Source organism: Demequina pilifera, from assembly GCF_048814985.1.
Classification (GTDB): domain Bacteria; phylum Actinomycetota; class Actinomycetes; order Actinomycetales; family Demequinaceae; genus Demequina.
Genome location: NZ_JBMDTW010000002.1, coordinates 1 through 49,605, shown reverse-complemented (window position 1 = coordinate 49,605; position 49,605 = coordinate 1). Strand labels below are relative to the sequence as shown.

Here is a 49,605-nt window from a genome sequence, read left to right as displayed (position 1 = left end):
TTGGGCTGACAGGGCGGGTTCGCCCCCCCCCCCCCCACGGCGCGGCGGGAGCGGCGACCCGATCGCCGACGGACAGAGTGGAGACCGCATCGCCGACGGCGGCGACCGTCCCCACGAACTCGTGACCCAGGGGGCAGTCGAGCGGGATCCCCATGTGGTCGCCGATGATGTGCACATCGGAGCCGCAGACGGTGGTCGCGGTGACGTCGACGACGATGTCGGTGGGCGCGATCACCTCGGGGTCATCGGTGTCGACCAGTTCGTAGCGACCCGCCTCTGCCACATGCACGTTCTTCACGATGCTCTCTCCTCTCGGGGCGCGGATCGTGCGCGTGTTCGCGTCGCCCCGGCGGGGCGAGCACCGGCCCCTCACTTCAATCATGGCTCTTGCGGACAGTGTCCGCAAGAGAGGCGTCGACCGTCCTGACTTCGCGCCGCGTTAGGCTCGCTTGCATGCCTCACGCACTTCCCCTCGTCCCCGCATCGGCCATCGGTGCCCACCTCACGGTCGAGCAGGACGCCGGCGCCGTCATCCAGCGCAGCGTGCTGCCGGGCGGAGTGCGCGTGCTGACCGAGCACATCCCCGGGATGCGATCGGCCACGATGGGCGCCTGGATCGGAGTCGGCTCCCGCGACGAGACCCCCGAGCACGCCGGGTCGACCCACTTCCTCGAGCACCTGCTGTTCAAGGGAACCGCCAGGCGCAGCGCGCTCGACATCGCCGAGGCCTTCGACCGCGTGGGCGGCGAGTCCAACGCCATGACGGGCAAGGAGTTCACCTGCTACTACGCCCGCACCATCGACACGGACCTGCCGCTTGCGATCGACCTGATCCTCGACATGGTGACCTCCGCCCGGCTCGACGAGGCGGACTTCGAGATGGAGCGCGGCGTCATCCTCGAGGAGCTGGCGATGGCCGAGGACGATCCCGGCGACGTGGCGCACGAGCGCTTCACGGAGGCCGTGCTGTCGGGTCACCCGCTCGGCCGGCCCATCGGCGGCACGCCCGACATCATCCGCTCGGTCACTCGCGACGCCGTGTGGGAGCACTACCAGCAGCACTACAAGCCCAGCGGGCTCATCGTCACGGCCGCGGGCAACGTGCACCACGAGACGGTGTGCGCCCTCGTGGCCGATGCCCTCGCCCAGGGCGGCTGGGACCTCACGGGCGAGGTCGCTCCGGTCGCGCGCCGCGATCCCCTCGCCGCGCTCGACGCCGAACTCGTGCCAGAGGTGTCCGTGACGCGCGACCTCGAGCAGTCGCACGTGCTCCTCGGCTCGCGCGGCTACCGCGCCGCGGACGAGCGGCGCAGCACCTTGAGCGTGTTCAACGCGATCCTGGGCGGCGGCATGTCGTCGCGGCTCTTCCAGGAGATCCGCGAGAAGCGCGGCCTCACCTACGCGGTGTACTCGTTCGGGGCGCCCAACGCGGAGACGGGCATCTGGGGGATGTACGCGGCCTGCAACCCGCGCGCCGCGGACGAGGTCGAGCGGCTGCTGGCGGGCGAACTCGAGCGCATGGCCGAGGGCGTCACGGCGGAGGAGCTCGAGAAGGCCAAGGGTCAGATCGCCGGCACCACGGTGCTGCGGCTCGAGGACTCGTACTCGCGCATGTCCCGGCTGGGGAAGTCGGAGCTGGTCTTCGGCGAGCTGTGGAGCATCGGCGAGGCGCTCGACGAGGTGCGCGCGGTCACCGCCGACCAGGTCGTGGGCCTCGCCGCCGACCTCGCGTCCCGTCCCCGATCCCGTGTGAGGGTGGGCCCCGCCGCCTGAGCCGGCCCCCGCATCGGCCGTGCGCGCCAGCAGGCGCTCAGTGCCCATTCGGGCCCTTTTCGGGCACTGAGGACCTCGTGGGACGCGCAGGTGCACGCACCACCGCCCGTAGAGTAGAGGCATGATCAATGTCGCAGTGTTGGGCGCCGCCGGGCGCATGGGCTCTCACGTCGTGCAGGCGGTGGGGGCGGCGGACGACATGGAGGTCGTCGCGACCCTCGACGCCGACGACGACATCGCTGCGGCCGCTCACGCCAAGGCCGAGGTCGTGGTCGACTTCACCGTCCCGGATTCCACCGAGGCACACGTGCACGCGCTCATCGACCTGGGCCTCCACGCCGTCGTCGGCACCACCGGCTGGACCAGCGACGCGCTCGCCCGCGTCGAGGAGCACCTCAAGGAGCGCCCCGACCTCGGCGTGCTGATCGCCCCGAACTTCGCGATCGGCGCGGTGCTCGCGATGCGCTTCGCCGCCGTCGCCGCGCCGTACTTCGAATCCGCCGAGGTGGTGGAGCTGCACCACCCGGACAAGGTCGACGCCCCGTCCGGCACCGCGATCCACACCGCCCGCGGGATCGCGGCGGCCCGTGCCGACGCGGGCCTGGAGCCCAGCCCCGACGCCACCACCCACGATCCACACGGCGCCCGTGGCGCGGACATCGACGGCGTCCACGTCCACGCGGTGCGCCTGCGCGGGCTGGTCGCCCATGAAGAGGTGCTGTTCGGCAACGCCGGCGAGGCGTTCACGATCCGCACGGACAGCTTCGACCGCGCGTCGTTCATGCCTGGAGTCCTGCTCGGCATCCGCGAAGTCGCCTCCCGTCCCGGCCTCACGGTGGGCCTCGACCGGTACATGGATCTCTAGATGGGCGTGTTCCGCAACCCCGGATTCCTCGCGGCTGTGGCCATCACGGTCATCGTCGCGCTGTACTTCGCCTTCGTCGCGGACTTCGCGTTCGCCTTCATCCGTGCGGACGAGCTCGCCGCGCGCGGGCTCGGCGCGGCGCTGCTGGTGCTTCCACTCGTGGGCGCGTGGTGGCTCTACCAGGAGTGGCGCTTGGGCATCACGGTGCAGCGCATGGCGAACCAGCTCGATCGCGAGGGCCGACTCCCGGTGCACTCGGGCGAGCGCAGCGCGTCTGGTCGGCTGACGGAAGAGGCCGCCGAGGCGGTGTACGAGACCGCGCGCCGCGACGTCGACGAGCGGCCCGAGGACTGGTCCGCGTGGTTCCACGTCGGCCACGCCTACGAGGCCAACCGCGACCGGTCGGCGGCCCGCAAGGCGCTGCGCTACGCCGCGGACCTGTATCGCGCGGAGCGCAAGGCGGATCGGCGCGCGCGCGGAATCTAGGCGTCACGGTCCTTCAGACGGCCGATGCGCGGGCCGGGTGGTGTGCGCAGCCGGCGCCGGCGCGGGGACTACTGCTCGAGATCCGCGCGGAACATGCGCTCGGTCATCTCGCCGCCCGGGGTCTCCATGCCCCGTCGCACCCCGCCCTCGCCCAGGCCGGCTCCGGTGAGGAAGGCCTCGCGGGCGTCGTCGCCCTCCAGCGCCCAGGCGCGCACGCTCGTGCCGCCCGTGATGCGCAGCGTGTCGACGCACGCGGCCAGCAGGCGAGAGGCGTGGCCGTGGCGTCGGTGCTCGGGGGCCACCTCCAGCGCGATGATCTCTCCGCCGGCGGCGAGGGCCGCAAAGCCCACCACGTGCGGGCCATCGGTGGCGATGAACACGCGGTGCTCGCGCGACGGCGGCGACTCGATCGCCGCGCCCCACGCCGCCAGCACCTCGTCGCGCGGAATCTCCTCGACGGCGTCGACGCCGATCCGGTCGCGCCACGCGGCGAGCTGGATCGCGGCGATCGCCTCCTCGTCTCCAGGGACGGCGGGGCGGGCGGAGACATCTGCGGTGGGCATGCCGTCAAGGTTACGCGTCCTGGGGCGGTCGATAGCCTGATGGGGTGACCATCGTGATCGCCGCGCTCGCGGCCCTCGTCGGCGTCGGCAGCCTGCTGCTCGGCGCGCTCGTCGCGTGGCGGTGGGAGGTGCCCAAGCGCGCGGTGGCGGGGGTCATGGCGTTCGGCGCCGGCGTGCTGATGGCGACCCTGGCCCTCGCTCTCGTCCACGAGGCCTCTGTCAGCGGGGGTGTGTGGCCCGTCGTGGCCGGCTTCACTGCCGGGGCCGTGCTCTACGTCGGGGGAGACCAGGCGGTGGTGCGCGTGGGGAGGCGACGGCGCGCACGGACGGAGGCGAGCGACTCCGCCGCGTCTCGCAACATCACGGCGCGGCGCGGCGGCGAAAGCGAGGGCGACGGCGCCGCGATCGCGGTGGGCGCGCTGCTCGACGGCATCCCCGAGGCGATCGTGATCGGCCTCGCCGCCGTCACCGGCTCCTTCCCGGTCGCGATCGTGGCCGCGATCGGTCTCAGCAATGTGCCCGAGGGCCTGGCCGGCACGGTCGCGCTGCGCGGGTCGGGACGGTCCTCGAAGCAGGTGTTCTTCCTGTGGGGCGGGATCACAGCATTCGCGGTGGTGGCGGCGGTTCTCGCCAGCGCGCTGATGGGCGGGGCGCCCCCGGAGGTGGTGGCGATCATCATGTCGGTGGCGGCCGGCGCGCTCTTGGCGATGGTGTGCAACGCGATGATCCCCGAGGCATTCGACGAGGATCACTGGGCCACGGGCCTGGTCGCCACCGCAGGATTCCTGGTCGCGTTCGTGCTGCACGAGGTGCTCTAGACCGGGGCGTCAGCCCCACCCCATCAGTCGCAGTCCAGCCGCGACCGCCGCAGCCGCGAACACCACGACGATGAACGGTGCGCGGAGCCACAGCAGCACCGCCGCGACGGCGACTGCGGCGATGCGCGCGTCAAGCACGATGGCCGCACCGGTGGTGAAGGCCTGCACCCCGAACAGGGCGGCCAGCAGCGCCACCGTCACGAACGCGGCGATGCGGTGCACCCGGGGGTTCTCTAGCCACGCCTCGGGCACCACGTGTCCCGCGTACTTGGTCGCCCACGCGAGCAGCCCCGCCGCGACGATCGCGATCCACATCAGCACGTAGGAGCTCACTCGGGCACCTCCGAACGGGGTGCGCGCCAACCCGCGACGACCGCCACCAGCGCGGCCGCGAGGATGGGCAGCCCGGACGGCAGCAGGGGAGTGAGCGCCAGCGCCAGGACGGCCGATGCGGCGGCGACCACTTGCGCGAATCGCGTCGCCAGTCGCGGCCACAGCAGTCCGAGGAACGCGGCGGCGGCCGCGGCGTCCAGCCCCCACTGGGCGGGATCGCCGATGCGCGCGCCCAGCAGGGCGCCCACGACGGTGACGAGGTTCCAGGCGACGAAGACGCCCACGCCCGTCCACCAGAAGCCCGTGCGGCGAGCGCGGCGATCGTCCGGCGGCTGAGCCAGCGCGACCGCCGTGGACTCGTCGATGGTCACCTGGGAGGCCGCCGCCCGCCGCCACCCGCGCATCGGCCGCAGGACCGGAGCGAGCCCCACGCCGTAGAAGCCATTGCGCAGACCCAGGAACGTGCTGGTGGCGACCGCGGCGGCCGCGGTGCCGCCCGCGCCGATCACCCCCACGAAGGCGAACTGCGAGCCCCCGGAGAACACCAGCAGGCTGAGCGCCATGGTCTGCCAGATGTCGAGTCCAGCGGCCACGGACAGCGCGCCGAAGCTGATCGCGTAGGCGCCCGTCGCGACCGACACGGAGATCGCCTGCTGGCGGGCGGGGTCGAGGCGGATCGGGACTGCGCGCGGCATGCGGCAATCCTGGCAGAGCGGGGCGGGGCCACTCGCCGCGTGCGTGGCACCGCGACGACGGCTCCCGCCCGCCGGACGGCCCTAGTCCGTCAGGCTCACCTCGTTGCCGTCGCGGTCGAACATCCACAGTTCCGTGGGCAGCAGGATCTCCTCGTCGAGCAGCTCCGGCTCGGCCATCCACACGTGCATGAGCGGCGCGGGCTCGTCGTGCCGGTAGGACGGCTCGGCGCCGACGAACTCGAACCCCATGCGTCGCGCCACGGCGTTGGACGCCTCGTTGTCCGCGTCTGCCCAGAGCTCCACACGAGTCAGCCCCATCGGGCCCAGCGCGGCCTGCGTGAGCGCGCCGGCCGCCTCACTCGCGTAGCCGCGGCGCACGTGCGACGCGCCCACCCAGTAGCCGATCTCGATGCGCTCCTCGGTCTTGCCGGTGACGAGTGCCACGCTGCCGAGCAGCCGCCCGTCGTCGCGCCTCTCGACGGCGTAGTGGGCGGCCTCGCCCGCCTCGAACTGGGCGGCGAGAGCGGCCAGGGCGCTGCGCCGTTGCTCGATCGACACCGGCTCGTCCGTGGCCCACGGCTGCCACGGCGTCAGATGGTCGATGCTGGCGGTCACGAGAGCGGTGAGCGCGAGGGCGTCACCCTCGCGGAACGAGCGCAGATTCAGGCGCGGGGTCTCGATGCGTGCAGGAGTCCCTCGCAGCGATGGACCGGAGGCCGTCACGGCGACCCCCGGGGCACGACGGGGGACGGCCATGGCACCTCGGTCCCCGTCGCATCGGTCACGCGCGGCCGCGGGGTGGACGCGAGCGGCTCGGCGGCCAGGGTCGCAGCGGTCGCGAACCAGGTGACCGAGCCATGCTTCTCGCCCCGGTCATAGCACTGCTGACCCGAGCCCTGCTGGCGCTGGAATCCCAGCCGCGCGGGCACCGCGGCGCTGCGGCCGTTGCTCGGTGCGTGAGAGATGTCGACGATCCCCGTTCCCGCGATCCGTATCGCCACGTGAGTGAGAGCGGCGCACGCCTCCGTGACCAGGCCACGGCCCTCGAGATCGCGGTCGATCCAGTAGCCGAGCGCCAGGCGGTCAGGCTCGGTGCGCCGGTGATAGCCCGTGCCGCCCACGAGGGCGCCGTCGCGGGTGAACATGCCCAGGGTGTAGTCCTCGCCGGCGTCGAACTGCCGGTTCACCTCGGCGATCCATTGTTCGCGCTGCGCGACGCTCTGGGGCTCGAACTGGGCCCACTCCATGTACGCGCGCAGGTGGTCGAGATTGCGCTGGATCACGGTGGCGAGCGCCCGCGCATCGCTGCGCTCGAAGCGGCGCAGCACGAGCCGCTCGGTCTCGATGCGATGGGGCACGAGGTAGGCCATTCAGTCATCCTGCCACCGCAGCCCCGTGGTGTCCCGGGAGCGCCGACGCTCACCGAGTCGTGAGGCCGCAGCCTCCGCACTCGGCGGCGTCAGCGCGATCCGGCGGCGTCAGCGCGATCCGGCGGCGTCAGCGGCGGGCGTAGGTCAGGAACCGGTAGCCGAGCCCGGTGCGAGAGGTCTGCCAGGGCTCCTCGGCGATGAGCACCCAGGCGGCGGCGTCGACATGGGGAGCGAAGGTGTCGCCGACGACCTCGAGGTCGATCTCGGTGACCTCGAGCTGATCGACGCGCGGCAGCGCCTCGGCGTAGACCCGGCCGCCGCCGATCACCCACGAGTCGCGACCGGGCGCGAGCCGGGTGGCGGCCTCGAGGGCCTCGCCCAGCGAACCGGCCACCGCATCGGCCCCCACCACGCCGTCGGCGGAGGTGATGACCACGTTGACCCGGCCCGGCAGGGGCCGGAACCTCTCGGGAAAGGACTCCCACGTGCGGCGGCCCATGACGACCGCGGCGCCCGAGGTGAGGTCCTTGAAGCGCCCCAGATCCTCCGGCAGGTGCCACGGCATGTCGCCCTGCGCGCCGATGACCGGCCGGCCAGCGGCGTCGCGCGCCTGCGCCCATATCGCCTTCAGCATCGGGTGGTGACCGGGACTCAGACGGCCACCGGGGCCTTGATGCCCGGGTGGTGCTGGTAGTTCTCGAACGCGACGTCGTCGAGGTCGTAGTCCGTCAGCGAATCCTTGGCGGCCAGGCGCAGGGTCGGGTAGGGGTACGGGTCGCGCTCGAGCTGAGTGCGCACCTGCTCGAAGTGGTTGGAGTAGATGTGGCAGTCGCCCCCGGTCCACACGAAGTCCCCGACCTCGAGGCCCGTCTGCGCCGCGATCATGTGGGTCAGCAGCGCGTACGACGCGATGTTGAACGGCACCCCGAGGAACAGGTCCGCGCTGCGCTGGTACAGCTGGCAGCTGAGCCTGCCGTCCGCCACATAGAACTGGAACATGGCGTGGCACGGCGGCAGGGCCATGTCCTCGATGAGCGCCGGATTCCATGCGCTCACGATGTGACGGCGCGAGTCCGGGTTGGTGCGAATGGACTCCACGACGGCCGCGATCTGATCCACGTGCGAACCGTCGGGCGCCGGCCACGAGCGCCACTGATACCCGTAGACGGGGCCGAGCTCGCCGTCGGCGTCGGCCCACTCGTCCCAGATGGAGATGCCGCGCTCCTGCAGCCACCGCACGTTGGTGTCGCCGCGCAGGAACCACAGCAGCTCACCCACGATGGAGCGCACGTGCACGCGCTTGGTGGTGATGAGCGGAAACCCTGCGCTGAGGTCGTAGCGGAGCTGGCGTCCGAACACCGACACCGTGCCGGTCCCGGTCCGGTCGTCCTTGCGGGTGCCGGTCGCGAGCACGTCGCGCAGCAGGTCCTCGTACGGGGTCGGGATGGATTCCACGGCATCACCATACGCCCGCTCGGCCACGATGCCGGGGCGCGTGCGCGGCGTGCCAGCGACGGCACGGCCCGGGTGTGCTTGAGTGGTAGCAACCGATAGGAGCTGCCGTGGACGCCATGAATCTCGACACATTGGTCAGTGAGCACCTCGTGCTCGCGGAGGAGCAGTCGGGCCGTCACGCCGTGACGCTCGTGGGAGACCACAAGCACGATCTTCGCCAGACCCTGATCGCGATCACCGCAGGGCACCGCCTGAACGAGCACGACAGCCCCGGCGAGGCGACCCTCCAGGTGCTGCGAGGAGAGATCACGTTCACCGTGGGAGAGAGCGAACTCGCGATGAGCGCGGGCGACTATCTGGTCCTGCCCCCTGAGCGTCATGGGCTGACGGCGGTCACCGACTGCGCGGTGCTGCTGACCGTCGCCACGCGCGGAGAGCGCTAGCCGCGCCGTCGGCCACAGATTGTCGCCGCGCGGTGTCGCGGTAGGTTAGGCCCATGACCGAACCGCGACCCATGGGCACCGTGCTGACCGCCATGGTCACGCCCATGCACGACGATGGCACCATCGACATCGACAGCGCGATCGCGGTGGCGAACTACCTGATCGATCACGGTTCCGACGGCCTCGTCGTGTCCGGGACGACGGGCGAGGCCCCGACCACCCACGCGCCCGAGAAGCTCGAGCTCACCACCGCGCTCGTGGAGGCGGTCGGAGACCGCGCGTTCATCGTCGCCGGCGCGGGCTCGAACGACACGGCTCACGCGGTGATGATGGCCGAGCAGGCGCAGGAGTGCGGCGCGGACGGCGTGCTCGCGTTGACGCCCTATTACTCCAAGCCCAGCCAGCTGGGCGTACTCGCTCACTTCGAGGCGATCGCGTCATCGACCGACCTGCCGATCATGCTCTATGACATCCCGGGCCGCACCGCGATGCCCATCGCGGACGCCACCTTGGACGCGATCGCGCGCCGCGACAACGTGGTGGCGGTCAAGGACGCCACGGGGGACGTCGCGCAGGCCCGAGAGCGCATCGAGCGCACGGGCCTGGCCTGGTACTCGGGCGACGACCCCCTCACCCTCGACTTCCTGCGGGCGGGCGCCGTCGGCGTCGTGTCCGTCGCGAGCCACGTCATCGGCGAGTCGATCGCGCGGATGGTCGCCGCGCACGAGGCCGGAGACCCCTCCGCAGCGGACGCCGAGTTCGCCTCCCACTTGCCCATCATCGACGTCATCATGGGGGACGGCCTCGGAGCCGTCACCGCGAAGGCCTCGATGCAGGCGCTCGGCGTGACGAGCTCACGCCACATGCGCCTTCCCCATGTCGCCTTCGACGACGCCGAGTACGGCGAATTCGTCACGCGACTGCGCGCCGCCGGCGTGCCACTGACCCCCTAGGAGACCCGTGAACTTCCATCCCGAACTGACCCTGCCCAAGCCCCTCGAGAGCGGCACCCTGCGCATCGTTCCCCTCGGGGGACTGGGCGAGGTGGGCCGCAACATGACCGTCTTCGAGATCGACGGCCGCCTGCTCATCGTCGACTGCGGCGTGCTGTTCCCCGAGGACCACCAGCCGGGCGTGGACCTGATCCTGCCCGACTTCGGCTACATCGCGGACCGCGTGGACGACATCGAGGCGATCGTCCTCACGCACGGTCACGAGGACCACATCGGCGCGGTGCCGTACCTGCTGCGCCTGCGCCAGGACATCCCGATCATCGGCTCGCAGCTCACGCTCGCCTTCATCGAGGCCAAGCTCAAGGAGCACCGCATCAACCCCGTCACGCTCGCCGTGAAGGAGGGTCAGCAGGAGCAGCTCGGCAAGTTCGGCCTGGAGTTCGTGGCGGTCAACCACTCGATCCCCGACGCCCTCGCGGTGTTCATCACCACCGACGGCGGCACCGTGCTGCACACCGGCGACTTCAAGATGGACCAGCTGCCCCTCGACGGGCGCATCACCGACCTGCGCGGCTTCGCGAAGTTCGGCGAGCGCGGCGTCGACCTGTTCATGACGGACTCGACCAACGCCGAGGCCCCGGGCTTCACCACCTCCGAGGTCGAGATCACGCCGGTGCTGGACCAGATGTTCTCGAACGCCGAGGGCCGCGTGGTGGTCGCCAGCTTCTCGAGCCACGTGCACCGCGTGCAGCAGGTCATCAACGCCGCGCACGCTCATGGGCGTCGCGTGGCGTTCGTGGGCCGGTCGATGGTGCGCAACATGACCATCGCCGCCGAGCTCGGCTACCTGAACGTGCCCGCCAACATCCTGGTGGACGCGAAGAAGGCGGACGACATGCCGCCGGAGAAGGTCGTGTACATGTGCACGGGTTCTCAGGGAGAGCCGATGGCCGCGCTGAGCCGCATCGCCTCGCTCGACCACAAGCTGCGCGTGGGCCCCGGCGACCTGGTGATCCTCGCGTCCTCGCTGATCCCCGGCAACGAGAACGCCGTCTACCGCGTCATCAACGGGCTCATGCGCCTGGGCGCGACCGTGGTGCACCAGGGGAGCGCGCGCGTCCACGTGTCCGGCCACGCCAGTTCCGGCGAGCTGCTGTACTGCTACAACATCGTCAAGCCTAAGAACGTCATGCCCGTCCACGGCGAGGTGCGTCACCTGCTCGCCAACGGCAAGCTCGCGATGAAGACCGGCGTCCCCGAGAAGAACGTCATGTTCGCGGAGAACGGCGTGGCCGTGGACCTGAGGGACGGCCGTGCCCGCGTGGTGGGCGCCGTCGAGACGCACAACGTCTACGTGGACGGCTCCTCGGTGGGCGAGATCACCGACGCGGAGCTCAAGGACCGCCGCATCCTGTCGGAGGAGGGGTTCGTGTCCGTGTTCGCGGTCATCGACTCCTCGAACGGCAAGGTGGTCTCCGGCCCCGAGGTGCACGCACGCGGCATCGCCGAGGGCGACGACGTGTTCGACGCGGTGCTGCCGAACATCAAGCAGGCGCTCGAGGAGGCCGCTCGCACAGGCTCGACGGATCAGCGTCAGCTCCAGCAGGTGATGCGCCGCGTGCTGGGCCGCTACGTGGGCAACAAGCTGCGCCGCCGCCCCATGATCATCCCCATCGTCATCGAGTCCTGACGGCCGAGCGCTCGCGCGGTCCCCGCGCGAGCGCACCGCGCGGCTGGTGGGGGAGCGGCGCGGATGCGTCGCCGACGCGGGGTGGCAGCGTTCACTACGGCCGATGCGCGGGTAACGTCTGAAGGCATGGCTCAGTCACGCTCCACGAGCACGCGCCCCAAGTCTCCGGCGTCGCGCGCCAAGGCGCCTCAGAAGAAGCGCCCGCCCGCGCTGCTGCGCGGCCTCGCCGCCATCGGACGCGGCACGTCTCACGCCGTCGGCGGGGGAGTGCGCCGCATCGGTCACGGCGCGCGCGAGGTGAGCCCCGAGGTGCGTCGCGACGGCCTGGCGATCGTGCTGATCATCGTCGCGATCCTCATCGCCGCGCGCGAGTGGTGGGGTCTGTCCTCGTGGGCGGGCACCGCGATCCACTGGGTGATCGCCGGCACGTTCGGGATCCTGGCGGTGGCGATCCCCATCGTGCTCGTCGCTCTCGCCGTGCGCCTGATGCGCGCTCCGCAGGAGGAGGCGGCCAATCACCGCATCGGCCTCGGAGCGCTGATGCTGGTGCTGATGGTGGATGGGATCATCCACATCGCGGAGGGCCGCCCGAGCCCCAGCCAGGGGCTCGAACCCGTGCAGGCGGCGGGCGGCGTGCTCGGATTCCTGCTCGGCACGCCGATGGCGGCGGCGCTCACCGCGCCGCTCGCGGTGACGGTGCTGGTGCTGCTGGGGCTCCTCGCGGTGCTCATCATTCTGGGGATACCCCTGCGCGAGGTCATCGCTCTCGCCGGGAGCGGCCTGCGCCGGATCTTTGGCCGCGACCGCGCGGACGATGACGACATGGACCTGCCCGAGCACGGCACCCTCGAACCCTCGGGAAGCCGCGCGACGTCCGGCAGCCGTGCCAATCCCGTGAGCCGTCTCAAGCGCATCGGCCGCGGCAAGGACCGGTCGCTCACCGAGCAGCAGCGGATCGACCGCTACGAGGCGGACGAGGCCTTCGCCGCCGCCGCGAGCGTGGACCGCACCGAGTTCGACGAGCTGCTGGACCCCGGCGCCGAGCGCGCGGACGCCACCGAGGTGCTCGATCCGGTCGCGGCGACGCGCGTCCACGAGGGTCCGGTCTCGCCGTACATGCCCGACGAGGAGCCCGCCGAGCCGGCGCCGGCCGGCGAGCGCGAGGCGCCCCGCACCACCCGCATCGTCCCCCCGGGCGAGCAGGGTGAGCTCGAGAACTCGTCTCCGTACGTCCTGCCCGACCTCGACGTGCTGGTCAAGGGTGCGCCGCACAAGACCCGGTCCGCGGCGAACGATCGCGTGGTCGAGTCCCTCACCAAGGTGTTCACGGACTTCAGTGTCGACGCCGAGGTCACGGGATTCACCCGCGGCCCCACGGTGACTCGCTACGAGGTCGAACTCGGCCAGGGCGTCAAGGTCGAGAAGATCACGCAGCTGAGCAAGAACATCGCTTATGCGGTCGCCAGCCCCGACATCCGCATCCTGTCGCCCATCCCCGGCAAGTCCGCGATCGGCATCGAGATCCCCAACGTCGACCGCGAGACCGTGTCGCTGGGCGACGTGCTCCGCTCGCAGGCCGCGATCAAGAACGACCACCCCATGGCGATCGGCATCGGCAAGGACGTCGAGGGCGGGTTCGTGCTCGCGAACCTCGCCAAGATGCCCCACCTGCTCGTCGCGGGTGCGACGGGCGCCGGAAAGTCGTCGTTCGTGAACGCGATGATCACGTCCATCCTGATGCGCGCCACCCCGCAGGAGGTGCGCATGGTGCTCGTCGACCCCAAGCGCGTCGAGCTCACCATGTACGAGGGGATCCCGCACCTCATCACGCCCATCATCACCGACCCCAAGAAGGCCGCGCAGGCCCTCGAGTGGGTGGTCAAGGAGATGGACATGAGGTACGACGACCTCGCGCTGTTCGGGTACAAGCACATCGACGACTTCAACAAGGCCGTGCGGGCCGGCAAGGTGAAGCCGCTGCCGGGCTCGGAACGCAAGATCCACACCTACCCGTACCTGCTCGTGATCGTCGACGAGCTCGCGGACCTGATGATGGTCGCGCCCCGCGACGTCGACGATTCGATCCAGCGCATCACGCAGCTCGCCCGCGCGGCGGGCATCCACCTGGTGCTCGCGACGCAGCGTCCGTCGGTGGACATCATCACGGGCACCATCAAGGCGAACGTGCCGAGCCGGCTGGCCTTCGCGACCTCGTCGCTCGCCGATTCGCGCGTGGTGCTGGACATGCCCGGTGCGGAGAAGCTGATCGGCCAGGGCGACGCGCTGTTCGTGCCGATGGGCGAGTCGAAGCCCATGCGCGTGCAGGGCGCGTGGGTGAGCGAGTCGGAGATTCATGCCGCCGTGGACCACGTCAAGAACCAGGCGAACCCCGAGTACCGCGACGACGTCACCAAGCCGCAGCGCGAGGGAGCCGTGGTCGACGAGGACATCGGCGACGACCTGGACGATCTCCTCGCCGCGGCGGAGCTCGTCATCACCACTCAGCTCGGCTCGACCTCGATGCTCCAGCGCAAGCTCAAGATGGGCTTCGCCAAGGCGGGTCGGCTCATGGACCTGCTGGAGACCCGCGAAGTCGTGGGGCCATCGCAGGGTTCCAAGGCACGTGAGGTATTGGTCACTCCTGAGGCATTGGCATCGACTCTTGCTGTTCTCCGTGGGCAGACACCCGCTAGCGTGGGGGCTCCGGCTGTCGATGACGAGGCTGAAGGAGACGAATGGGCTGGGCCGTAGAGCAGTTTGAAAGGCCGACCGTGGCCATCACGGTGACGGCCCTACTGCTTGCGCTCGTCGGCCTCACTCTCTACTTCTTCTGGCGCTCTCATAAGGTGCGCGCGTCCCGCGATTCCGCCCTCGAGAGGGAGCGCCGCCTCAGGGGCCAGTTCGAGGCCGTGCTGTCATCCGCCCGCGACGGCGTGATCATCGTCACGCAGGCGGACGAGATCGCGCTGATCTCCGACGTCGCCGCCGAGATCCTCGGAGTGACCAGAAGCGACGCGGTGGGCCTGCCGATCGCCCGGCTCAACCTGCGCGCGTTCGACGAGCAGATGCACCCGATCCTCATGCGCGAGGCGTTCGGGATCGGCCGCACGGACACGAAGCCGCGGATCGTGGGCGTTCCCGGCAGACGCGGGGCGGAGGACGTGCGCTGGGTTCAGGTGCGGGCCCGCGTGATCCCCGACAGCCTCGACGACGGGCCCGTCACCGTGGTGACGATGATGGACACCTCGGGGCTGCGCGAGGCGGCCGAGGCGCTCAACCGCTCGGACGCGCAGTTCCGCAAGGCGATGGAGAACGCGCCCGTCGGCATGGCGCTCGTCGACCTCGAGTGGCGGCTCATGGAGGTCAACCGCTCCTTCGCGGAGATGATGGGCGCGACGGTGGCCGCGCTGCGCGGCACGCCGTTCTCCGCGCTCAGCCACCCCCACGACATCAACGCCGAACGCGACCAGCTGCAGCGCCTGTACGACGGGCACCAGAGCCAGTTCACGTGCGAGAAGCGCTATGTGCGGGCCGACGGCAACGTCGTGTGGGCCGTGCTCGACGTCGGGCTCGTCCGCTACGCCGGGGGAGCCCCCGACCATTACGTCGTGCAAGTGCGCGACAGCACCGACGACCGCATGCACTCCGAGCTCATGGCTCATCGCGCCATGCACGACCCGCTCACGGGTCTCGCGAACCGCACGCTCCTGCAGGACGTACTGCAGCAGGTCCTCGAGCAGCCGGACGCTCTCACCCGCGTGGGCGTGATCGCCGTGGACCTGGACGGCTTCAAGGGCCTCAACGACCGGTTCGGCCACGCCATCGGCGACAACGCCCTGGTCCATGTCGCTGGGGTGCTGCGGACGGCGACGGCCGGTCGCGGCACGGTCGCGCGGATCGGTGGCGACGAGTTCGTCATCGTGGTCCAGGACGGCGACTGCTCGAAGGCGCTGTTCGAGATCGCGGGCGCCATCCACCAGGGCCTCAAGCGCCCGGTCCAGGTCAAGCGGCACCAGATCACCCTGCACGCTTCCGTCGGCATCGCGATGGCGGACGAGGACACCACGGAGGGTGGCGCGCCCAGCCTCATGAGCGCCGCCGATGCGGCGATGTACCGGGCGAAGTCGAGCGGCAAGTCCCGCACCGAGGTATTCGAGCCGTCCATGCGCAGCGCCTCGGAGACTCACTCGGCGCTCGCATCGGAACTGGCCGTGGCGATCGAGGAAGGCCAGCTGGTCCTGCACTACCAGCCCATTCTCGAGCTGTCGACGCGCACCGTCGTGGGCTACGAGGCGCTGGTGCGGTGGCAGCACCCGACCCGCGGGCTGCTGCTGCCCGGCAGCTTCCTGCCGCTCATCGAGGACAAGAACCTGTCGGTGACTCTCGGCATGGCCCTCGTGGATCAGGCCGCGCAGTTCCTCGCCACCGGCCCATCGCCATCGATGTGGGTGTCGCTGAACGTGTCCGCCGACCAGCTGGGCGACTCGGAGTTCGCTGACCGCGTGCTGAGCGCGATCGGGCGCTATCACCTCAGCCCGCAGCGGATGGTCATCGAGCTCACCGAGGCATCGCTCGTCGCCCCGAACACCCGCATCAGGCACGAGCTCACCGAGCTGCGCAACGCGGGAGTTCCGATCCTGCTGGACGACTTCGGCACGGGTGTCTCCCCGCTGTCGTACCTGCGCGATCTGCCGGTGTCCGGGGTGAAGCTCGACATGTCGTTCGTGGCCGGCATCCCGGAGGACCCGGCGGGGGCGCGCGTCTCGCGCGCGCTCGGCGCTCTCGCGCGTGAGCTCGGTCTCGCCACCATCGCGGAGGGCATCGAGACCGAGGCCCAGGCCGAGTTCCTGGCCCGCTGCGGGTGGCGCTACGGGCAGGGGTGGCTGTTCGGCGTGGCGCAGCCGGCGGGCGCGCTGCACGAGACCGTCCCGCAGTTCACGACGAGCCTGATCGACCCGCGGCCGCAGGAGAACGACAGCCCGTTGGAGATCGACGACCGCACGTACTGAACCACACGTACTGAGTCCCACGTACTGAGCGGGCGCGCCGCTCGGAGGCGCTCAGTCGCTCGCTTCCCACCATCGTGTGATCCGGAAGGCCGCGTCCGCCAAGCGCTCCGGGGGAGAGGTGCGCTCCGCCGCCTGGGTGCCTGCCGCATCGGCCACGCGCCCGTGACGCGCCTGCGCCTCGCCGGCGCTGAGGTCGCCCGCGCCGGTCTCCGCGATGTCGGCCAGCACGTGCATCGTGTGGCGGCTGGTGCGGTCGACGGTGGTCGCCACCCACTCGGCGGTGACGTCGACGTCGCCGTCCGGAGACACGGAGAAGGTCGTGACCCCCAGGTAGCCGGAGTTGGTGTGCGCACTGCAGCACTGGGTGTCCTGGTTGGACAGGTAGTTGCCGTGGCCGAAGTAGGTCCACATGCCGTCACCGTCCACGCCGCCCTCCAGCAGCTCGATGGGCTGCGGGACGTGCGCATGGTGGCCCACGTAGAGGTCGACCAGCCCGGATTCCGCAATCTGCTCCGCGATGTCCCGCTGAGCGGCATTGGGCTCGACCTGGTACTCGACGCAGCAGTGGGTCGACGCGATCACGATGTCTGCGCCCTCGTCCCGGGCTGCCTGCGCCGCCGCGAGAATGGGCGACACGTCCTGCGCGTCCGCGTCGAAGGTGTCCACGGCCCACGGCATCCCGTCGGGCTTGGGCAGGCCGTTGAGCCCGTAGGTGAAGGAGATGTTGGCGACCCTGATGCGCCGGTCCTCGACGCGCACGGAGTACATCTGGGTGCTCGCCGCCTCCTCCTCGGTGCGCGCCATCCCGGAGTGGCCGAGCCTGGCGTCGTCGAGCGCATCGAGCGTGGTCTCGAGGCCCGAGTAGCGGCGATCCATGGAGTGGTTGGAGGCCGTCGAGCACCCGTCCCAGCCCTCGTCTGCCAGGGCGGGGACCAGCTCCTCGGGCGCGCCGAACACTGGATACCCCGACGGCTCGGTGCCCGGCGGCGCGACCGGCACCTCGAGATGGCACAGCGCGAGGTCCGCGCCGGAGACATACGGTCGCACGTTCTCCATCAACGGCGCGAAGTCGTACTCGCCGTCGCCGGCCGCGCGCGCCGACGTCAGCACCGGACCGTGCGTGAGGATGTCGCCGCCGGTCACCAGCGTGAACTCGACCGTGGGCGGCGGAGCGGGAGGGGTGGGCGTCGGCGAGGGGACGGCCGATGCGGGGGTCGTCGGGGCAGCGGTCGCGGCGGGGGTCTGTTCGGACTCAGCGGGAGCGGCGGCCGGGTCGGCGCCGGGCGACGACGTCGGCAGCCCGCCTGCGAGGAGGGCCGCGATGGCCAGGACCACTGCGGCCACGACGGCTGCCGCCAACGCGGGCAGAGGTGATGGCGAGCGTCGCGAGTGGGAGGGCATGGCGCCCATTATCGCGGAGCGCAGCCCGTGCCGGGGCTAGGGTGAGGGCGTGAACGCAACAGTCCCCAACCTGCTCACGGGTGCCCGCCTCGTCGCGGTGCCGGTGGTGGTGTGGCTGCTGCTCGCGGGCGGCGACGACCAGGTGATGCGCGCGTGGGCCCTCGGCGTGTTCCTGTTCGCCGCCGCGACGGACTACTGGGACGGCTACCTGGCGCGCCGCTGGGAGGTGGTCAGCCCGTTCGGCAAGCTCGCAGACCCGATCGCCGACAAGGCGCTGGTGCTGTTCACCCTGGCGGGAGTGGTCATCGTCGACGGCATCCCGTGGTGGCCGCTGGCGGTGCTCGCGGTGCGCGAGATCGGCGTGACGCTGGGACGGCTCGCCGTCGCGCGCGACGTGGTGATCCCCGCTTCCCGCGGAGGCAAGCTCAAGACGGTCCTGCAGCTGTGGGCCCTCACCGCCTACCTGGTGCCCCACCCGGCGGCATGGATCGACACGGTCGCATGGTGGAGCCTGCTCGTGGCGGTCGCGGTCGCGGTGATCACCGGCGTCGACTACGCGATCCGCATCGTCAGGATCGCGCGCAGTCACCGCGCGAAGGGCAGCGGAGTCCGCTCGGGAACCGGCGTCGACGATGGATCGGCGGGCGATGTCCAGGTCTGAGGCCGATGCGGTGCTGGTTCTTGCACGCGCAGCCGGGGTCACCTTGGCGACGGGCGAGTCGCTCACCGGCGGATCGCTGTGCGCACAGCTGGTCGACGTGCCCGGCGCGTCGGAGTCTCTGTGCGGTGGCGTCGTGTCCTACATGGTCGAGAGCAAGCACGACGTGCTCGGGGTGAGCCAGTCGCTGCTCGACGGTCCAGGGCCCGTGTCGCGCGAGGTCGCGCAGGCCATGGCGACGGGGGCGAGACGTGCCATGGGTGCGGCCATGGGCATCGCGACCACCGGAGTGGCGGGCCCGGATCCTCATGGGGGACAGGCGCCCGGCACGATCTGGGTCGCCGTCGATCTCGAGGGGACGCTCACCGCGCGGCAGCTGCACGTCGACGGCGACCGCGGCGACGTGACCCGTGGCGCCGTCTCCGGCGCACTCGCGCTGGCACGTGAGGTGCTCGCGGACCGGGTCGCGAGGTCCTGACGGCGATTCGCGCCGGTCGTCGCGATCCCACGGGCGCGGCGACCGTCGACCAGGGGAACAACCTTGCGGTAATGTGCGTTGGGACTGGCATGGACAAGGGAAGTGTCACCATCGGGAGGGAACGCATGCCTGTGCTGCGCAACGAGATCGGCGACGTCCTTCGTGACGCTCGCCTCACTCAGGGGAAGACCCTCCGTGACATCTCGTCTGGCGCTCGGGTCTCCCTCGGATATCTGTCCGAGGTCGAGCGGGGCCAGAAGGAGGCGTCATCCGAGTTGCTCGCGTCGATCTGCGAGGCGCTCGACGTCCCCATGTCGGCGATCCTGCGCGAGGTGTCCGACCGCTTCGAGACCGCCGAGGGCTTCGGCCGCGTCCACGTGATGCCGTCCATCCCCGACACTGTGCCGGAGCTGCTGGGCGAAGTCCGCGCGCGGTAGCGCGACGGAACGTGCGTCACAGCGAATTCTGGGCCCTCCTGGACGACGTCTTCGGCGTCGACTACTCCCGCAGCCTGGCGCGCGACCTGGCGCTTGACGGCCTGTCCTCCCGCACCTCTGCGGAGGCCCTCGCCGACGGCACGCCCCCGCGGGACGTGTGGCACGCGCTGTGCGACCAGATGGACGTGCCGCTCGATCGCCGCGACGGTGGTGCGCGCGAGCGCATGATCCCCCCGCGACGGTGACCGCCGTCCACTCGTGCGCCGCGACACGCCGGGACCCGCGCCTTCCTTTCGAACATGCGTTCGATTACTGTGGTCCACAGGCGCAGCGTGACGACGACCCTCCACAGGGCAGGGAACGTACGTCGCGCCGATGTCAGAGGCGCGTCATAGCGTCGTTCGTGTACACGGCAGACACGGCAGCAATGCCACCGACGATGGGATAGCGACATGGCACAGGCGGCAGACCGCACGAAGGCACTCGACGCGGCACTCGGGCAGATCGACCGGCAGTACGGCAAGGGCTCGGCGATGCGCATGGGCGACCGCCAGGTGGTGGCCGTCCCGGCGATCCCCACGGGCTCCGTCGCGCTGGACATCGCTCTCGGCATCGGAGGCCTCCCGCGCGGTCGGGTCGTGGAGATCTACGGTCCCGAGTCGTCCGGAAAGACCACGGTCGCTCTGCACGCGGTCGCGAACATGCAGAAGCAGGGCGGGACCGCCGCGTTCATCGATGCCGAGCACGCTCTCGACCCGGCCTACGCCAAGAAGCTGGGCGTCGACATCGACAACCTCATCATCTCCCAGCCCGACACCGGCGAGCAGGCGCTCGAGATCGCGGACATCCTGATCCGCTCCGGCGGCGTCGACATTCTGGTGATCGACTCCGTCGCGGCGCTCGTGCCCAAGGCGGAGATCGAAGGCGAGATGGGCGACAGCCACGTGGGCCTGCAGGCCCGCCTCATGTCGCAGGCGCTGCGCAAGATCACCGGCGCCATCTCGCAGACGGGCACCACCGCGATCTTCATCAACCAGCTGCGCGAGAAGATCGGCGTGTTCTTCGGCTCCCCCGAGACCACCACCGGCGGCAAGGCTCTCAAGTTCTATGCCTCCGTTCGCCTCGACGTCCGGCGCATCGAGACCCTCAAGGAGGGCACCGAGCCCGTCGGCAACCGCACGCGCGTCAAGGTCGTCAAGAACAAGATGGCGCCCCCGTTCAAGCAGGCGGAGTTCGACATCCTCTACGGCCACGGCATCTCCAAGGAGGGCGGCATCATCGACCTCGGCGTCGAGCACGGCTTCGTCAAGAAGTCGGGCGCCTGGTACACGTACGAGGGCGACCAGCTCGGACAGGGCAAGGAGAACTCGCGCAACTTCCTCAAGGACAACCCCGAGCTGGCCACCGAGATCGAGAAGAAGATCCTGACCAAGCTCGGCGTGGGAGCGGCCCCGGCCGAGGAGGGCGACCAGACCGCCCCCGTCGCCGCTGAGGACGAGCCGCAGATCCCCGCCAAGCCCGCCGCCAAGAAGGAGCGCGCCACCTTCTGATGTCGGAGGGCGCTCGGCAGGACGTTGCTCGAAAGGGCGGGGGACCTGCGACTTCGGAGGACCCGGCTCAGCGCGCGCGTGACATCGCTCTGCGGCTGCTCAACCATTCCGCGCGCTCGGCGGCGCAGCTGCGCGAGGGCCTGGTGTCGAGGGAGGTCGCGCCCGAGGTCGCCGACGAGGTCATCGAGCGCTACCGGGAGGTGGGTCTGCTCGACGACGCGGCGCTGTCCGCGGCGATCGTGCGGGCTCGCCACCGGGAGCGCGGCAAGTCCCGACGAGCGATCCTCGAGGAGCTTCGTCGCAAGGGCTTCGAGGCGCAGGACATCGACGCCGCGCTGGCGCAGATCACCGACGACGACGAGCAGGACGCCGCGCGTGCTCTTGCGGTGAAGCGCTGGAACCAGCTGGACGGTGTGGACCGCGACAAGCGCGTGCGTCGCGTCGTGGGCATGCTGGGTCGCAAGGGGTACTCTCCTTCGGACGCGTTCGCGCTTGTGCGGGAACTCGAGAATGCCGATAACTCGGACACGTAGCATGTCGTTCGTCAGGAAGGAGGCCGCATGGCTCAGGTCATTGCCACGGTGGCGACACTCCTCCTGCTGCTCGCATCGCTCCTCGTGGTGCACTTCGCGAGACGCGAGGCGGCTGAGATCCGCCGCTCCACCAGCGACGAGACCCAGTCGATGCGCGAAGAGGCGCGCGATCTGCTCAGCGAGGCCCAGCGCCGTGAGGAGCGGGTCGCGCTCAGGGAGAAGGACATCTCCGCTGATCAGCGCGACACCCAGAAGTACGCACGGTCGCTCGAGGAGCGCGCCACGGTCATCGCGCGGGACGAGAAGCGCCTTCATGCCGAGCGCGCCGAGATAGGCCTGCTGCGCGATCAGCGCCTCGCGGACCTCGCCGGGATGACTGCCGAGGAGGCTCGCGAGGAGTTGGCCGCGAGCCAGGTGACGGCCGCGCGGCACGCCGCAAGCGACGAGTTGCGCCGCATCGAGCGCGCGACGAAGGAGTCGGCCGACCAGCGTGCTCGAGAGATCCTGGTCACCGCGATGCAGCGGCAGGCGGCTCGCACCGCGTCGGAGACCTCCACGACATGGATCGATCTTCCCAGCGAGGAGATGAAGGGCCGGATCATCGGCCGTGAGGGCCGCAACATCAGAGCGTTCGAGTCCTTGACCGGTGTGAACGTCATGGTCGAGGAGGGCGTGAACGCGGTCCAGTTGTCGTCCTTCGACGTCGAGCGGCGCGAGATCGCCGAGGTGACGCTGCGCGACCTCGTGGAGGACGGCCGGATCCAGCCTCAACGAGTCGAGGCCGCCTACGCGCGCGCCGTCGCCGACACCGAGCAGCGCCACCGCGACGCGGGCCTGGACGCGATCGACGCGGCGGGCGTGAGCGGAGTGCCGCAGGACATGGTGACCGTGCTCGGGCGGCTGCGACTGCGCAGCTCCTACGGACAGAACGTGCTCGCCCACTTGGTGGAGGCGGGGCAGATCGCCGCCGACATCGCGACGTCGCTCGGCGCGGACGCCGAACTCGCCCGCCGCGCCGCGTTCCTCCACGACATTGGCAAGGCGTTCACCCACGAGCGCGAGGGGACGCACGCGGCCATCGGCGCGGCATTCGCCGCCGAGCACGGTGAGCCCCCAGCGATCGTCAACGCGATCGCGGCCCATCACGACGAGGTGCCGCAGACCACGTTGGAGGGCGTCATCGTGCAGGTCGCGGACGCGGTTTCCGCGTCGCGCCCGGGCGCCCGCCGCGAGGACGTCGACGGCTATGTGGACCGCATGGAGGGGCTGGAGCGACTCGTCGCGGAGCACGAGGGCGTGGTGAAGGTGGTGGCGATGGCCGCGGGCCGCGAGGTGCGTGTGGTAGTCGAGCCGGAGAGCATCGACGATGACGGCACGCGGGACTTGGCGCGTACAATTGCCGAACACATCAGCCGCGACTTCAGCTTCGCTGGAGAGATCAAGGTGACGGTGATCCGCGAGCTCCGTGCGGATGCCGTCGCAGGGTAGGAATGTCACACACCACGCTCGCCCCCACCTACGTCGTGCGCACCCTCGGGTGCCAGATGAACATCCACGACTCCGAGCACATGGCGGGCCTGCTCGAGGACGCCGGGTACACCGCCGCCCCTCAGGGTGCCGATGTCGCCGACGTCGTGGTGATCAACACGTGCGCGGTGCGCGAGAACGCGGCCAACAAGCTGTACGGCAACCTGGGCCAGCTCGCCTCCGTCAAGGCGGAGCGCCCCGGCATGCAGATCGCCGTGGGCGGCTGCCTCGCCCAGAAGGATCGCGGCACGATCGTCGAGAAGGCGCCGTGGGTCGACGTCGTATTCGGCACCCACAACATTGACGTTCTGCCCGCGATGCTCGACCGCGCGCGTCACAACGCCGCGGCCCAGGTGGAGATCGAGGAATCGCTGCAGGTGTTCCCCTCGACCCTGCCCAGCCGGCGGGATTCGGTCGCGTCCGCATGGGTGTCGATCTCGGTCGGGTGCAACAACACGTGCACGTTCTGCATCGTGCCGAGCCTGCGCGGCAAGGAGCGCGACCGCCGCCCGGGGGAGGTGCTGGCCGAGGTGCAGGCGCTGGTCTCGCAGGGAGTGGTGGAGGTCACCCTGCTCGGACAGAACGTCAACTCGTACGGCATCGAGTTCGGCGACCGCGGCGCATTCGCGAAGCTGCTGCGTGCCTGCGGAGAGATCGACGGCCTCGAGCGGGTGCGGTTCACATCGCCCCACCCCGCGGCCTTCACCGACGACGTCATCGAGGCGATGGCGGAGACCCCCAACGTGATGCCGAGCCTGCACATGCCCCTGCAGTCGGGCTCGGACTCGGTGCTGCGCGCCATGCGTCGCTCCTACCGCTCCGCCAAGTTCCTCGGGATTCTCGACAAGGTCCGTTCAGCGATGCCCGACGCTGCCATCACGACGGACATCATCGTCGGCTTCCCTGGCGAGACCGACGAGGACTTCGAGGACACCCTGCGCGTGGTCGAGCAGTCGCGCTTCTCGAGCGCGTACACCTTCCAGTACTCGCCGCGGCCCGGCACGCCGGCCTTCGAACTGCCCGAACTCCCCAAGTCCGTGATCACGGAACGCTTCGGCCGGCTCAAGGCGCTGCAGGAGCGGGTGTCCCTGGCCGAGAACGAGGCCCTGGTGGGACGCTCCGTGGAGGTCATGGTGCTCGACGGCGCGGGGCGCAAGGACAACGCGTCCGATCGCCTGAGTGGCCGCGCCCCCGACAGCCGGCTGGTGCACTTCTCCCTTCCCGAGTCGGAATCGAAAGCGGATTCCGCGCCCCGACCCGGCGACATGGTGACCGTCGAGCTGACGCGCGCCGCACCGCACCACCTGATCGCGGACAGCGCTCTGACAGGCGGACCATTCTCCGTGCGCCGCACCGCGGCGGGCGACGCGTGGGATGCGAGCCGCGGCGAGGGCCACGATCACGGCGCCGGCGGCTGCGGATCGTCGTGCGGCACCGGAGCGGGCGCACCCGCCGGGCCCGTGGGGCTGGGCATGCCGTCGCTGCGGGCAGCCCGGGCCTGAGGCGCCGGTGACGCCTCCCGCAACCCCCGCATCGGCCGTCACGACTCGAGGACCCGCGCACACCGACGCGCCCGCCGTGATCGCGCTGGTGGGCTCGACCGCGACCGGAAAGTCGGCGGTGTCCCTTGCACTCGCGGAGCGGCTCGACGGCGAGGTCGTCAACGCGGACGCCATGCAGTTCTACCGGGGCATGGACATCGGCACCGCCAAGCTCTCGGTCGAGGACCGGCGCGGCATCCCTCACCACCAGCTGGACACCCTCGACGTCACCGAGGACGCCTCCGTCGCGGGCTTCCAGGCGGATGCCCGCGCCGACATCGACGCCATTCACGCGAAGGGGCGCCGCGCGATCGTGACGGGCGGCTCCGGACTGTACGTGCGCGCGCTGCTCGACCGGTTCGAGTTCCCGCCCACGGACCCCGCCGTGCGGGCCCGGCTCGAGGAGCGGGCTGTGATCGAGGGGCCGGGCATGCTGCATCGCGAGCTCGCCGCGGCAGATCCTGTGGCTGCGGCCCGCATCCCTGCGCAGAATGCCAAGCGGATCGTGCGGGCGCTCGAGGTGATCGAGCTCACGGGGCGGCCGTTCTCGTCGTCGCTGCCGACCCACGAGTACGAGATCCCGGCAGTGCAGATCGGCCTGGACCTCGGCAACGAGGCGCTCGACCCGCGGATCGACGAGCGCGTGGACCACATGTGGAGCACGGGGCTGGTCGATGAGGTGCGCGCCCTGGAGCGCCGCGGCCTGCGCGACGGCGTCACGGCGCGCCGCGCGGTGGGATACGCAGAGACGCTGCGCCATCTCGACGGCGAGCTCGATGCCGATCAGGCGCGCGACCTGATCAAGGTGCACACGCGCCGTCTCGCGCGCCGCCAGCGCAAGTGGTTCCGGCCCGACCCACGAGTCAGCTGGGTGGCGGGGCCGGTCGACGCCGCGGACGTGGACCGCGCCGCAGCCGACGTCCTGGCCCTCGCCGGGTCCTGACCCGCACCCCAGCCGGGGTCTTGGCTCGCACCCCAGCCACCAAACCCCGCCCCGCCCGTCTCGCACCCCACCCGGCCCTCACCCCACCCGGCCCTCACCCTCCACTCACCCATCCCCGCCACCCATCCCGCCACCCGCCGCCACCCGTTCCCGCCACCCGCAAGTGTCGATTTCCGTGCATGTGCGAGCCCGAAAGTGCACGGAAATCGACACTTGCGTGGGGTGACAGCGGGGTGGCCGCGGTGTGGCCGCGGTGTGGCCGCGGTGTGGTCGCGGGGGCGTGAGCGCCAGGCGGCGCCCCGGATCGCGGGCAGCGCCCCGGTAGCCTGGTGGCATGGCTCGGCTGCGCTTCACCAAAGGACATGGCACGGAGAACGACTTCGTGCTGCTCTTAGACGAGCGCGGCGAGATCGACCTCACCCCAGCGCTGGTGCGCTACCTGTGCGACCGGCGCGCGGGAATCGGCGCCGACGGTGTGATCCGCGCCGTGCGGTCCGGGTCGCTCCCGGCCGGGGCGGGCCTCGACGCCCGCACCTGGTTCATGGACTACTGGAACGCGGATGGCTCGACGTCGGAGATGTGCGGCAACGGCGCCAGGGTGTTCGCCGCCTTTCTCGAGCGCGAGGCGGGCGCCGACCTCACGGGCGGGCTCACGATCGCGACGCGCGGCGGGACTCGCACGCTGACCGCGCTCGAGGACGGGCGCTATGCGGTCGGGATGGGTGAGTTCCGGACCGGCGACGACCCGGGAGGCTTCGATGCCGAGGTCGAGGCGGAGGGCCTCAACCCCCCACGCCCTGCGCTGTCCGTCGACGTCGGCAATCCGCACCACGTGGTCGCTCTCGCCTCGATGGACGAGCTCGAATCGCTGGACCTCACCAAGGCCCCGCGTGTCACGCCCGTGCCGCCCGCCGGCTCGAACGTCGAGTTCGTGGTCACGCGCGGCGGCGAGGTCCGCGACGGGATCGAGCGCGGTCGGGTGCGGATGCGCGTGCACGAGCGCGGATCGGGCGAGACCCGGTCGTGCGGCACCGGTGCGTGCGCGGTCGCGATCGCGGTGAAGACCTGGGCGGGCGACGGATCGCCGGACGTGTGGGACATCGAGGTGCCCGGCGGCGTGGTGACGGTGCGGATTCACGGCAACCGCACGGTTCTCGAGGGCCCCGCGACGCTGGTGGCCGATGGCGAGGTCGACGTCTCGGCGGTGCCGGCGACGGTGGCCGCGGGCTGACCCACGCTCAGCGCATGCACGTAGTCGAGGCGATGGTCGACCCGCAGGATCTCGACCACGCGCTCGCCAAGCGTCCTCAGACGCGCGCGGCGCGCATGACGCGCATCGCCGATGCCGCGTCCAGGGGAGAGGGCGGCTACCCGTAGGTGATGCGATGCGGCCGATGCCGGGGTCAGTGTGCGGGGCGCGTCAGCCTCAGCACGCGAAAGCCCTTGGCGCTTCCGATTTTCTCGATCCCGCCCCACGGCGCGCCCGTGCCGTCCCGCTGGTCCGCGATCCACCGCGCGAGGGAATCGGCACCGAGGTTCTTCTGCACCACGAGCCACGCCTCGCCGCCCGGCGCGAGCCGGGGCAGCCAGGTCGTGAGCAGCGCGTGCAGCGCGTCCTTGCCCACGCGGATGGGCGGGTTCGACCAGATGGCATCGAAGGTCAGGTTCGGGTCGACGTCGCCGGGCTCCACGGCGCGCACCCGATCCGCGACTCCTAGGCGCTCGGCGTTGCGCGCGGCCAGGTCGAGCGCCCGCCGGTTGACGTCCACTGCGGTGACCCGGGCATCGGCCGTGCCCAGCGCCGCTGTGAGGGCGAGCGGGCCCCATCCGCAGCCCAGGTCGAGCACCTCGCCCGCCGGGGCGGGCGGCAGGTGACGCAGCAGCACCTGGGTGCCGGCGTCGATGTGGCCGGGGGAGAAGATGCCACGCGCCGTCTCGACGGTGACGTCGCGGCCGGCGAGCCGCACCTCGAGGAGGCGTCGCTCGGCGGCGGAGGCGGGCTCCGCCGTGAAGTAGTGGTCCTCGCTCACGCATGCGAGCGTACCGCCGCTGGTGGTGCCCGTCGGCGCCCGGTGCGACAATAGAGGGAGTATGAGCGACTCTCACGAAGACGACCACCAGGAACCCGCCCCCTCCCGCGCCGATGCGGTGATTGAGCGGGTGCTTTCGCGCGCCAGCACGGTCCTCGGCAAGGGCGCGACCTCCCGCACCGACTACGACGGAGATCAGTTCGATCGCGAGGACCGCGCGGCTCTGCGCCGCGTCGGCAACCTGTCGACCGAGCTCGAGGACATCACCGAGGTCGAGTACCGCCAGCTGCGCCTCGAGAAGGTGGTCCTGGTGGGGCAGTGGTCGCACGGCACCGCGGCCGAGGCCGAGGTGAGCCTGCAAGAGCTCGCCGCCCTCGCCGAGACGGCGGGCTCCGAGGTGCTCGACGGCGTGCTCCAGCGCCGCCCCAACCCCGACCCCGCCACCTACATCGGCAAGGGCAAGGCGGTCGAGGTCAAGGAGATCGTCGCCTCGGTGGGCGCCGACACCGTGATCGTCAACGACGACCTCGCGCCCAGCCAGCGCCGCGCGCTCGAGGACGTGGTGAAGGTCAAGGTCATCGACCGCACGGCGCTGATCCTCGACATCTTCGCCCAGCACGCCAAGTCGAAAGAGGGCAAGGCGCAGGTCGAGCTGGCTCAGCTCGAGTACCTGCTGCCACGGCTACGTGGTTGGGGTGACTCGATGTCCCGCCAGGCCGGTGGTCAGGTGGGTGGCGCCGCCGCCGGTATGGGTTCGCGCGGACCTGGTGAGACCAAGATCGAGCTCGATCGCCGCCGCATCCACACCCGCATGGCGCAGTTGCGCCGCGAGATCAAGGCGATGGAGCCTGCGCGCAACGTGCGGAGGGACCGCCGCCTCGCGCTGCCGAACGTCGCGATCGTCGGCTACACCAACGCGGGCAAGTCCTCGCTGCTCAACCGCATCACCGGCGCCGGTGCGCTCGTGGAGAACGCGCTGTTCGCCACGCTCGACCCCACTGTCCGCCGGTCGCACACCCCCGACGGGCGCGAGTTCACGGTCTCGGACACGGTCGGGTTCGTGCGCGACCTGCCCCACCAGCTGGTCGCGGCGTTCTCATCGACGCTCGAAGAGGTGGCGCACGCCGACCTGATGCTGCACGTCGTGGACGCCTCCCACCCGGATCCCGAGGGCCAGGTCAGCGCGGTACGCGCGGTGCTCTCGGATGTCCCGGGCGCGGACACCGTCAAGGAGGTGCTGGTCCTCAACAAGGCAGACATCGCGGACCCCGAGACCCTGCTGCGCCTGCGGGCCCGCCCCGAGATCACCATCGAAGTCTCGGCGCTCACCGGTGCCGGCATGTCGGATCTGTTGGATCTCATCGCCGCCGAGCTGCCGCGCCCCGAGGTGCGCATCGACATCGTCGTGCCCTACACGCGCGGGGAGCTCATCCACGAGGCGCACCTGCACGGCGAGGTCATCGAGGAGTCGCACCAGCCCGAGGGGACGCGGCTGATCGCCATGGTCGACGAGTCCCTGGCCGCCCGGCTGCAGGCAGCCGCCCCTGCCGCATGACCGCCGTCCCCTCATCGCCGGCGCATCAGCACCGCGCCGCGTGACAGCCCCGTCGTGAGCGTCCATACATGAGCACCCCCGAGCCCTCGGCTGCGTCGCCGGCGAAGCCCGGCGCGTCAGCTCCCGTAGCCACCGACACCGAGGTCACGCGCCTGCTGGGCACCGCGGTCCAGGCGCTCGGCGGCGTCGAGCGAGAGGGCCAGACGGCGATGGCCGCGGCTGTCGAGCACTCTCTCGACAACGGGTCGCACGCCCTGGTTCAGGCGGGCACCGGCACGGGAAAGTCGCTCGCCTACCTGGTGCCGGCGGTGACGCACGCGGTGCGGGCCAAGAAGCGCATCGTCATCTCGACGGCGACCCTGGCGCTCCAGCGCCAGGTCTTCACCAAGGACCTGCCGCTGGTGCTCGACGCTCTCGAGCCCGAACTGGGGGAGCGCCCCGACGTGGCGCTGTTCAAGGGACGCAGCAACTACCTGTGCGTGCACAAGATGGCGGGCGGCTACGGCGAGCCCGACGAGGACATGCTGCCCATCAACTCGGGCCCCACCAGCGACCTGGGCAAGGAGGTCGCGCGCCTGCACGAATGGGCGGAGGTCACGGACACGGGGGACCGCGACGACCTGGTGCCCGGGGTGTCGCATCGCGCCTGGTCGCAGGTGAGCGTCAGCGGCCGCGAATGCCTCGAGTCCAAGTGCCCCATGCTCGACCAGTGCTTCTCGCAATCGGTGCGCGAGCACGCGGCCAAGTCGAAGGTGGTCGTGACGAACCACGCCGTGCTCGGCGTGCAGGCCGCGAGCCACGACATGCTCGGCGAGCACCACGCGCTGATCGTGGACGAGGCGCACGAGCTGGTGGGGCGCATCACGTCGGCGGCGACCCACGAGCTCACGCTGCAGCGGGTGGACCGCGCGAGCCGCGCCGCGCGGCGCTGCGGCGTCGCGTCCGAGGACCTCGATCGTGCGGCGAGGGCGCTGGACGGGGCGCTCGGCGACTGCGAGCCCGGCCGGCTGCGGCTGGGCCTGCCCGACGAGCTCGCGGACGCCGTGGACCTGCTGCGCGGCGCCGCCCGCGCCGCGATGACCGCGGTGCAGAAGACCACCAAGGACTCGGGCGAGGCTCCGCGCGCGGGCGACAGCGCATCGGCCACCGCCAAGATGGCGACCGCGGCGCTCACCGAGGTGTTCGACGTGTGCGAGGAGCTCCTGGGCGAGCACGGCCGCTACGTGGTGTGGCTGGCCCCGCCGGACGGCGACTACGAGTCCCGGCAGGCGGTGCGGATCGTCGCCGCGCCGCTGGACGTCGCCGGCCTCATCCGGGATAAACTGATTGCCGACAAGTCCTCGATCTTCACGTCGGCGACCCTCGCTCTGGGTGGGAACTTCGACGCCATGGCGCGTCACCTGGGCGTGGACGATCCGACCTCGATGGACGCCGGCAGCCCGTTCGACTACGGCCGGCAGGGCATGCTGTACGTCGCGTCGCACCTGCCGAGGCCCGGGCCCGGAGGCATCTCGGACGAGGCCCTCGACGAGCTCGCGGCTCTCATCGACGCGGCGGGCGGACGCACCCTCGGGCTGTTCTCGTCCCACCGCGCGGGTCAGGCGGCGGCCGAGGCGATGAGGCAGCGGCTGGACGTGCCCGTCATGTACCAGCTCGACGATCAGCTGCCCACGCTGGTCGAGCGGTTCCGCGAGGATCCTCGCGCGTGCCTGTTCGGGTCGACGTCCCTGTGGCAGGGGATCGACGTGCCCGGGCCGACGGCGTCGCTGGTCGTCATCGACCGGATCCCGTTCCCGCGGCCCGACGAGCCGATCTCACAGGCCCGCACCGAGGCCGTGGCGCGGGGCGGCGGGAACGGCTTCATGGCGGTCGCCGCGACGCACGCGGCCCTGCTGCTGGCCCAGGGAGCCGGGCGCCTGATTCGCACGTCCGAGGACCGCGGCGTGGTGGCGGTGCTGGATTCCCGGCTCGCGACGGCCCGCTACGGCGGGTTCCTCGCACGGTCGATGCCGGCGCTGTGGGGCACCACGGACCGCGACACCGTGCTGGACGCGCTGCGACGGCTGGATGCGGCGGCCCGCGACGGCGGCCAGTAGCGCGCCGCGGCCCGTGGGCCGGCCCGGGTGGCCGTACCCTGGGGTCGCAGCACGCAAGGAGACAGAGGTGGAGAAGCCATGACCGACACGACCCCGTCCGAGGAGTTCGTCCGCGGCCAGGAGGCCGAGCGCGAGCGCTTCGCCGAGTACCTCGCGCACTTCGAGGCGGGATCGCGCCGCATGGCCGAGGAGGCCGAGTCGGACGAGTCTCGCGTCTACCAGACCACCATCGCGAACTCGATGAACGCGATGCGCCGCGCGATCAAGGGCGGCTTCCACTGGCAGGACGGCTGGCGCCAGCAATAGCGCCGATGCGCGGGTTCCGGGCCTCCTGCTGTCGCTGAGGGGGTCGGGCGACGGGCGCTAGACGCGCCGCATCACGGACACGACCTTGCCCATGATGCGGGCGTGGGTGCCGTCGATGGGCGTGTAGCTGGGGTTGTGCGGCATGAGCCACACCTGGCCGTCCTGACGGCGGAAGGTCTTGACCGTGGCCTCGTCGTCGAGCAGTGCCGCGACGATGTCGCCGTTGTCGGCGGTGTGCTGGCGGCGCACCACGACCCAGTCGCCGTCGCAGATGGCCGCGTCGATCATGGAGTCGCCGACCACGTTGAGCATGAACAGCTCCCCGTCGCCCGTGAGCTGCTTGGGCAGGGCGAAGACGTCCTCGACCGCCTGATCGGCGAGCACCGGTCCACCGGCGGCGATGCGGCCCACCAGCGGCACCATCGACACGCGCTCGTCCTCCGTCGGGGCTGCGGGGAGGTCGGTGACGACCGTCTCCGTCGACGGCGTGCCGTCGACGTCGGGCAGCACGACCTCGATCGCGCGTGGGCGGTGGGGATCGCGGCGCAGGAATCCCTTGGTCTCGAGGGCGGACAGCTGGTGCTTGACGGACGAGGTGGACGTGAGACCGACCGCCTCGCCGATCTCGCGCATCGACGGTGGGTAGCCACGGGACTCCACGGAGTCCTTGATGGTCTCGAGGATGCGGCGCTGACGGTCGGTGAGTCCGCCCGAGGCTCCGCCCGGGAACTGGTGGATGGTGGCCCCGCTCTCGCCGGTGCGCTCGTCCATGACTCCTCCTCGCGGGCCGAGCCCGTGTCGATGTCAGACCTCGGTGATGAGGTGACACCCATGACGCTAGGCCAACCCAGCACCGAAATCAAACATATGTTCGAGCGTGTCTTGCTTGACGAGACGCCAGGTGCTACAAATAGAACAAGTGTTCGACGAACACGTGTTCGAACGGAGGATGACATGACTGCATATGCGATTTCCGCCCCGGCACCTGCTGGAGTGAGCGTGCGGCGGGTCGTGAGCGTCCGTCCCCTGCCCACTGCAGCCGGCCGTGCACGGCGGACCGTGCTCGCACTGGCGCTCGTGGTGGCCGTGGCGGCACTGGTGGCGCTGCTCGCGCCCCGTGCGTTCGCGGGAGGCGAGGCGTCCGAGACGATCGCCTTCGACACCTACACCGTGGCGCAGGGCGAGACCCTGTGGTCCATCGCCGAGTCCATGACGGGCCCCGGCGAGGACGTGCGCGACACCGTGGGCCAGCTGCAGACGCTGAACGCGATGGGCGACTCGTCGCTGCGCGCGGGCGAGCAGATCTACATCCCCGCTCTCGAAGGCTAGGTCCCCGTCTCCTAGGGCGTCCTCGTCTAGGGCCTCATGAACGAGGTCGCCGCGACCCAGGTCCCCGTCACCGAGGGACCGGGGAACGCTTCTGCGTCAGGGGATCGCGCCGTCGCCGGTGGGCAGCCGCTTCCGTGGGAGAGTAGTGCCATGCACTGCCCCTTCTGCCGCAACCCCGACTCGCGCGTGGTCGACTCGCGCACCTCGGACGACGGTTCCTCGATTCGCCGCCGCCGCGAGTGCCCCAGCTGCGGCAAGCGGTTCTCGACGCTGGAGATCGCCAGCCTCACGGTGCTCAAGCGCAGCGGCGTGGCGGAGCCGTTCAGCCGCGACAAAGTGGTGAACGGCGTGCGCAAGGCCTGCCAGGGGCGGCCGGTGAGCGATGACGACCTCGCGCACCTGGCGCACAAGGTCGAGGAGGCGATTCGGGCATCGGGTCAGGCCGAGATCGACGCGACCGACATCGGCCTCGCGATCCTGCCCCCGCTGCGCGAACTCGACGAGATCGCCTATCTGCGCTTCGCGAGCGTCTACCAGGGATTCGACAGCCTGGACGACTTCGAGGCCGCGATCGCTCGCCTGCGCACCGAGGACGCCGCCGGCTCCTGAGGCTCGCTCAGCCCTTCTTCTTCTTGGGACGCGGCTTGCCGCTGCGCCCGCTGGCCGGAGCGGCCTTGCCCTTCTTTCCTGCCTTCTTTCCCGACGGCTTGGCGTCCGGGCGCCCGGGACGCTGAGTGCCCTCGGGGTCCTGCAGCGCGCGCCTGCGCTCGGCGCGCGGCGCCAGCCGCTCGCCGTCGGGGCGCTGGCCGCCTCCGGACCGTGGGCCGGCCGCACGCGCGGATCGCTCGCCGCTGCCGCTCCCGCGAGCGGACTTGCCGTTGTCCGTGCCTCGGCCAGTCGTTCGGCCGCGCGGCGACGCCCCGCTGCCGCTGCCGCCGTCTTTGTCCTCGCCCTTGAACGGTGCGCGCTCGTCGCGGCTGCGGGCGGGCCTCTCGTCGCGGCTGCGGCTCGGGCGCTCGTCCCGACCACGGCCCGGCCTCTCGTCGCGGCTGCGGCCCGGGCGCTCGTCCCGACCCCGCGTGAACCGCTCGTCCCGGGCGCGGCCCGGCTCCTCGAGCCTCTCGTCGCGCTTGCGCTTTCCGGAGCCTGCGCCGGACTTGCGTGCCCAGGTGTCCCTGCTCTTGGGGGAGCGCTTGGCCCACCCGTCGGGCTTGCGAGCGGGGCGGCCGCCGCCCTCGCCGCGGTCGGTGCGTGTGGCCGCACCGTCGCCGGCTGCGCCAAGGCGCTGCTCGCGTAGGGCGATCTCTCGTTCGCGGGCCTGCAGCTCGCGTTCCCGACGCTCCAGATCCTGACGCGCCTTCGCGCTCTCGTGCTGCGGCGTCGACGAGACCTCCGCGGAGCGCCCACGCGATGGTCGTCTACCGCTCTCGCCGCGAGACGGGCGGGCGGAGCGTGCGCCGCGGTCGGGGCGCGAGTCGCGCTTGCCACCGGCCACGCGGGGCTCCGGCACTGGCACCCCGGAGGGCTCCTGGGCGCCGGTGAGCCGCGACAGCGTGGCGAGCGAGGCGTCGTCGTCGCCCCGCAGCGCGGTGACGGTGGCATCCACGCCCGCGCGGTCCAACAGTGACTCGACCGTCCGTCGCTGGTGCGGCAGCGAGAGAGTGACGACCAGCCCGTCATGGCCGGCCCGGGCGGTGCGTCCCGCGCGGTGCGTGTAGTCCTTATGGTCGGCCGGTGGATCCATCTGCATGACCAGGTCCACATGGTCGACGTGGATGCCGCGGGCGGCGACGTCCGTGGCGACGAGCACCGGGATGGTGCCCGCGCGGAAACCCGTGATCGCGTGGTTGCGCTCGGCCTGTGTCTTGTCGCCGTGCAGGGCGACCGCGGTGACCCCCGCGTCGCGCATCTGTCCGGCGATGCGGTCGCAGCCCAGCTTGGACCGCACGAAGATGATCGTGCGTCCCTCGCGAGCGGCGACCCGGGTGGCGAGCTGATACTTCGCGTGCGGAGGAACGTTCAAAACGATGTGCCGCATGCTCGACGGTTCCTCGCCGCCGGTGACGTCGTGCCGCGCGGGGTCCGTCATGGAGGTGGCGACCAGTCGGTCGACGTCGCCGTCGAGCGTCGCGGAGAAGAACAGTCGCTGAGCGCCGTGCGGCACCCGCTCCAGGATCTCCTCGATCTCGTCCATGAAGCCCATCTGCGCCATGTGGTCGGCCTCGTCCAGCACCACGATCCGGGTCTCCGACAGGTCGGCGTGCCCGCGTCGCACCAGGTCCGCGAGCCTGCCCGGCGTCGCGATCACCAGGTGAACGCCGCGCTCGATGGCGAGGATCTGCTTGGACATCGACAGCCCGCCGGCCACCAAGCGCAGGGACACGTGCATCGAGTGCGCGAACGGCTCGAGCGCGTCGTTGACCTGCATCGCGAGCTCGCGGGTGGGCACCAGCACCACGGCGCGAGGGCGATGCGGCGTGGCGCGTCCCGACTCGGCGAGCTGAGCGATGGCGGGCAGACCGAAGCCCAGCGTCTTGCCCGACCCCGTGCGGGCGCGTCCGAGGACGTCGCGCCCGGCGAGGGCATCGGCGATGGTCGCGGCCTGGATCGGGAAGGCCGTCTCCATCCCCGCGCTCTCGAGCGCGGAGACCAGGGCCTCGGGGAGACCGAGGTCGCGGAAGGGGACGGCGCCGGCGGCTATGAGAGCACCCGCAGCCGCACCGTGCCGGGCATCGCGCCCAGCGCCGCCACGGCATCGTCCGTCAGGCCCGACGCGACGTCGGTCACCACGTAGCCGAGCTCTCCGCGGGTGGCGAGCAGCTGCCCCTCGATGTTGACGTCGTGCTCCGCGAGTTCGCGGTTCACGGCGGCCAGCACACCGGGGATGTTCTCGTGCAGGTGGGCGATGCGGTGCGCGCCCTGCGGAAGCGCGAGCTGAAGGTTCGGGAGGTTGACGCTGAGCGAGGTCGAGCCCGTGTCGAGGTAGTCGCGCAGCCGCGTGGCGACGAAGATGCCGATGTCGCGCTGGGCCTCCTCAGTCGAGCCGCCGATGTGCGGGGTGAGGATGACGTTGGGGATGTCCTGGAGCGCCGATTCGAAGGCATCGCCCTTCTTCTTGGGCTCCTCCGGGAACACGTCGATCGCTGCGCCGCCGATGGCGCCGGACTCGAGGCCCTCCTTGAGGGCGTCGACGTCGACGATGAAGCCGCGTGACAGGTTGAGGAACAGCGCGCCGGGCTTCATCGCCTCGAACTGCGCACGGCCAAAGAACCCCTGGTTGCCCTCGCGGCCGTCGACATGGAGCGTGACGATGTCCGCCGCCTGCAGCAGCGAGTCGAGCGTAGGCATGCGGGTCGCGTTGCCGAGAGCGAGCTTCTCTGCCGCGTCGTAGAAGATGACGTTCATGCCGAGCGCCTCGGCCACCACGGACAGCTGGGACCCGATGTTTCCGTAGCCGACGATGCCGAGAGTGCGCGTGCGGATCTCGTGAGCGCCGTCGGCGCTCTTGTTCCACACCCCCTCGTGCATGAGCCGGTTGTGGACCGGGAGCCGGCGGGTGAGCGAGATCATCTCCGCGATCGCCATCTCCACCACGGACCGCGTGTTGGAGAACGGCGCGTTGAACGCGGCGATGCCCTTGCGTGCCGCCGCGGCGAGGTCGATCTGGTTGGTGCCGATCGAGAACGCTCCGACCGCGCACAGCGACGGGGACTCCGCAATCACCCGCTCGGTGAGCTGAGTCTTGGAGCGGATCCCGAGGATGTCGACGCCGTCGAGGGCATCGATCAGCTCGTCCTCGTCCATGGCGCCGCCATGGGCCTCGACGGAGACGCCAGCGGCCTCGAGGATCTCGGTGGCCTGGGGATGAAGGTTTTCTAGGAGAAGTGCGCGCACGTGCCGAAGTATCTCGCACTCGCGAGGGTGTTACCAACTCCACAGCGACGTGACGCCGTCAGGCGGCCCTGCCACACCCTCGCCGTGGCAGGCTATCGCCATGAGATCTCTGCGCCGGCTGGCGGTCATCGTGCTGGTAGGTGCGGTCGCAGTCGTGGGCACGGCCTACGTCACGGGATTCGATCTGGCGGAGTGGGAACACCTCGGCAAGCCTCGCAACGTCCTCGTGGTCGACGGCGAGCAGATCCGCATTCCGCTGCCGGAGGGGCCGCCTGAGCGCAAGGCCGCAAGCCTGCCGGTGAGCACCGAAGGCACCTACGCGTTCATGTTCGACGAGGGAGAGCAGGGCCCCACGCGCTACGACCCGTGCCGATCGCTGCGGTGGACCCACAACCCTGCGGGCATGCCCGAGGGGGCCGAGCAGCTGGTGAAGGACGCGGTGGCCGACGTGGCGCGACACTCGGGCCTGGCCTTCGAGTACGTGGGGGAGACCGACGAGGTCGCTGGATTCGACCGTCCCCTGTTCCAGGAGCAGTACGGGGAGCAGTTCGCGCCCATCATCATCGGGTGGTCCACCGAGGAGCAGACCCCCGATCTCGCGGGGTCCGTGACCGGCCTCGGCGGCTCGAGCTCGGTCAACGGCGCGTTCGGGGAGCAGCGGTTCCTCACGGGCGGCGTGGTCGTGCTCGACACGGACGACGTGACGGAGTTGATGGAGTCGCGCCGGGGAACCTCGCTCGCGACCGCCGTCATCATGCACGAGCTCGCGCACGTCATCGGGCTTGCGCACGTCGACGACCCGACGGAGCTGATGAACGATCAGAACAGCATGCTCATCACCTGGGGGCCGGGCGACCGTGCCGGCCTGGCGATCGCGGGATCCGGTCCCTGCCAATAGCGCGGCAGCACCCGGCGGGGCCGATGCGCGCCGCGCCTGCGGTCACACCAGCCCGGCGGGCAGCTCCGCGGCGTGGACGATCTCGAGGCGACGCGTGGGGCGTGTGAGCGCGACGTACAGGTCGCCCGGTCGCTCCGCGATCGCGGCGGGCTCGACGACCACGGCCACGTCGAACTCGAGCCCCTTGGTCTGTCGTGCCGTGTGCACCTCGACCGTCGCGTCCTCGACCTGAGCCGCGGCCACGGCCTCGCGTGCCTCGCGGGCCATCGCGTCGGGCACGATCACCGCGACCAGGCCGCCCTCGCCGTCCGCCATGGACGCCGCGTGCTGCGCGGCGAGCCGCGTCGCGGTGGTGACCAGCGCGTCGGCGCCGTCGACGCGGGTGGTGGCCATGGCATCGTCCAGTTCGCGGGCGGCGCGCAGCTCGCTCACCGGCAGTCGCGCGGCGGTCGCGAAGCCCTGCGCGGCCTGCGCCACCGCGGCCGGGATGCGGTACGAGATGGTGAGCTCGCGCAGTTGCCAGGACTCGCCGAACAGCGGGTCCATGGTCTCGGGCCACCACCGGGTGCCCGCGGCCGCGGCGACCTGCGCGACGTCCCCCACGATCGTGAAGGAGCGCGTGGGGCAGCGCCGCAGCAGCATCCGCCACGCCATGGGCGACAGCTCCTGCGCCTCGTCGACGACCACGTGGCCGTAGGTCCAGGTGCGGTCCCGCATGGCGCGCTCGGCGACGGACATCCGCGCCTCGGAGCCCTTCATGCGCGCCGCGAGGGACTCCGCCGTGACCATGCCGTCGCCGCCGAACGTGTCGAGCACGGACCGCGCGTAGTCGAGCTCCTCCTCGCTGGCCTCGGCGCTCGCGGTCCGCGGCGCGTCTCCCGGCATGTCGCCCAGCAGCTCGGCCGCCTCATCGAGCAGCGGGATGTCCGCCTCGGTGAAGGGGGCCGATGCGGGCCGCAGCAGGAGATCGCGCTCGCCCTGGTCGAAGGGGCGCGCGGCGTGGTCGAGCAGGTGAGGCTTCGAGAACAGATCGCGCAGCAGCTGTGCGGGGGAGATGGGCAGCCAGCACAGGTTGAGAGCGACCCGGACCTCCTTCGAGTCGAGCACATCGCGCTGCAGCTCGAGCCGATCATCCACGTCGAGGTGCGACTCGAGCTGCTCCATGAGCTGGGTGGTCAGTCGCGAGATCATGTCCTTCGCGAACGTCGACCGGGCGTCGTTGTGCGGGCGCCCCTCGCGCCGGGCGCGCGACTGGGCCTCCTTGACGTCGGAACGGCGGATCACGACCGTGCGTCCGTCGATGCGCACCTCTTGGTCGGTCTTCGGCACGCGCTGGCGCTCGCGCACCGCCTGCTTGATCACGGTCGCCATCTCGGTGCGGCCCTTCACCGCGGCGACGGCGTCCGGCTCGGTGCCGGTGATGGGCGTGCCGCGCACCAGCCCTGCGAGGGTCGTCGACACGGCGCCGGTCTCGCCGAGCGACGGCAGCACGTGGTCGATGTAGCGCAGGAACTGACGCGAGGGGCCGATCATCAGCACGCCCCGCCGTTCGAGCTGCTCGCGGTGGTGGTACATGAGGAACGCGGCGCGGTGTAGCGCCACCGCGGTCTTGCCGGTGCCCGGTCCGCCCTGCACCACAAGCGCCCCGGTGAGTGGCGCGCGGATGACCTCGTCCTGCTCGGTCTGGATGGTGGCGACGATGTCGCCCATGCGGCCGGTCCGGCGGGCGCCCAGCGCCGCCAGCAGCGCGCCCTCTCCGGCGAGCCCCTCCTCGAGGCCGGCCTCGTGCAGACGCGCGACGTCGAGGACGTCGTCCTCGACCGCCACGACGGTGCGGCCGCGGGTGGTGAGGTGGCGGCGGTTGATGACCCCGCCGGGGTTCGCGGCGGTCGCGGAGTAGAAGGCCTGCGCGGCGGGCGCGCGCCAGTCCGTCAGCAGCGGGGCGTGATCGGCGTCGGACAGTCCGATGCGACCGACGTAGAAGCGCTCCCCGTCACGCAGATCGAGCCTGCCGAAGCACAGCCTGTCCTCGACGGCGTCGAGCTGCATGATCCGGTCCTCGTACAGGGTCGCGAACGCGTCCCGCTCCGAGCGGTTCTGCGGGGAGCCCGAGGGGCCTTCGCGGCGAATTCCGGCGAGTCGGCGGCCCGCCTCGTCCCGCACATCGTCGAGTCGCGCATACAGCGCGTCCACCACGTGCTGCTCTGCATCCAGTCCGCGGCGCTCTGCGGCAAGGGTGCGGTCGTCGTGCATCGGCATACCTCTCGTTGCTCCGGGGCTTCCTGCCAGAGGCGGCTATCCATTATCCCCGCCTGTGCCTCTGCTCGCTACCAAGCGAGGGCTCGAGCGCCGATGCGCGCGCCCGGCCCGCGCATCGGCCGTCCTGGCAGTTTCGCGGTCAGCGTGAAGGGGTGCTGTCGCAGGGCTCGGAGCGCGGTGCATGGGACAATGACCAGATCATGGATACCCCACTGGTCAGCTGGAACCCCGACGGCGTCGACGCATGGACGACCACCGCCCCCACGGAGGGCGCGGTGCTCGTCCACTCCCTGCGCGGGTTCATCGACGCCGGGCGAGCGGGCGCTCTCGTCTCGCAGCACATCCTGGACGAGTCCGAACCGGTGAGGGTGGCGAGCTTCGACATCGATCAGCTGCTCGACTATCGGTCGCGCCGCCCAGAGATGACCTTCTCCCTCAACCAGTGGACCGAGTACGACGAGCCGCACCTCGACGTGGACATGGTCCACGACGCCGAGGGGCGGCCGTTCCTGCTGCTGCACGGCTTCGAGCCAGACATCCTGTGGGAGCACTACATCCGCGCGGTCCGTGAGATCGTCGAGCGCTTGGGGATCGAACTGGTCCTCGGCACGCACGGCATCCCGATGGCCGTCCCGCACACGCGGCCGCTCACCGCTACGGTGCACGGCACGCGTCAGGATCTGCTTCCCGGCACCCCGAGCGTGTTCGGCACCGTCACGGTTCCGGCGAGCGCGCAGAACCTGATGGAGTACCGGTTCGGGCAGTGGGGCCTGGCCGCGATCAACGTGGCGGTGCACGTGCCGCACTACCTGTCGCAGTCGTCCTTCCCGCAGGCGGCGCAGAAGGCGATCGAGGAGATCGAGGGGATCTCCGGACTCGCCCTCGAATCGGACGCGCTCGACGAGGGGGCCGCCCGCGCTGCGGAGGAGATCTCCCGCCAGACCTCCGAATCGGAGGAGGTGCAGGCGCTCGTGCTGCAGCTCGAGGAGCAGTACGACGCGTATCTCGAGCAGCGCGACAGCGGCATCCCGCTCGACGGTCCGCTGCCGTCAGCGGAAGAGATCGGCGCCGAGTTCGAGAAATTTCTTGAGCAACATCGCCAAGATCCTCCCCCTGGGCCGTAATCCGTGTCATGCTAGTACCGGTTGCAAGAACGTAGTGTGCAAGAACCGGTCTGTTCAGACCCGGGGCGAGACATTGCGGCGACGAGCTTGGACACAGTGTCCTGGCTTCCCGTCACCCGGGCAGTACAGATAGGAAATACGCATGGCACAGGGATCTGTTAAGTGGTTCAACGCTGAAAAGGGCTACGGCTTCATTGCACAGGACGGCGGCGGCGCCGACGTCTTCGTGCACTACTCGGCGATTGAGACCGACGGCTACAAGTCGCTCGAAGAGGCGCAGCGCGTCGAGTTCGAGGTGACCGAGGGCCCCAAGGGCCCCCAGGCCGAGGCAGTTCGCGCGATCTAAGCATCCGCTGACTTTCTTCAGAAGGCCGTCGCTCCGCAAGGGGCGGCGGCCTTCTGTCATGTCCGGGCGGGTTGCGCGCGGCGACTGTCCTAGGTTGGCCGCCGTGGGTATGCAGCGCGCGCAGGGTGGCCCACATTGGACGTGCTGGGTATCGGGAGGAGTCAGCCCGTCCAGTCCGGGTCGACCCCGGTGGGCAGTGGGGCCGATGCGGCGTAGCGACGGAGCGCGTCGGCGTCGACGGACCCGGCCGCCACCAGCACCACGTTCCCGCGCCGCTTGCCCTTGAGCACGGCGGGCTCCGCCACCGCGACCACCGCCGCGAACGCGGTTCGCGCGGCGAGCGCGTCCAGCCGGTGCGTCGCCTTGCCGGGCACCGCGCTGACGTTGGCCACGACCAGCCCGCCGGGGCGCACGGCCGTGCGGGCGAGACCCCACCAGTCCTCGGTGGCGAGGGCGGCCGGAGTGGAGTCCTCCGCGAAGGCGTCGCGGATCAGCAGGTCCAGGCTGTCGGGGTGACGCGACTGGACCGCATCAAGACCGTCCTGCTGGCGCACGCGCAGGTGCGGGGACCGAGGCAGATCCCACCACTGGCGTGCGAGCTCCGGCAGCGTCGCATCGACGTCGACCGCGATGTGTCGAGAGTCCGGGTAGGCGTCCACGAGGTGGCGCGCCATCGTGCACACACCCGCCCCCACGTGCAGCGCGAGCATCCGCGGCGGCGGGGCCCAGGCGGCGATAGCGGCGGAGAAGTGGCGCATGTACTCGAAGTCGAGCACGGACGCGTCCGCGTGCATGGAAGAGCTGGGAACTCCATTGACCCATACAGTCGTTGACCCATCAGGATCGTCCGTGAGCATGACGGAGCCGGTCGAGATGGTCAGGGGCACATCGCGCGGGACGCCGTCGGCAAGGCGCGCGGAGCGATCTCGTCTGGCCATTGAGGTCCCTCCATACGGCTGACTAGTGAATGCGCTTCAGTGGAACTAGACTAGGGACACTCGCGGTCCGCAACGAAGGAGGTCAACCATGCCGCTGTCGGAATACGAGCAGCGCGTGCTCGACCAGCTCGAGCAAGATCTCGGGCAAGACGCTTCTCTTCACCGCGCCATGAATCGAGGTCCGCGCACTCCTGTGAGGGTGATCGGTGCTGCGGCAGGCGTGCTGATCGGTCTGGGCATCGTCCTCGTGGGCGTGATGGCCGAGATCCCGCTCGTCGGCGTCGCCGGCTTCGCGGTGATGTCGGGAGTCGCCCTGTGGGCGATCCTCAGCCCGCGCAAGTCCTCGGCTCCGGCGACCAAGGGGGCCGGCGCCGGTGGCACGGGTGCGTCGTCGCCCAAGCCCCGCAAGGACTTCATGCAGCGGATGGAAGAGCGCTTCGACCGTCGCCGCGAGCAGGGCGAGCTGTAGCAGCAGGCTCCGCCGCGATATGACGCAGCCGTTCGTTTGAGGGCGCTGCCGGCGACTGCCGCGCCGTCGTCACCTGGCCGCAGCCTTCTCCGCCCCGGCCGGTCGCGCCTCTGCCGTGGCCTCCGTCGCCACCACGTCGGCCCACTCTCGCAACTGCCCCACGTCGACCGCGCTGCCTCTGGGGGCGTAGCGATGATCGGCGACGGCGTGAGCCAGGCGAGTCATCGCCTCGGTCGCGTGACCCGTGAGTCCCGGCCCCACTGACCTCATGGCCGCAGCCACGTGCTCGGCGGCCTCGTGCGGGGTGAGCGACGCGGGCCACCGCACCGACTGGGGGAGCCGCCTGCGCAGCGATCTCCACTCGGCCTCGGGCCCCCGCTGGTGCGACGACTGCACCGCGCCGCGGATCCGCCACCACCACAGCGCCGCCGCAGCGACGAGCGCCACGGCCGCGCCGATCCCCACCCACGCCCACACGGACACGCCTTCGTCCGATGCGCCGGCGGGCGCCGGCATGCCGGGCTCGGCGGGGTCGCTGTCCGGCGCGACCGGCTCCCCAGGCGCCGCGTCGGGAATCATCCCGGGCATCAGCCCCTCGGGAAACGTTCCGTCGCCCGAATATGGATCCGCGTAGGCGGGCGGCAGGCCCGTCTGGATCGCAGGGGTCGGCTCGAACCGCACCCATCCCTCACCGGGGAACCACAGCTCCGGCCACGCATGCGCGTCGCCGCCCTGCACCACGTACGTGCCCTGGTCGGTCACGGAGCCCGACAGGAATCCGACCGCCATGCGTGCGGGAATGTCGAGGGCACGCGCCATCACCACCATGGTGGTGGCGAACTGCACGCAGTAGCCTTCGCGGTCGTCCAGGAAGGTGCTGACGGCATCGCCGCCGGTGGGACTCACGGACGTGTCATAGGTGAACTCGGTGCCGTCGCGCAGGTAGCTCTGCAGCGCGAGCGCCTGGTCGTAGCGGGACGCCGCGTCGGCGGAGACCTCCCGAGCGAGCCCTTGGACGCGAGCCGAGTCGATCGCGGGGGAGATCTCGAGGTAGCGCGGATCGTCGGGAGCCTCGCCCGAGTCGATCTGCGCCTGGGCCGCCTCGAGATCCTCCTCCTGGTGGAACTGCGTGTCCGTCACGATCGAGTAGCGCACGTCGCGCGCCGTGACGCCGTCGCCCACGACCTCGTCGCGCTCGGCATCGTAGAACCACTCGCCCTCGCCCTCGATCTCGACGCTGCGCGGCGTCGGCGGCAGCGGCAGGTTGGTCTCGGTGAGGTCGAGCACCTGCATCTCGATGCGGCTGCGCTCGCGCTCGCTCCAATCGTCGACCGGCACCGGCCACAGCGCGCCGCTGTCCGCCGGCTGCGTGGGCGTCTCGGTCGCCTCGCGCGACCACTGCACGCCGTCGAAGTCGGTGAGGCTGTACAGCCGGAAGGCGTCGGGCCGGTCGCCCGTGGTCTCGTACACCATCACCGGCGACGTCGAATTGGCGGTGAGGGAGGTGCGCAGGTCGAGCGCGAGGTTGAGCCGCGTGGACGTGTCGAGCCCGGAAGGGGCGTCGATCCGAGGGATCATTCCCCAGCCCAGGCCCCCGAGCGCAGTGGGGGCGACGAGCAGCACCCCGGCGAGGGTCGCGGTGGTCGCGGTCACCGCCCCGCCCATGCCTGGCCTGCTCTCGGCGGCGGAGGGCCGGCGGGTGAGGGCCAGCGTCGCCAGCCACGCCGCGATGGCGCAGATGAGAGCGGTCGCCGACACCCGATGCTGGAAGATGACGGCGGGCATCCAGGGCACGAGCAGCAGCAGGCCCGCGGTCGCTGCGGCGCGCCAGGACACCGCGAGGTGCTCGGCCACCAGGAACAGCGCGACCATGCACGCCGCGACGAGGGCCGTGAAGTTCGGATCCGGGGGAGCGGGCGCCACCGTCTGCGCCGCGTAGTCCACGCCGCCGCGGATCGCGGCGCCCAGGTCTCGCAGCGCCCCCGGGGACGGCAGCATGCGTCCTTCGCCCTCGTCGGACACGGCGAACAGCGGCACCATGGCGACGATCGCGGCGATCGCGGCGATCAGGGTGGGCAGCGCTCGCGAGCGACTTGCGAGCCGCGTGAGCATGGACGCCAGGGCCGCGACGGCGAGCACCAGGGCGACGGTGGTGAGCCACGTGCCGATCTCGATCATCACGCCGAGGGCGTAGATGCCGAGGAAGGTGGCGACCGCGACGAGCGGCGTCGCGATCCAGGGGGAGCGGTCGCGGGCGGTCATTCGATTTCACCGGCCCTGAGCATGCGTGTCCACAGCTCCGCGAGGTCGTCCGAGGGCGACGCGGTCGTGGCGCGCCACCCCGCGCGACGCAGCCCCCTCACCGTGCGCGACGCATCGGCCTCGGTGCTCGGTCCCGTGCGGACGATCGCCCACGCCCGCCCGGATTCGCCGAGGGGGACCAGGGCGTCGAGAGCCTGCTCCGAGAGCGGCTCGAGCACTCCGACGGTCACCTCGCCGTGACGAGCGTCATCCGCGGCGAGGGCGGCGGACCGGACCAGTTGGGCCGTGGAGTCCGACCGCGACGCGGGCGCGTGAAGGTCGATCGTCTGGTTGAGAAGCTCGAAGCGCGCGAGCTCGCCGCCGCGTTCGCCGAGGTGGCGGACCGCCTCGGCGTCGATCCCCGCGCCGATCAGCCGCACGGGATGGCCCGAGTCGAGCACCGACAAGGCGATCGAGGCCGCGGCTGAGATGGCCCACTCCAGCGCCAACGGCTCGCGGGGCGGGTCGAGAATCACGGTCGCCGGTCGGCGCCCGGCGCGTTCGTCCGAGCGCACCAGCATGGTGCCCAGGCGGGCAGAACTCGCCCAGTGGACCCGTCGCAGGTCATCGCCCTCGCGGTAGTCGCGCAGCGATGCGTCATCCGGCGACGGGGTGCGGGCCCCCAGCACCACCCGGTCGGCGTGGCCCATCAGCGCGCCTGCCGTCCCGGACAGGTCCACGACCGCGGGCCAGACGGACACGAGCTCCGGCTCGCCGACGGGGGTGTCGGCGTGCATCATGCCGAACGGGTCCCCGGAGTGCACCAGCGCCGGGCCCAGCGGCCACCTCCCGCGCCGGGTCGGGTGCAGCGAGTAGCGAAGCGTCAGGGTGCCGTCCCCGCGCGTCACCGTGGCCTTGGTGCCGACCCCGCCGGTGAGCTCGGCTGCCGCCTGTTCACGCAGGTCGAGATGCTCCGTCACCGAGCGACGCACTCGGTGATGGCGCGCGCCGCGGCGCGAGTCGATCGTGACGCTCACCGCGCCCGGCACACCCGCCGTCAGCGGGTGCGGCGTCACCTGCCTGCGCGTCGCCGGGATCACCCGGAGGAAGGAATCCACGGCGAGCACGAGCCAGATCCACGCGACGGCCACCGCGCAGGTCATCGCCACGCCCACGTACACGAGAATCGGCGTGGACAGCCCGACTCCCAGCGCCGCGACGACCACGCCCGCCGACAGCACTCCGACTCCCCGGCTGGTCATCTGGGTGTCGGAACGAGGGCGCCGCGTCTGTCGGTGCGGCGCCCCACGCGCGGTCGCGGCGGTGGTCATGCCGTGGGCGCCGCCTGGTGCCGGTCGCGCTCTGCGGTCCGCTCGGGACGGGGCGGGGTGTCGCGGGCGGAGACCGGCACGTCGGTGCGTTCGACGACGTCGCGGGTGGTCTGCTGCGGCGTGCGGCCCGACAGCCGGGATTCGGTCGAGGGGATGAGCCGATGCGCGAGCACCGGCACCGCGAGCGCCTTGACGTCGTCGGGCAGGACATGGTTGCGGCCGGCCATGGCGGCGCGAGCCTTCGATGCCGCGAGCAGCTGGAGCGCGGCACGCGGCGAGGCGCCGAGCCGCAGGCCCGGCTCGTCGCGGGTGGCGCCCACGAGGTCCACGATGTACTGCTTGATGGCCGGGGCCACGTAGATGCGGCGCGCGACGTCGATGGCCGCCGACAGTGCGGCGCCGTCCGCGACGGGCTTCACCAGCGCCAGCGGGTCCACGCCGTCGTGGCTGTCGAGCATCGCCATCTCATCCCTGGGTGAGGGATAGCCGACGGACACCTGGGCCATGAACCGGTCGCGCTGCGCCTCCGGCAGCGGGTATGTGCCCTCCATCTCGATGGGGTTCTGGGTGGCGACCACCAGGAACGGGCGGGGCAGCTCGCGCGTGAGGCCGTCGATCGTGACGGCGCGCTCCTGCATGCTCTCGAGCAGCGCCGACTGGGTCTTGGGCGAGGCGCGGTTGATCTCGTCGGCGATCACGACGTTCGAGAAGATCGGGCCGGGGCGGAACTCGAAGCGGTGCTCGTCCGCTCGGTAGATGCTCACGCCGGTGACGTCGGACGGGAGCAGGTCCGGCGTGAACTGGATGCGGCCCACGCTGCAGTCGATGCTCTGCGCGAAGGCCCTGGCGAGGGTGGTCTTGCCGACCCCGGGGACGTCCTCCATCAGCAGGTGGCCCTGTGCCAGCACCGTCGACAGCGTGCCGGAGATCGCCTGGTCGAGTCCCGACAGCACTGACGAGATCGAGGTGCGGATGCGCGACGTGAGGTCGGCGACCTCGTCGAGCTCGCTCTCGGTGGGCAGGTTCTGGGTCATGAATGCTCCTTTGCAGCCTGCATTCGAGCCTAGGCGATGCCGCGCTCCCCGACATCTCCGTCGCGAGGCGTGACACTCGCGACGTGCCAAGTTCCCCCACCTTGCTCCACCGCCCCTTACCTGGGCAAATGGTCGAGGTGTGGCGGATTCCTCACACTCATCGATTGAAAGTGGAGTGAAGTGGAGTAATGTGGGGCGCACTGGCGAGTGGTGGCTTGAGGAGGTGACCCAAGTGTCCGAGCCTTTGGCGCACGGTCTTGGTCCCACGGGGGTCTTCCTCGGCACGTTCACGCCTCGGCTCGACGACAAGGGCCGGCTCATCCTGCCGGCGAAGTTCCGGGGCCGCCTCGCCTCGGGCCTGGTTGCGACCCGCGGCCTGGACCGCTGCGTCTTCCTCTTTCCGCTGGACGAGTTCGCGGTGGTGCACGACCGGCTCCGCAAGGCGCCGCTGGAGAACAAGCGCGCTCGCGACTACCTGCGGAACTTCCTGGGCCACGCGCAGGACGACATCCCTGACAAGCAGGGCCGGATCCTGCTGAGCGCGGCGCTGCGCGGGTACGCCGGCATCGACCGCGAGGTCGCGGTGGTCGGCATGGGATCGCGAGTGGAGATCTGGGATGCCGCCACGTGGGAGCAGTACCTCGTGGACGGCGAAGAGGACTATGCGGCAACCGCCGCCGAGGTATTCGACGACATGTGACATCACCGTGGCCCGCGGTCTCCTCCCGAGCTGCTCTGACGGACTTCCCCCCGACAGAGAGCCGGAGGGAGACCACGGGTCACGGCGACAGGGACGGACCTAGAGGGAAGGACGAGCGATGACCGATGCGGCCTCGCGGCACCAGCCGGTGCTGCTGCAGCGCTGCGTCGACCTGCTCGCGCCGTCCCTCGACCGCGACGGCGCGGTGGCGATCGACGGCACGCTCGGCATGGGTGGGCACACCGAGGCGCTGCTGGAGCAGTGCCCGCGCGTGACCGTGGTCGGGATCGACCGCGATCACGAGGCCATCGAGATCGCCTCCGAGCGGCTGTCGCGGTTCGGCGACCGGTTCGTCGCCCACCACGCCGAGTACGACGACATCGCCGGTGCCCTGGCCCAGGTGGGGGCCGATGCGGCCGACGGCATCCTCCTCGACCTGGGCGTGAGCTCGCTCCAGATCGACGAGGCGGATCGAGGATTCTCGTACGCGCAGGACGCCCCGTTGGACATGCGCATGAACCGCGAGGACCCGGTCACGGCCGCGGACATCCTGCGCGACTGGGACCAGCGAGAGATCGCGAGGATCCTGCGCGAGTACGGCGAGGAGCGCTTCGCGAGCCGCATCGCCGAATCGATCGTCAAGCGGCGCGAGGAGTCTCCCGTGACGCGCAGCGCGGAGCTCGCGGACATCGTGCGCGCCTGCATCCCCGCCGCATCGCGGCAGCCGGGCTCCAACCCCGCGAAGCGCACGTTCCAGGCCCTGCGGATCGCGGTCAACCGGGAGCTCGAGGTGCTCGAGCGCACCATGCCCGCAGCGATCGAGGGCACCCGCGTGGGCGGACGCATCGTCGTGATGGCCTACCAGTCACTCGAGGACCGGATCGTCAAGACCGCCCTCGCCGCCGGCGCGACCGACGCGTCGCCTCCAGGCCTGCCCGTGATCCCCGACGAGGACCAGCCGTACCTGCGGCTCCTGACGCGTGGAGCAGAGAAGGCCTCGCCCGACGAGGCGGAGGGCAACCCGCGTGCCACCTCGGTGCGGCTGCGGGCGGCCGAGCGCACGCGCCTGACCCCACCCGCACGCCTGCGGAGAGCCGTATGAGCGCCGCGCCGCTGCGCCGCCTCCACGAGGCGCCCTCGCGCCCCGGAGCCGCACGCCCGGCGCCCGCGCGCCCGACCACGGAGATCAGGCCGCGGCTGCGCGCGGTCGGCGCTCCTGAGCAGGCCCGCTCCCTCGCGCCGTTCGCCTGGCTGTGCGTGCTGATCATCCTGACCGCGCTGACGTCGGTGCTGCTGTTCAACACCACCATGGCGCAGGGAGCCTACGAGCGCCGCGACCTGAAGATCGAGATCGCGAACCTGCACCAGGAGCGCTCGTCGCTGGTCACCGCGATCGAGGCCAACTCGGCGCCGACCCGTCTCGCCGACGCCGCGAAGGAGATGGGGATGAGGCCCGCGGAGACCTACGGGTTCGTCTCGCTGGCCGACGGCGCCGCCGGCGCCGACGGCGGACAGGGGGGCCGGCCTTGACCGG

General features: G+C 71.0%; 50 protein-coding genes. 32 read left to right on the top strand and 18 right to left on the bottom strand.

Annotated features, from left to right (window positions below; translation table 11 throughout):
• The coding region (locus ACNI14_RS03010) for an alcohol dehydrogenase catalytic domain-containing protein (protein ID WP_420518482.1) at nucleotides 1–298 on the bottom strand (298 nt) is incomplete at its 3' end.
• A gap of 155 nt (nucleotides 299–453) precedes the next feature.
• On the opposite strand from ACNI14_RS03010, the gene ACNI14_RS03005 reads away from it, so the two are divergent.
• From ACNI14_RS03005 to ACNI14_RS02995, 3 genes are all read left to right on the top strand, one after another.
• Nucleotides 454–1,773, top strand: coding sequence for a M16 family metallopeptidase (locus tag ACNI14_RS03005; protein WP_420518481.1), 1,320 nt, complete (start codon nucleotides 454–456; stop codon nucleotides 1,771–1,773).
• 121 nt (nucleotides 1,774–1,894) lie between these two features.
• Nucleotides 1,895–2,638, top strand: a complete 744-nt coding sequence (gene dapB / locus ACNI14_RS03000; protein ID WP_420518480.1) for a 4-hydroxy-tetrahydrodipicolinate reductase — start codon at nucleotides 1,895–1,897, stop codon at nucleotides 2,636–2,638.
• Nucleotides 2,639–3,124, top strand: a complete 486-nt coding sequence (locus ACNI14_RS02995; RefSeq protein ID WP_420518479.1) for a hypothetical protein — start codon at nucleotides 2,639–2,641, stop codon at nucleotides 3,122–3,124. It begins immediately after the preceding gene.
• Between the two features lie 68 nt (nucleotides 3,125–3,192).
• On the opposite strand, the gene ACNI14_RS02990 is transcribed toward ACNI14_RS02995, so the two are convergent.
• Nucleotides 3,193–3,687 (bottom strand): GNAT family N-acetyltransferase, encoded by a 495-nt coding sequence (locus ACNI14_RS02990; RefSeq protein WP_420518478.1) that lies wholly within the window; start codon nucleotides 3,685–3,687, stop codon nucleotides 3,193–3,195.
• Nucleotides 3,688–3,731: 44 nt separating this feature from the next.
• Here ACNI14_RS02990 and ACNI14_RS02985 point away from each other — a divergent pair, with 44 nt between their 5' ends.
• Nucleotides 3,732–4,505 carry a ZIP family metal transporter gene (locus tag ACNI14_RS02985; RefSeq protein WP_420518477.1) on the top strand — a complete coding sequence of 258 codons (774 nt, stop codon included), beginning with the start codon at nucleotides 3,732–3,734 and terminating at the stop codon, nucleotides 4,503–4,505.
• A 9-nt stretch (nucleotides 4,506–4,514) separates the two neighbouring features.
• Here ACNI14_RS02985 and ACNI14_RS02980 read toward each other — a convergent pair whose 3' ends face one another.
• The 6 genes from ACNI14_RS02980 to ACNI14_RS02955 all read right to left on the bottom strand — a co-directional run bounded on the left by ACNI14_RS02980 (nucleotide 4,515) and on the right by ACNI14_RS02955 (nucleotide 8,358).
• Nucleotides 4,515–4,838, bottom strand: a complete 324-nt coding sequence (locus ACNI14_RS02980; protein WP_420518476.1) for an AzlD domain-containing protein — start codon at nucleotides 4,836–4,838, stop codon at nucleotides 4,515–4,517.
• Nucleotides 4,835–5,533 (bottom strand): AzlC family ABC transporter permease, encoded by a 699-nt coding sequence (locus ACNI14_RS02975; RefSeq protein ID WP_420518475.1) that lies wholly within the window; start codon nucleotides 5,531–5,533, stop codon nucleotides 4,835–4,837. The genes ACNI14_RS02980 and ACNI14_RS02975 overlap by 4 nt, the downstream gene beginning before the upstream one ends.
• A gap of 81 nt (nucleotides 5,534–5,614) precedes the next feature.
• On the bottom strand, nucleotides 5,615–6,289 hold the full coding sequence (locus ACNI14_RS02970; protein WP_420518474.1) for a GNAT family N-acetyltransferase: 675 nt from the start codon (nucleotides 6,287–6,289) through the stop codon (nucleotides 5,615–5,617).
• Nucleotides 6,253–6,903, bottom strand: a complete 651-nt coding sequence (locus ACNI14_RS02965; protein WP_420518473.1) for a GNAT family N-acetyltransferase — start codon at nucleotides 6,901–6,903, stop codon at nucleotides 6,253–6,255. Before ACNI14_RS02965 ends, ACNI14_RS02970 begins: the two co-directional genes overlap by 37 nt.
• A 127-nt stretch (nucleotides 6,904–7,030) precedes the next feature.
• Nucleotides 7,031–7,537 carry a dihydrofolate reductase gene (locus ACNI14_RS02960; RefSeq protein ID WP_420518472.1) on the bottom strand — a complete coding sequence of 169 codons (507 nt, stop codon included), beginning with the start codon at nucleotides 7,535–7,537 and terminating at the stop codon, nucleotides 7,031–7,033.
• A 17-nt stretch (nucleotides 7,538–7,554) separates the two neighbouring features.
• A complete protein-coding gene (locus tag ACNI14_RS02955) occupies nucleotides 7,555–8,358 on the bottom strand; it encodes a thymidylate synthase (RefSeq protein ID WP_420518471.1) in 804 nt (267 codons plus the stop codon).
• Nucleotides 8,359–8,474: 116 nt separating this feature from the next.
• On the opposite strand from ACNI14_RS02955, the gene ACNI14_RS02950 reads away from it, so the two are divergent.
• The 5 genes from ACNI14_RS02950 (at nucleotide 8,475) to ACNI14_RS02930 (ending at nucleotide 16,453) form a co-directional block, all read left to right on the top strand.
• On the top strand, nucleotides 8,475–8,801 hold the full coding sequence (locus ACNI14_RS02950) for a cupin domain-containing protein (protein ID WP_420518893.1): 327 nt from the start codon (nucleotides 8,475–8,477) through the stop codon (nucleotides 8,799–8,801).
• 53 nt (nucleotides 8,802–8,854) lie between these two features.
• Nucleotides 8,855–9,754, top strand: a complete 900-nt coding sequence (dapA, locus tag ACNI14_RS02945) for a 4-hydroxy-tetrahydrodipicolinate synthase (protein ID WP_420518470.1) — start codon at nucleotides 8,855–8,857, stop codon at nucleotides 9,752–9,754.
• A gap of 103 nt (nucleotides 9,755–9,857) precedes the next feature.
• On the top strand, nucleotides 9,858–11,444 hold the full coding sequence (locus tag ACNI14_RS02940) for a ribonuclease J (protein WP_420518892.1): 1,587 nt from the start codon (nucleotides 9,858–9,860) through the stop codon (nucleotides 11,442–11,444).
• A 126-nt stretch (nucleotides 11,445–11,570) separates the two neighbouring features.
• Nucleotides 11,571–14,195, top strand: coding sequence for an FtsK/SpoIIIE family DNA translocase (locus tag ACNI14_RS02935; protein WP_420518469.1), 2,625 nt, complete (start codon nucleotides 11,571–11,573; stop codon nucleotides 14,193–14,195).
• Complete coding sequence (locus ACNI14_RS02930; RefSeq protein WP_420518468.1) at nucleotides 14,180–16,453, top strand: putative bifunctional diguanylate cyclase/phosphodiesterase; 2,274 nt, start codon at nucleotides 14,180–14,182, stop codon at nucleotides 16,451–16,453. The genes ACNI14_RS02935 and ACNI14_RS02930 overlap by 16 nt, the downstream gene beginning before the upstream one ends.
• A gap of 51 nt (nucleotides 16,454–16,504) precedes the next feature.
• On the opposite strand, the gene ACNI14_RS02925 is transcribed toward ACNI14_RS02930, so the two are convergent.
• Nucleotides 16,505–17,854, bottom strand: coding sequence for a CapA family protein (locus ACNI14_RS02925; protein WP_420518467.1), 1,350 nt, complete (start codon nucleotides 17,852–17,854; stop codon nucleotides 16,505–16,507).
• A 49-nt stretch (nucleotides 17,855–17,903) separates the two neighbouring features.
• Here ACNI14_RS02925 and pgsA point away from each other — a divergent pair, with 49 nt between their 5' ends.
• The 11 genes from pgsA to ACNI14_RS02870 all read left to right on the top strand — a co-directional run bounded on the left by pgsA (nucleotide 17,904) and on the right by ACNI14_RS02870 (nucleotide 26,898).
• On the top strand, nucleotides 17,904–18,515 hold the full coding sequence (pgsA, locus tag ACNI14_RS02920) for a CDP-diacylglycerol--glycerol-3-phosphate 3-phosphatidyltransferase (protein WP_420518465.1): 612 nt from the start codon (nucleotides 17,904–17,906) through the stop codon (nucleotides 18,513–18,515).
• Nucleotides 18,502–18,990, top strand: a complete 489-nt coding sequence (locus ACNI14_RS02915; RefSeq protein ID WP_420518464.1) for a CinA family protein — start codon at nucleotides 18,502–18,504, stop codon at nucleotides 18,988–18,990. The genes pgsA and ACNI14_RS02915 overlap by 14 nt, the downstream gene beginning before the upstream one ends.
• Nucleotides 18,991–19,115: 125 nt before the next feature.
• Nucleotides 19,116–19,427, top strand: a complete 312-nt coding sequence (locus ACNI14_RS02910) for a helix-turn-helix domain-containing protein (RefSeq protein ID WP_420518463.1) — start codon at nucleotides 19,116–19,118, stop codon at nucleotides 19,425–19,427.
• 11 nt (nucleotides 19,428–19,438) lie between these two features.
• Entirely contained in the window at nucleotides 19,439–19,672 is a 234-nt protein-coding gene (locus ACNI14_RS02905; protein WP_420518462.1) for a DUF3046 domain-containing protein, read from the top strand.
• A gap of 207 nt (nucleotides 19,673–19,879) precedes the next feature.
• On the top strand, nucleotides 19,880–20,977 hold the full coding sequence (gene recA / locus ACNI14_RS02900) for a recombinase RecA (protein ID WP_420518461.1): 1,098 nt from the start codon (nucleotides 19,880–19,882) through the stop codon (nucleotides 20,975–20,977).
• Entirely contained in the window at nucleotides 20,977–21,510 is a 534-nt protein-coding gene (locus ACNI14_RS02895) for a regulatory protein RecX (protein ID WP_420518460.1), read from the top strand. Before recA ends, ACNI14_RS02895 begins: the two co-directional genes overlap by 1 nt.
• A 27-nt stretch (nucleotides 21,511–21,537) precedes the next feature.
• Nucleotides 21,538–22,998 carry a ribonuclease Y gene (rny, locus tag ACNI14_RS02890; protein WP_420518459.1) on the top strand — a complete coding sequence of 487 codons (1,461 nt, stop codon included), beginning with the start codon at nucleotides 21,538–21,540 and terminating at the stop codon, nucleotides 22,996–22,998.
• A 2-nt stretch (nucleotides 22,999–23,000) separates the two neighbouring features.
• Nucleotides 23,001–24,539 carry a tRNA (N6-isopentenyl adenosine(37)-C2)-methylthiotransferase MiaB gene (miaB, locus tag ACNI14_RS02885; RefSeq protein WP_420518458.1) on the top strand — a complete coding sequence of 513 codons (1,539 nt, stop codon included), beginning with the start codon at nucleotides 23,001–23,003 and terminating at the stop codon, nucleotides 24,537–24,539.
• Nucleotides 24,540–24,546: 7 nt separating this feature from the next.
• The gene (gene miaA / locus ACNI14_RS02880; protein ID WP_420518457.1) at nucleotides 24,547–25,521 is read left to right on the top strand and encodes a tRNA (adenosine(37)-N6)-dimethylallyltransferase MiaA; all 975 of its coding nucleotides are present in this window, start codon (nucleotides 24,547–24,549) and stop codon (nucleotides 25,519–25,521) included.
• A 334-nt stretch (nucleotides 25,522–25,855) separates the two neighbouring features.
• Nucleotides 25,856–26,752 carry a diaminopimelate epimerase gene (dapF, locus tag ACNI14_RS02875; RefSeq protein ID WP_420518456.1) on the top strand — a complete coding sequence of 299 codons (897 nt, stop codon included), beginning with the start codon at nucleotides 25,856–25,858 and terminating at the stop codon, nucleotides 26,750–26,752.
• A gap of 14 nt (nucleotides 26,753–26,766) precedes the next feature.
• Nucleotides 26,767–26,898, top strand: a complete 132-nt coding sequence (locus ACNI14_RS02870; RefSeq protein WP_420518455.1) for a hypothetical protein — start codon at nucleotides 26,767–26,769, stop codon at nucleotides 26,896–26,898.
• A gap of 26 nt (nucleotides 26,899–26,924) precedes the next feature.
• Here ACNI14_RS02870 and ACNI14_RS02865 read toward each other — a convergent pair whose 3' ends face one another.
• Nucleotides 26,925–27,551, bottom strand: coding sequence for a class I SAM-dependent methyltransferase (locus ACNI14_RS02865; RefSeq protein ID WP_420518454.1), 627 nt, complete (start codon nucleotides 27,549–27,551; stop codon nucleotides 26,925–26,927).
• A gap of 61 nt (nucleotides 27,552–27,612) precedes the next feature.
• On the opposite strand from ACNI14_RS02865, the gene hflX reads away from it, so the two are divergent.
• The 3 genes from hflX to ACNI14_RS02850 all read left to right on the top strand — a co-directional run bounded on the left by hflX (nucleotide 27,613) and on the right by ACNI14_RS02850 (nucleotide 31,508).
• Nucleotides 27,613–29,106: a GTPase HflX gene (hflX, locus tag ACNI14_RS02860; protein ID WP_420518453.1), complete on the top strand. Its 1,494-nt coding sequence runs from the start codon at nucleotides 27,613–27,615 to the stop codon at nucleotides 29,104–29,106.
• 68 nt (nucleotides 29,107–29,174) lie between these two features.
• Nucleotides 29,175–31,202, top strand: coding sequence for an ATP-dependent DNA helicase (locus ACNI14_RS02855; protein ID WP_420518452.1), 2,028 nt, complete (start codon nucleotides 29,175–29,177; stop codon nucleotides 31,200–31,202).
• Between the two features lie 78 nt (nucleotides 31,203–31,280).
• Nucleotides 31,281–31,508, top strand: coding sequence for a hypothetical protein (locus ACNI14_RS02850; protein ID WP_420518451.1), 228 nt, complete (start codon nucleotides 31,281–31,283; stop codon nucleotides 31,506–31,508).
• Between the two features lie 57 nt (nucleotides 31,509–31,565).
• Here the strand turns inward: ACNI14_RS02850 and lexA are convergent, their stop codons facing one another.
• On the bottom strand, nucleotides 31,566–32,279 hold the full coding sequence (lexA, locus tag ACNI14_RS02845) for a transcriptional repressor LexA (protein ID WP_420518450.1): 714 nt from the start codon (nucleotides 32,277–32,279) through the stop codon (nucleotides 31,566–31,568).
• A 183-nt stretch (nucleotides 32,280–32,462) separates the two neighbouring features.
• On the opposite strand from lexA, the gene ACNI14_RS02840 reads away from it, so the two are divergent.
• Both ACNI14_RS02840 and nrdR read left to right on the top strand, forming a co-directional pair.
• Nucleotides 32,463–32,837 (top strand): LysM peptidoglycan-binding domain-containing protein, encoded by a 375-nt coding sequence (locus ACNI14_RS02840; protein ID WP_420518449.1) that lies wholly within the window; start codon nucleotides 32,463–32,465, stop codon nucleotides 32,835–32,837.
• A 150-nt stretch (nucleotides 32,838–32,987) separates the two neighbouring features.
• Entirely contained in the window at nucleotides 32,988–33,446 is a 459-nt protein-coding gene (gene nrdR, locus ACNI14_RS02835; RefSeq protein WP_420518448.1) for a transcriptional regulator NrdR, read from the top strand.
• Nucleotides 33,447–33,453: 7 nt separating this feature from the next.
• On the opposite strand, the gene ACNI14_RS02830 is transcribed toward nrdR, so the two are convergent.
• Nucleotides 33,454–35,463: a DEAD/DEAH box helicase gene (locus ACNI14_RS02830; protein WP_420518447.1), complete on the bottom strand. Its 2,010-nt coding sequence runs from the start codon at nucleotides 35,461–35,463 to the stop codon at nucleotides 33,454–33,456.
• Nucleotides 35,464–35,534: 71 nt separating this feature from the next.
• A complete protein-coding gene (gene serA / locus ACNI14_RS02825) occupies nucleotides 35,535–36,731 on the bottom strand; it encodes a phosphoglycerate dehydrogenase (RefSeq protein ID WP_420518446.1) in 1,197 nt (398 codons plus the stop codon).
• A gap of 100 nt (nucleotides 36,732–36,831) precedes the next feature.
• On the opposite strand from serA, the gene ACNI14_RS02820 reads away from it, so the two are divergent.
• The gene (locus ACNI14_RS02820) at nucleotides 36,832–37,629 is read left to right on the top strand and encodes a matrixin family metalloprotease (protein WP_420518444.1); all 798 of its coding nucleotides are present in this window, start codon (nucleotides 36,832–36,834) and stop codon (nucleotides 37,627–37,629) included.
• Nucleotides 37,630–37,671: 42 nt separating this feature from the next.
• Here the strand turns inward: ACNI14_RS02820 and ACNI14_RS02815 are convergent, their stop codons facing one another.
• Entirely contained in the window at nucleotides 37,672–39,882 is a 2,211-nt protein-coding gene (locus tag ACNI14_RS02815; protein ID WP_420518443.1) for an AAA family ATPase, read from the bottom strand.
• A gap of 206 nt (nucleotides 39,883–40,088) precedes the next feature.
• On the opposite strand from ACNI14_RS02815, the gene ACNI14_RS02810 reads away from it, so the two are divergent.
• Nucleotides 40,089–41,012, top strand: a complete 924-nt coding sequence (locus ACNI14_RS02810) for a PAC2 family protein (protein WP_420518442.1) — start codon at nucleotides 40,089–40,091, stop codon at nucleotides 41,010–41,012.
• A 142-nt stretch (nucleotides 41,013–41,154) separates the two neighbouring features.
• Complete coding sequence (locus ACNI14_RS02805) at nucleotides 41,155–41,358, top strand: cold-shock protein (protein ID WP_062134680.1); 204 nt, start codon at nucleotides 41,155–41,157, stop codon at nucleotides 41,356–41,358.
• Nucleotides 41,359–41,519: 161 nt separating this feature from the next.
• Here ACNI14_RS02805 and ACNI14_RS02800 read toward each other — a convergent pair whose 3' ends face one another.
• Complete coding sequence (locus tag ACNI14_RS02800) at nucleotides 41,520–42,296, bottom strand: spermidine synthase (RefSeq protein ID WP_420518441.1); 777 nt, start codon at nucleotides 42,294–42,296, stop codon at nucleotides 41,520–41,522.
• A gap of 88 nt (nucleotides 42,297–42,384) precedes the next feature.
• On the opposite strand from ACNI14_RS02800, the gene ACNI14_RS02795 reads away from it, so the two are divergent.
• Nucleotides 42,385–42,765 carry an SCO2097 family morphological protein gene (locus tag ACNI14_RS02795; RefSeq protein ID WP_420518440.1) on the top strand — a complete coding sequence of 127 codons (381 nt, stop codon included), beginning with the start codon at nucleotides 42,385–42,387 and terminating at the stop codon, nucleotides 42,763–42,765.
• A 69-nt stretch (nucleotides 42,766–42,834) separates the two neighbouring features.
• Here the strand turns inward: ACNI14_RS02795 and ACNI14_RS02790 are convergent, their stop codons facing one another.
• The 3 genes from ACNI14_RS02790 to ACNI14_RS02780 form a co-directional block, all read right to left on the bottom strand.
• Nucleotides 42,835–45,027 (bottom strand): transglutaminase TgpA family protein, encoded by a 2,193-nt coding sequence (locus tag ACNI14_RS02790; RefSeq protein ID WP_420518438.1) that lies wholly within the window; start codon nucleotides 45,025–45,027, stop codon nucleotides 42,835–42,837.
• Complete coding sequence (locus ACNI14_RS02785) at nucleotides 45,024–46,268, bottom strand: DUF58 domain-containing protein (protein ID WP_420518437.1); 1,245 nt, start codon at nucleotides 46,266–46,268, stop codon at nucleotides 45,024–45,026. The genes ACNI14_RS02790 and ACNI14_RS02785 overlap by 4 nt, the downstream gene beginning before the upstream one ends.
• Nucleotides 46,269–46,333: 65 nt before the next feature.
• Entirely contained in the window at nucleotides 46,334–47,371 is a 1,038-nt protein-coding gene (locus tag ACNI14_RS02780) for an AAA family ATPase (RefSeq protein WP_420518436.1), read from the bottom strand.
• Nucleotides 47,372–47,603: 232 nt separating this feature from the next.
• Between ACNI14_RS02780 and mraZ the strand changes: the two genes are divergently transcribed.
• The 3 genes from mraZ to ftsL all read left to right on the top strand — a co-directional run bounded on the left by mraZ (nucleotide 47,604) and on the right by ftsL (nucleotide 49,601).
• The gene (gene mraZ, locus ACNI14_RS02775) at nucleotides 47,604–48,071 is read left to right on the top strand and encodes a division/cell wall cluster transcriptional repressor MraZ (RefSeq protein WP_420518435.1); all 468 of its coding nucleotides are present in this window, start codon (nucleotides 47,604–47,606) and stop codon (nucleotides 48,069–48,071) included.
• 118 nt (nucleotides 48,072–48,189) lie between these two features.
• Nucleotides 48,190–49,173, top strand: a complete 984-nt coding sequence (gene rsmH / locus ACNI14_RS02770; protein ID WP_420518434.1) for a 16S rRNA (cytosine(1402)-N(4))-methyltransferase RsmH — start codon at nucleotides 48,190–48,192, stop codon at nucleotides 49,171–49,173.
• Nucleotides 49,170–49,601 carry a cell division protein FtsL gene (gene ftsL, locus ACNI14_RS02765; protein WP_420518433.1) on the top strand — a complete coding sequence of 144 codons (432 nt, stop codon included), beginning with the start codon at nucleotides 49,170–49,172 and terminating at the stop codon, nucleotides 49,599–49,601. Before rsmH ends, ftsL begins: the two co-directional genes overlap by 4 nt.
• The last annotated feature ends 4 nt before the right edge of the window (nucleotides 49,602–49,605 follow it).

Bases quoted from the DNA above. Each gene is read 5' to 3' on its own strand.
- ACNI14_RS03005 (WP_420518481.1), top strand. From the start codon at position 454: ATGCCTCACGCACTTCCCCTCGTCCCCGCATCGGCCATCGGTGCCCAC.
- dapB (WP_420518480.1), top strand. From the start codon at position 1,895: ATGATCAATGTCGCAGTGTTGGGCGCCGCCGGGCGCATGGGCTCTCAC.
- ACNI14_RS02995 (WP_420518479.1), top strand. From the start codon at position 2,639: ATGGGCGTGTTCCGCAACCCCGGATTCCTCGCGGCTGTGGCCATCACG.
- ACNI14_RS02990 (WP_420518478.1), bottom strand. From the start codon at position 3,687: ATGCCCACCGCAGATGTCTCCGCCCGCCCCGCCGTCCCTGGAGACGAG.
- ACNI14_RS02975 (WP_420518475.1), bottom strand. From the start codon at position 5,533: ATGCCGCGCGCAGTCCCGATCCGCCTCGACCCCGCCCGCCAGCAGGCG.
- ACNI14_RS02970 (WP_420518474.1), bottom strand. From the start codon at position 6,289: ATGGCCGTCCCCCGTCGTGCCCCGGGGGTCGCCGTGACGGCCTCCGGT.
- ACNI14_RS02965 (WP_420518473.1), bottom strand. From the start codon at position 6,903: ATGGCCTACCTCGTGCCCCATCGCATCGAGACCGAGCGGCTCGTGCTG.
- ACNI14_RS02960 (WP_420518472.1), bottom strand. From the start codon at position 7,537: ATGCTGAAGGCGATATGGGCGCAGGCGCGCGACGCCGCTGGCCGGCCG.
- ACNI14_RS02950 (WP_420518893.1), top strand. From the start codon at position 8,475: ATGAATCTCGACACATTGGTCAGTGAGCACCTCGTGCTCGCGGAGGAG.
- dapA (WP_420518470.1), top strand. From the start codon at position 8,855: ATGACCGAACCGCGACCCATGGGCACCGTGCTGACCGCCATGGTCACG.
- ACNI14_RS02940 (WP_420518892.1), top strand. From the start codon at position 9,858: ATGACCGTCTTCGAGATCGACGGCCGCCTGCTCATCGTCGACTGCGGC.
- ACNI14_RS02935 (WP_420518469.1), top strand. From the start codon at position 11,571: ATGGCTCAGTCACGCTCCACGAGCACGCGCCCCAAGTCTCCGGCGTCG.
- ACNI14_RS02930 (WP_420518468.1), top strand. From the start codon at position 14,180: ATGGGCTGGGCCGTAGAGCAGTTTGAAAGGCCGACCGTGGCCATCACG.
- ACNI14_RS02925 (WP_420518467.1), bottom strand. From the start codon at position 17,854: ATGCCCTCCCACTCGCGACGCTCGCCATCACCTCTGCCCGCGTTGGCG.
- ACNI14_RS02915 (WP_420518464.1), top strand. From the start codon at position 18,502: ATGTCCAGGTCTGAGGCCGATGCGGTGCTGGTTCTTGCACGCGCAGCC.
- ACNI14_RS02910 (WP_420518463.1), top strand. From the start codon at position 19,116: ATGCCTGTGCTGCGCAACGAGATCGGCGACGTCCTTCGTGACGCTCGC.
- recA (WP_420518461.1), top strand. From the start codon at position 19,880: ATGGCACAGGCGGCAGACCGCACGAAGGCACTCGACGCGGCACTCGGG.
- ACNI14_RS02895 (WP_420518460.1), top strand. From the start codon at position 20,977: ATGTCGGAGGGCGCTCGGCAGGACGTTGCTCGAAAGGGCGGGGGACCT.
- rny (WP_420518459.1), top strand. From the start codon at position 21,538: ATGGCTCAGGTCATTGCCACGGTGGCGACACTCCTCCTGCTGCTCGCA.
- miaB (WP_420518458.1), top strand. From the start codon at position 23,001: ATGTCACACACCACGCTCGCCCCCACCTACGTCGTGCGCACCCTCGGG.
- dapF (WP_420518456.1), top strand. From the start codon at position 25,856: ATGGCTCGGCTGCGCTTCACCAAAGGACATGGCACGGAGAACGACTTC.
- ACNI14_RS02870 (WP_420518455.1), top strand. From the start codon at position 26,767: ATGCACGTAGTCGAGGCGATGGTCGACCCGCAGGATCTCGACCACGCG.
- hflX (WP_420518453.1), top strand. From the start codon at position 27,613: ATGAGCGACTCTCACGAAGACGACCACCAGGAACCCGCCCCCTCCCGC.
- ACNI14_RS02855 (WP_420518452.1), top strand. From the start codon at position 29,175: ATGAGCACCCCCGAGCCCTCGGCTGCGTCGCCGGCGAAGCCCGGCGCG.
- ACNI14_RS02850 (WP_420518451.1), top strand. From the start codon at position 31,281: ATGACCGACACGACCCCGTCCGAGGAGTTCGTCCGCGGCCAGGAGGCC.
- lexA (WP_420518450.1), bottom strand. From the start codon at position 32,279: ATGGACGAGCGCACCGGCGAGAGCGGGGCCACCATCCACCAGTTCCCG.
- ACNI14_RS02840 (WP_420518449.1), top strand. From the start codon at position 32,463: ATGACTGCATATGCGATTTCCGCCCCGGCACCTGCTGGAGTGAGCGTG.
- nrdR (WP_420518448.1), top strand. From the start codon at position 32,988: ATGCACTGCCCCTTCTGCCGCAACCCCGACTCGCGCGTGGTCGACTCG.
- ACNI14_RS02830 (WP_420518447.1), bottom strand. From the start codon at position 35,463: ATGGAGACGGCCTTCCCGATCCAGGCCGCGACCATCGCCGATGCCCTC.
- ACNI14_RS02820 (WP_420518444.1), top strand. From the start codon at position 36,832: ATGAGATCTCTGCGCCGGCTGGCGGTCATCGTGCTGGTAGGTGCGGTC.
- ACNI14_RS02815 (WP_420518443.1), bottom strand. From the start codon at position 39,882: ATGCACGACGACCGCACCCTTGCCGCAGAGCGCCGCGGACTGGATGCA.
- ACNI14_RS02810 (WP_420518442.1), top strand. From the start codon at position 40,089: ATGGATACCCCACTGGTCAGCTGGAACCCCGACGGCGTCGACGCATGG.
- ACNI14_RS02805 (WP_062134680.1), top strand. From the start codon at position 41,155: ATGGCACAGGGATCTGTTAAGTGGTTCAACGCTGAAAAGGGCTACGGC.
- ACNI14_RS02800 (WP_420518441.1), bottom strand. From the start codon at position 42,296: ATGGCCAGACGAGATCGCTCCGCGCGCCTTGCCGACGGCGTCCCGCGC.
- ACNI14_RS02795 (WP_420518440.1), top strand. From the start codon at position 42,385: ATGCCGCTGTCGGAATACGAGCAGCGCGTGCTCGACCAGCTCGAGCAA.
- ACNI14_RS02790 (WP_420518438.1), bottom strand. From the start codon at position 45,027: ATGACCGCCCGCGACCGCTCCCCCTGGATCGCGACGCCGCTCGTCGCG.
- ACNI14_RS02785 (WP_420518437.1), bottom strand. From the start codon at position 46,268: ATGACCAGCCGGGGAGTCGGAGTGCTGTCGGCGGGCGTGGTCGTCGCG.
- ACNI14_RS02780 (WP_420518436.1), bottom strand. From the start codon at position 47,371: ATGACCCAGAACCTGCCCACCGAGAGCGAGCTCGACGAGGTCGCCGAC.
- rsmH (WP_420518434.1), top strand. From the start codon at position 48,190: ATGACCGATGCGGCCTCGCGGCACCAGCCGGTGCTGCTGCAGCGCTGC.
- ftsL (WP_420518433.1), top strand. From the start codon at position 49,170: ATGAGCGCCGCGCCGCTGCGCCGCCTCCACGAGGCGCCCTCGCGCCCC.